Below are 57,671 nucleotides of genomic sequence, written 5' to 3' on the forward strand. Positions count from 1 at the left end.
TGTTGTATCCCTTACTATTATCCTCTGTATCCTGGTGGTCTTATTATTGTGCTCGTCTGTTGCCGTCCAGGTTACCTCTGTTGTTCCTATCTGGAATAACCCTGGGGCATCATTTGACACTTCCACACTGAAAATATCGCTGTATACAGGATTACCTATATCCGCAGGTGTTCCATCTGCTGAAGTAGCTTCAACAATTAAATCCAGAGGCGCTTCCAGCTCAGGTGGTGTCGTGTCTACAATTGTAATTTTCTGAATACCTTCACCAACATTGCCATTAACATCTTTTGCCGTCCAGGTTACATTCGTTGTACCAAATGGATATATCCCCGGAGCATTGTGGTTGATCGATTTGATTTCAAAGATGTCGGCTGCTTTTGCCTGTCCAATGTCGGTAACCTCTGTCATTTTGGCCGTAGCTTCTATAGTCAGATCCTCAGGCGGTGTTACAACGGGAGAAGTCCTGTCGGTTACGGTAATTTCCTGAGTGCCTTCAGTAGAATTATTATGTTCATCAATTGCCGTCCAGGTTACAATTGTTCTTCCAAGAGGATATGCTCCTATACCGTTATTTAATATCCTGACCTTAAATAAATCTGTTGCTGTGGCTTCTCCGATATCCACCGGTGTTTTTACTGCGGTGGCTTCTACCGATATATTATCAGGAACCTTAAGTACCGGAGGAGTTGTATCTTTTACAGTTACCTTTTGTACTCCAGTGCTGGAATTACCGTTTGAATCGGCCGCAGTCCAGATGACCTCAAAAGTACCTACGGCAAAACCGTCTTCTGGTGCATTATTTGTAATAGTAACTGCGAAAATATCTGATGCCTCGGCTTTACCCAGCTCCACAGGAGTTTTGTCGCCGGTGGCCTCTACGGTTACATCACGAGGTATACTTATTACAGGAGCCGTTGTGTCAACAATATTAATTTTTTGAGTACCGGTTGCCTCGTTATTATTCTCATCCCTGGCTTTCCACTCTACTTCGGTGACGCCAAGAGGATAGTATTTGATGTCATTACTTGATGTTTCTACCGTAAAGATATCTGTTGCTGTCGCTTTACCGATATCTACAGGCGTCAGGATGGCCGTAGCTTCGATGGTTTTATCCTCCGGAAGATGAAGAACTGGTTCTGTGGTGTCCTCAATAGTGACATGCTGAATTCCTTTTGTAAAATTGCCATGAGTATCTGTAGCCTTCCAGGTTACCGGGGTAGTACCTATAGGGTAATCCTCTAAACCATCATTGGTAAAGGTTACCGGGAAGATATCAAATGCTGAAGGTGTGCCGAGCTCCACAGGAGTTCTTCTGGCTGTTGCCTCTGCCTTTATATCTTTGGGCAGTGTGAGTACGGGATTTATGGTGTCTTCAACATATACCGACTGTTCAACCGAAGAGGAGTTCCCGTTTGCATCTCTTACATCCCAGGTTATAACTGTCTGACCAACAGGGAATAGATTATCCTGGGGACCGTTGCGTGTGATGGTTGTCTCAAATATGTCATATACCTCGGGCGGAACTACTGGAACCTTTGTCTTTTCTCCGGTTGCTTCCACTCTTATATCTTTCGGTGTGGTTATCACCGGAGGAGTATTATCGGTTATGGTTATAAACTGTGATTTGGTATCTTCGTTCTTGTTTTCGTCAACAGCTTTCCATTTTACCTCGGTTCTTCCTACCGTAAATTCCTCAGGAGCATTATTGGTAATCTCCACAGGGAATATATCAGTAGCCGTGGCTTTCCCGATATTCAATTTAACATATCTGCTGGGTGCTTCCAGGGTTATATCATCCGGAATAGTCAGCTGAGGTTTTGTGGTATCCTGAACCTTTATCTCCTGAACACCTTCGGAAACATTATTACTTTGATCTGTAGCCTTCCAGGCCACATATGTGGTGCCTATGGGATAATCGGGCAGAGCATTGTTGGTTATGGTTACCTTGAAAATATCCGTTGCCGAAGCAGAGCCTATATCCACCTGAGTCCTTCTGCCTGTGGCTTCCACTATAAGGTTGTCCGGCAATTTCAATAAAGGCTTCGTTGAATCAATCACTTCGACTCTCTGCTTTGCAATCACCTCATTGTTATTTGCATCCTTTGCCTTCCAGGTTACAAATGTTTCACCAAGCTTGTATTTCTCCGGAGCATCGCTTGAAATTGTTACAGGAAATATATCTGTGGCAGTGGCAGGCTCAAGAGTCACAGGGGTTTCAACTGCCGTAGCCTCAACTATTACATTTCCCTGCACCGTAATGACCGGCTTTGTTGTGTCATTAACAGTAATATTCTGCACGACTTGAGACACAAAACCCACAGAGTCGGTAGCCTTCCATATGATTTTTGTGGTTCCCACAGGGAATCCGTCTCCTGGAGCATCATTTTCCAGTGTCCAGTCACTTACATCTGTTACCTGGGCTGTTCCAATGTCTATCGGTGTCCTGACAGCAGTTGCTTCCAATGTGATATCCCGGGGCGGAATAACAACAGGGGTGCTTTTGTCGAGTTTTATTTCAATGTTCTCAACGGGACTGCTTTTGCCCACATTATCCGTTGCCCAGTAGAATATCCGGCTTATTCCTTCCGTTTTGAAGAGTATTTCAGTATTGTCTCCCGAAACGGTTTTCTCTTCACCTGACTCACCGGTTTTGTAATGAATCTCCTTTACACCTGATTGAGTATCTTTTGCTGTGAGAGTGAGTGTTACGTCATACTTGTTCCAGCCATTTTCATTCTTTTCCGGACTCAGTTTAGCCGTCACTGTGGGAACAGACCTGTCAATTTTGACGGTAAAGGTCTTTGCCTGCTCCTGGTTTCCGGCATTATCCACCGCCCAGTAAGTTATGACGCTTGTCCCTTCAAGATCAATATCCGCAGCGGCGCTTTGCCCCTCCAGTTTAATGGGAGTACCTTCACCGATCCTGTAGAATATTGCATTGACTCCTGAAACGCTGTCTGTTGAGTCAAAGCTTACAGTTACTTTATCATCATACCAGCCGCCCGACTTCGGCTTTGGATAGGTAGCTGTTGTGACCGGCATACTTTTATCAATGTTTATTGGTCCAAAGGTCACACTTGCAGAATTGTTGGCACTGTCAACAGCAGTACCGGTTGCAGTCTGGTTTGCTCCTTCTTCACTAAATATCTGCTCAGGAGTGCAGGATTTAATGGTCGAAAGAGAATCTGTTGCAGTATAAGCCACGGATACCGAATGGCTTGTCCAGGTTCCGGCAATGTAGTCGGCTCCGGTGTCATCCTTTGCCTGAACTGAAATAAAAGGCGGAGTCTTGTCTACCAGATTTGAACTGTATGTCCCTACCTCCACGTTGAACGTAACCGTATTACCTCCGGGGATACTGGCTTTTACCTGTAAGGTTTGAATAATTCCGGCATATGTTGAATAGACTTGATACCCTTCGCCTACATAGTTTGGATATGTATTGGCAGCCGACGCCATACCGTTGGAATCGGTTGTAACCGTAAAGATTCTGCTGTTATAGCCTCTCATAATTGAGGTTATCATACTATTGGCAGAAACTTCAAAGGTTACAGAAAGACCTGCAACAGGCCTGCCGGAGGCATCTTTTACCACGACTGCCTGCGGCAGCATGAAGCCTCGTCCTCCCGGTGCTGATGCAGTGGGCTGAGACAGTTTTATCTGCTGGTTCAGCGGAGAAACCGCATATAAGGTCTCCCCCGTTTCTCCGGCGGAATATACTTGATTCACATTAGGGATTACTGCCAGAGAAACTAAAAGTATTATGAGCGAGCAGTATACCCATTTAAATTGTTTACCCGTGTACCTAGCAAAAGCTTTAAACGGTTCCTTTAAATGTTTCATTTGCATTCCTCCAATAAGATTTGGTTTTGAATTGGTTGGTATCCGACTTTTAAATTGTTACCTGCCTCCTGATTTTAAACAGGCAACTTTTGATGAAACCCCCTTCTCATATAAAGGAATTTTTATGTCAAAAATAACAACTCGAAAAATCTCATCCATAATATACATAATTTGTATGATATTAAAAAATTTGGTTGTTATATAGATAAAAAGTATTACTATAATAGTAAAACCACTAAAATAAGTTACAAAATATACCAGTTTAAAAACAATCCTACAATTTAATATTGAAGTCCATAAAATTCATCAGGACGGAGGTTTCTTATGCAAACTAACGATGGCATCTCGGTAGAAAACTACAGAAAGCTACTGAGGAGAGCAGCATGGAGATTGCAGTATAAGGCTCGTAATCAACAGTTAAAAGAATGTTATCTCCTTTTTGAAAGCCAGGTACACGACAGCGGGTTTGAGGCAGAAATTTTATCAAATGTCTATATTAAAGAGTTATTGGATTCTATACCATGGGAGAAATGCAGATACATCATCCGGAGAACTATAATCGACGGCATGACGGAGCAGGAGGTCGCTTGTGAACTTAACATGACTCAACAGGGGGTGAATAAATGGAAAAAGAAAGGATTGGAATTGTTACGACAAACCCTGACAGATTCATACAAATAGTAAGACAGGCTCAGCAGGGTGATAAAGTGTCAATGAATGAAATTATCAATTTATTTTCTGATGATATCGAATATTTGTCCAGATACATAATGCTGCCCAGAGAAGATGCTATTCAATCTCTACGAGTCGAACTCATAAATATTGTTCATGACCAGATGACATGTTTTTAAATTTTTCCGGAAGATTGTATTTAGACTACCGAGGATTACTTGCTGGCAAGGGTAGTCCTTTTATATCTGTCAGGAAAGAAGGGGTGCAGGTGGAAACGAATATATTGATTACTTGCATAGCGGCAGTCAGTGGGGTTGTTTTTGGATATCTTACCCTCCAGGCAAGGGTAAAGGGAGAGTCAAAGCAAAGCGGAATAGAAGTCGGGCAGCTCAAAGCCGACATAGAATATATAAAACGCAGCAGTGACACGACTTTACTTGAATTGAGATGCCTGAACAAGACCGTTAACAATCATGCGGACAGGCTGGCAAGAGTTGAAGAAAGCACCAAACAGGCTCATCAAAGGATTAATGAGCTGCGAGAGGAGTTGGGAAAAGAGGTGTCGTGTAAAAGTTAAGTATCCCGAACAGTCCTGTGTCTATCCAAAGCTGCTTCCAGTCATAAATCAGTATGCATGGATTTTGACCCTGGCATATCCAATTGATTGAACCGGCCGGAATAAGCGAAAGCCCGAAACTCGCCATAAGAAACCGCATATTGAAAGGAGAGGGTTATACCATGACCATTAAAGGGTTTCAAGCCCTGACCTCGTCACAGGTGGACGGAATCCCGGGTCCAAAGGCTCAAATAAAAGCAACAGGCAAAAGAATTGGAGGTATGAAGAAATGAAGGATAAGCTGAAAAATTTAATCAATGTAAAAAGTATTGTAACTCTTGCATTGGTTTTTACTCTTGTTGTAATTGTTCTGTCGGGGAAAAAAATCGACTCGGATATTTTCCTGCTCTTCTCTAACTGTACTACCATGATTGTTACTTACTTCTTCACAAGGAAAACCACTGATGAAAATAAGTAAGTTGTCACAAAACTTGGATACAGCTCTTAACCAATATATGCAAAATCATAGTGTTCCCGGCCGGTATCCGTCAATGATTGCCACGCAGCTCTTAAAAGGGGCTTTTATTGACGGATACCGGTATACAGGGACTATTTTACCATAGGTATGAATTCTCCGTAACCTTTGTCCACCATTTCTTCAACTGGTATAAACCTCAAAGAGGCACTGTTGATGCAATATCTCAGGCCGCCCTCCCGGGTCGGACCATCCTCGAAAACATGTCCCAGATGGCTTCCTCCCACTCTGCTGGTAACCTCCGTTCTGTACATTCCGTGGCTTTTGTCCTCATTGTATTCTATAACCTCATCATCAATGGGTCTGGTAAAGCTTGGCCAGCCGCAGCCCGAATCGAACTTATCCGATGAAACGAATAGGGGCTCTCCGGTGACAATATCAACATAGATACCTTTCTTTTTATTATCCCAGAACTCATTTTCAAAAGGTGCTTCAGTTGCTTTCTTCTGAGTAACCTCATATTGTTCCCGGCTTAACTGTTGTTTCAGAACTTCATCCTCAGCCTTTGAGTATTTGGATTTGTCAACCTTTTTTCCGGCTTCCCTTTTAAGGCTGTTTATCAATTCAAAGTCAATATGGCAGTATCCGTTGGGATTTTTATCAAGATACGCCTGATGATATTCTTCCGCTCTGTAAAAATTTTGGATGGGCAAAACTTCGGTCATAATCTTTTTGGAGTATTCTTTTTGCTTTTTATCCATATATTCTTCTATGACTCTTTTGTCGGCAAGATTTTTGTAGTATATCCCCGTTCTGTATTGAGTTCCGATATCATGACCCTGCCTGTTTAGAAGTGTGGGATCTATTATGCGGAAATAGTAGTCAAGGAGTATGTTCAAAGACAGTCTTTGAGGATTGTATTTTAAATAGACAGCCTCGGCATGTCCGGTGTTTTTGCTGCATACCTCCTCATAGGTCGGATTTTCGGTTTTACCGTTGGCATATCCGACTTCAGTGTGAATTACTCCCGGAATATTTTTTATAAATGCTTCAACTCCCCAGAAACATCCGCCTGCCAGCCATATTTCAGAAAAAGTTTTGTTTGGATTTATCATAATTTCACGTCCTTTTTACTATATTATTTATAACGCTCCATCTTTACGCCTTATTACAGTTAAATTTACCCTAAACAAACAGCTTTTAAACCAGGCTTCCGTTTTTACCTAATTGTGGTTACTTTTAGGCTAAAGTGCTAAAATAGATGTTAATAACAATTAACATTAATTAACATCAGTGAGATATAAAGCTTTGTTATGTCCATATATTATAGTTAATAGATAATATCATATTATCATTTTAGGAAGGTGAATTGCAATGAAGACATTAATCTGGGCCCATAGAGGCGCTTCGGGCTACGCTCCTGAAAATACCATGGAGGCTTTTAAGCTTGCACACCAGCAGCAGGCTGACGGTATTGAGCTGGATATTCACATGACCAAAGACGGACATCTGGTAGTTGCACATGATGAAACAATAGACCGCTGTTCAGACGGCAGCGGACGCATAATCGACAAGACATTAAAAGAGCTTTTGTCCTATGATTTTTCAAATCACCTTCCCAACTATAAAAACGTCAAAATTCCTACCCTGGAAGAGGTATTGCATTTTGTGAAAGGTACTGATTTGACAGTGGATATCGAAATAAAGTCAGGGTTGGTTAATTATGAAGGCATTGAAGAGAAAGTCACCTCTCTGGTTTCAAAGATGGGCATGAAGAAAAGAGTCATCTACTCCTCATTTAACCACTACAGCCTGATGCTGATAAAACAGATCGACAAATCAATCCCCATTGGATTGCTGTACACCGAGGCAATGGTGGATCCCCATGTCTATGCGGCCCATTTGACGGCCGAGGCAGTGCATCCCTTTTACTATACACTTGCGGTCCCAGATACTGTCAAAAAGTGCAGGGAGAACGGTATCCTGGTCAATCCCTGGACGGTAAATACCGCCGAACACCTTGGATGGATGTATAAGGAAGGCGTTAATGCCGTTATCACAAATTATCCTGATACAGCCTTTAAAATCAGAAGACAGATGGCATGATGTGATGGCATATCCATAAAAAATGGTATATCCGTGGAAGTATACCTCTGAAAATAGCATACCTGTGAAACATCTGGAAAATTGCAGTGGGAGGAACACTTATGAAGCTAAACTATAAACAGACCTTTCTGATAGGCTTTGGATTTTTTGCCAGTTCCATAGCATGGGCCATGTATAATAATTATGTGCCGGTTTTGTTAAAGAACTATCTCTCAAGTACCACTCTGATTGGAATAGTAATGACTTTTGACAATATCTTCGGGGTGATTTTCCAGCCTGTATTCGGAGCATTATCGGACAAAACCAGGACCCGCTTCGGCAGGAGAATGCCCTATGTATTATTGGGGATACCCGTATGCGCAGTAGTCTTTCCCTTCATACCGTTTACCAAATCGCTGTTTTCATTAATGGCAGTCATTATAATTTTCAATTTTGTAATGTCCACCTGGAGAGCCCCCGTTGTAGCCCTCATGCCTGATCTGACACCCGCTCCGCTGAGAAGCCAGGCCAACGGGATCATCAACTTCATGGGGGGGCTTGGAAGTCTGTTCTCCTTCTTTGCCGGAGGCCTGCTGTTTAAGCTGGGAGGCATGCCGCTACCCTTCGCAGCCAGTGCTGTTCTCATGCTCGCTGCAGTTATAGTTTTAAAAGTTTTTGTCAGGGAGAAAACGGGCAAGGAGCTGGAAGAAGAACTTGCGGATAATAAACTGCCCGGATTGGCAGTTGAGCCGGCTGAACCTGAAAAATCTGCTGTACCGGCCAAAATTCACGGTTTCCCTCAGAAAAGTCCCGACGTGTCACATGCGGCCGAACCGGGAAGAAACAAAAGTCTTGTTTTTCTGCTGCTTGCTATCCTGTTCTGGTTTACAGGCTATAATGCAGTAGAAACCTTTTTCAGCCTTTATGTTACCAACACCTTGAGGGATACTTCAGGCAATTTTCTTACTGCCGGTGATGCCTCACTGCTGCTGGCAATGTTTTCACTGACTTTTCTGGGTTTCTCAATACCGGCGGGCTTTATTTCCACAAAGCTGGGCCGGAAAAGAACTATCCTTGCCGGACTTGCAGGTGTGACACTTTTATTCGCACTGATGCTTTTTACCGATAATATATGGGCATTGAGAATACTTCTGCTTCTGGGAGGTATCTTCTGGGCCTGTGTGAATATCAACTCGCTTCCCATGGTAGTTGAAATGGCTCAATGGAAGGATATAGGCAGATATACAGGCTACTATTATTTCTTCTCCTTCAGTGCGGCAATAATAAGCCCAATACTGTTCGGCTTCATCCGGGATATGGTAAGCAGTTACGATGCCATTTTTGTATATTCTTCAATATCCTTTGCTCTGGCAATAATATGCATGCTTTTTGTAACCCACGGAGAAGCCGCCGCGGATGTAAAGCAACAAATAAAATAACATTGAAGCAACATATAATAGTAAAGTATAGTTTAATACAAGTTTATCGCACTTTTATTTTGAGTTCTTTAATCTCTTAATGTTATCAAGTAGTTTTGAAGGATTAATTATTTTACCTAACTTGTCTTTATTAATACCACATGTTTTTTCGGCTTCCTTCCAAAAAGCTTCAGGAGTGATTTCAGAATTCACCTGGCATGCCAGAGCGTATAACCCTGCAACATAGGGTACTGTCCAGCTCATGCCCCCTTCTCTATAGAAAACATAATCTTTTGGGCCTGTAGGGCTGGCAGTACATCTGGAATCCATCGGTATAAGAATTTGTTCATTTTTATAGGGATATTTTTTTAAGAATAGTCCTATGGAATATGAGTTTACATCATCCGCACTTTTCAAGGGATCCCGGCCAAGCCCGGTAAAATTGTACGAGCCCACATATACAGTATATATCCCTTCTTTTTTGGCTTTGTCAATAGCTGCAAGTGCTTTTTCATATCCGTTGAACCAGCTTCCTATTTCCAACGAAATAGAAATTACCCTTATCTTTTTATTTTTGGGTAATATCTTATTGACCTCCACAATACGGTCTATTGATTTTGCCAACCAGGTCAGATCCCAATCGAAACTGTCATTTTCACCAAAGGTTCCGTGGGTCTCGGCTATGTAATAAAGATCAGCTTCAGGAGCCACTCCTGCGGATTTGCCAACGGCTATGGATGCTACGGCCGGTCCGTGCATTGCCGCCACATCTCCCGGATTATGAATTTCTTCATACATTTTTAAGCGGTTCTTATATTCAACATGGTCAACCAGCAAGGTCTGGTCAATGATTGCAATACCAATTCCTTTTCCGTTGATACCTTTCCTATGAAGTGCCCGGACTCCCAGACCGGGATTCTTTCCCAAATCCATTATTTTTTGGGGATTAAAGTCTTCCGGTAATTTTCCGGGCCATCTGGTTTTGCTGTCAAAGCTGGAAAATGTCAGATCCCTAAGCCTGCCTTTCAGGTCAAGCAATGTAAGATCGCTGCTTCTTAAATCCACCTGCCACATTTGATCGGAATCTTCATTATAGCCTGGCAATTCTGTCATTTTTCCTGGATGAATGGATGAAAAATCTGCTGCCAACGGTTTTGTTACAATGCACAACTTATTTTTAGGAGATAGTAAAGTCTTATAGACAATATTGTTTCCCTCGGCATTTATTGCTGTTTGGTATGGACTGAACAATAAAACCGCAATTAAAACGGTTGAAATTATTGCACGAAAAAATCTCTTCATACCTGTTGACCTGCCTCTCATATTTTTTTGCCCTTTAATCTTAATATCAAAATCACCCGGGTATTCACATTAATATACACAAAAAAATGGAAAAAGGTTCGGTTATAAGTAAATATTTATCTCTCTTCATACAGGAAATCCACCACTTCAGCCCCGGCATTCTCCTCTATGAAGCGCAGGACCTGGTCCAGTACAGCATTGGCCTGAGCTCTGCTGCCGGATACACAGACAGCACCTATTACGATGGTCTGATAGTAATCCTGCTCATCCACCTCTGCTATGGAAATATTAAATTTGTTGCGTGCCCGCTGCAACAGACTCTTCACAATCATCCTCTTATCCTTGAGGGAATGGCAGGTTGGTGCATAGAGCTTAACAGTCAGTGACGATACTATCATAAAGCCTCCCCGGATACACAAGCCAACTTGTTGTCATGGCAGTAAATCAATAGCCCAGTTCCTCTCCGACAAGGATTACCTTAATCCTGTCCTTATGCCTCTGGTAAGCTGAAACCACATAATTGCAGCAAATTCTGGCCGGACCCGAACAGCCGCTTTCCATTTCGCCGGGATGACTGTTGAAGGACATACATTCCCCTTTTTCCTTACAATAGGTCTGGCAGGAAAGTCTTGTAGCATTTGCGGGAGCCGCAATAGTTTTTACCCTTATTATGGCTTCGTTCAAATCCTTTACCAGTTTGTTATAACCTGCGATAATAATTACCGATTTGGGCCCGAAACAAATTGCCGCAACCCTGTTGGAATTGCCATCGACATTATATAGTTCCCCGTTTTCGGTTATGGCATTCGCACTGCTTATATATGCATCAGCAGAAAAGGAATCAATAAATATCCTATTTATCTGCTCGCCTGTGAGCCCCTCTTCGTACCTGTCCAGAAATTTGTACCTTCCCGAACGCAGCAGGTCTATGACACCGCTTTCAAACAGAGTCATGGCACCGCCGACTCCGACAGTATCCCCGTCCTTCAGCAGTTCACAGACCTTTTCAGGTATCTGGGCCTTTGTTTCAACATAGTGTACCTGCATATTGTTTTTCTCAAGATTTTTCATTGTTTTGTCTATTCTTTTTCCGATAATTGCCTTAGTGTTTATATCCATAATTTTTTTAACCCCTTTCCACATACTACTCCCCGATGTATTCAAAACGCCTGAAAGTCTGACCGTCACGCTGAACCATCTCATCCCACATGGAAGCAGGACGAACCCATATTCCCATTTCACCGTAAAGTGCCTGATATACCACCATGTCCTCCAGTGTTTCACTATGCCTGGCTATGTATAGCACTCTGTATTCCTTTCCTTTAAAATGTCTGTATATTCCCGGCCTTATCAGACTCATCCCGGCCCTCCCTCCAACTTCTGTCTTTCCAGAAGGCTCACCAGCGCTTTTTCAAACACCTCATCATTTTCTCCGGTACGTTTTTTTATAGGCCGGGTCCTGCCTCCCGCCCTGCGGACCTTTTGTCCCAGATGCCTTTCAAAAAGCAGTCTGTCAATGTTATCATCGGTATAGATGAGTCCGTTCTGATTTAATACTCTGGCACCCTTTCCCAGCCCCATTGCGGCAACGCCGTAATCCTGTGTAACCACAATGTCTTCGCGCTTCAACAGGTTTATAAGCTTTATATCCACACTGTCCCTTGCTTTGTCTACAGTGATCACAGTACTGTAGCCGTCCGAAAGCTCATGACTTGTATCAATGATCATGGTCACCGGAACCTTGTACTTTTTTGCAGTTCTCACTATTATATCTTTAACCGGACATGCGTCAGCATCAACAAGTATCTGCATAAACAGCCTCCAAACCGTAAACATATTATAAAATATCTGATTCGTTGTAAATTATCCCATTCAATGAGCCGTCAGAGAGTTTCTTAAAATGAAAGCAGTATCTTTTCAACACGTGCAAGCTCCTCCCGGATTTTAAGATGCTGAGGACATTTTTTTTCACAGACCCCGCAGTCTATGCAGTCGGATATTGCTTTTCCTCCATCTTTCCTGTAGCCCGCAAATTGGTTTTTTGCTGTTTCCGTTAAGCCATAAACATTATGGTTGTTATAGAAATTAAATATGTCAGGAATTTTGATTTCAGAGGGACAGGGCTGACAGTACTTACAACCCGTACAGTACAATTCACTGAATTTTTTGAGCTGCTCCATGGCTTTCCCAAGCTGCTCCCATTCCATTTCGGAGAGCACGGCCGGATCATTTCCGATTTTAACATTTTTCTGAACCATGTCCAGAGTCTCCATTCCGGATAATGCACAGCTTAGATTGGGATTTCCCAGTACAAATTTAAAAGCAAGCTCATATGTGGCAATTGCAGGTTTTCCTGTCAGCTTTGTATACAAGTCGGTAGGTGCTGAAAGTCTTCCGCCGCCCACAGGCCCCATTGCAACAGTACCCAGACCTTTTGACGCTGCATATGCCAGCATTTCTTCATTGCTGCGGTCAAGCAGATTGTACTGTACAAGCATTGTTTCCATTGAAATGCCACGCTTGATCGAACCGTCAATTATGTATTTTATGCTCTGGGGTTCATCGTGGAAAGAGAAGGAGATGTGGCGGATCAAGCCTTCCTCTTTGGCTTTTTGCGCTTCAAGCAGCAAATCATGCTGCATGATAATGTCATCAAAAGAGCCTTTGTTAATACCCCAGAAATGATAGAAATCAACATAATCGGTATCCATTCTCTTTAAGCTTGCCTCAAGGGTTTTCCGGTAATCCGAAGGCCCTTTTACCACTTCCAGGGGTATTTTTGTGGAGAGCATGACCTTGCTGCGAAATTTTTTTACTGCCTTACCCAGCGCTTCTTCGCTGTTTTTATTGCAGTAATAAGGCGCGGTATCAAAATAATTTACACCGTTTTCAAACGCATAGCCTATCATCTCAGATGCTTTATCCTGATCAATAAACCATTTTTCGTTTTCCTGGTATTCAGGCAGACGCATGCAGCCAAATCCCAGTGAGGATACTTTTTCACCTGTTTTTCCAAAATCATTATAATTCATGACAAACCTCTCCCTTTTCTATAAAATATTACCTTATTATACCACTGAACCATTGATTTGTTTTTGAACTTTTAACAATTGCTTTAATCAGTATAGGTGCCGATGACCGGCCCAGGTACGACAAAAGTTGTACTCAAGCTGTTGACCGGATACTAAAGGCCGCGTAATCCAACTATATTTTCTATAGTCCAAAACCGGATTAAACGTATATTTTACAAGTTCGCACCGTCGGGGGTGTATTTATCCAGCTTCCTTACAGAGTTCCTGTCAATTATGTTTGCGGATAACAGTATCTTTTCCGTAGGTTCTTCAATGCCACTCATTTTTTGCAGCAGTTTACATACGGCCCTCCTGCCCATCATTTCCTTCTGTACCCTCATGGTTGAAAGCTCCGGAGTTACACTCCGTGATGTCTCTATGTCGTCGAAACCCATAACGGACACTTCCTCAGGTACTGCTATTCCCATGTTTGATAAAACCTTCAGGATTACAAGAGCTTCGGCATCATTACAGCAGAAAAACGCTGTAGGAATCCCCTCTCCGGATTTCATTCCCTCAATCACCAATGCTATTTCTTCATTGTCCACATTTTCAAGCTTGCGGTCAATTACCGAGTACCCGGGGTTATAATGGAGCCCGTATTCTCTCAATGCCTTTAAGTATCCCTGATACCTGTCATAAAAGCTGACAGAGGCATAAATATTCCCTAAAAAACCGATCTTTGTATGTCCGCAGTTTATCAGGTGTTCAACGGCAAGGTAACCTCCGCATTGATTATCCGTCAGTACGCAGTCCATAACCAGATCATCAAAATAATTATCCACCATAACAACGGACAGATCATAGGTTATTATGGCATTGATGGTCTTGCGGGAGATCCTGCCAAGAGTTATTATACCTGAAACCATACCGTCTTTGACACAGTTTGGTATTTCAAATATTTCATCTTTTTCGTCATAGTAATGTATGATGGTATTAATATTGTTCTTCTTGGCTTCATCCTCAATTCCCAGCTGTATGAAACTGAAAAATCCTATTGAATCCCGGGTGCTTTTAGCAATGACAAGACAGAGATTTCGTGTTGTCTGCTGCCGTACATTGCTTTTATATTTGTAGCCCATGCTTTCCGCAGCTGCCTCTATGGTTTTTCTTGTTGTTTCACTTATTCCGGGCATGCCGCGGAGTGCAAGTGAAACTGTATTTTTAGAAATACCCAGTTTTAATGCAATGGAATCCATTGTTACTTTTTTTGGCATACTTCCTCCAGACTCAAGATTGGTGTAAATATTTAATGATTCCTTTGTTAATCATGTATTGAATTATAGCATAAATAATATCTTATTCAAAGCATATTGTAATATTACAAATAACTTTATTTTTACTTTACATTTTAAATATTTTTAAGTATTATAATATTACATGTATTAATATTTCATGTTACACATTTCAAATATCAACGAATTTATAATATTATTTTTTTAAGGAGGGCTGTAATGAAGATTATTGGCAAAGCTTTAAAAAATATCCCCTGGGAGGAAAAACCCGAAGGTTTCGGAGGAGTTGTCTGGAGACATTCGGGAAATCCCATCATCGATTGGAATCCTACTTCAAGCACGGCAAGAGTATATAACAGTTCGGTTGTTCCCTGGGGCAGCGGCTTTGCAGGGATCTTCAGAGCAGATCACAAAGACGGTAAAGCCCGTATCCATGTGGGGTTCAGTGACGATGCCCTCAGCTGGAAAATTGAAGATGAACCCATACAATGGCAGGACAGTGACGGTAAACCCTATCAGCCCAACTATTCTTATGATCCACGGCTTGTGGAAGTAGAAGGTACATATTACATCATCTGGTGCACTGATTTCGGCGGAGCCGCCCTTGGTCTGGGAATGACCAGGGACTTCAGGGAATTCATACGCCTCGAAAACCCTTTTATCCCCTTTAACAGGAATGGTGTTTTGTTTCCGAGAAAGATAAACGGAAAGTACCTGCTTCTCAGCAGGCCCAGCGACAGCGGGCATACACCCTTCGGAGATATTTTTCTCAGTGAGAGCTCGGATATGATCCATTGGGGACGGCACAGACGGGTAATGCAAAAGGGAGGCTCGGGCTGGTGGCAAAGTGTCAAAATAGGAGCCGGAGCTGTCCCCATAGAAACTACCGAAGGCTGGCTGCTGCTATACCACGGCGTGTCCGGCACCTGCAACGGTTTTGTTTACAGCTTCGGAGCGGCAATTCTCGATACAGACAATCCCTCCAGGGTTTTATACCGCACCAGGGATTACCTGCTGACTCCCGAAAGACCTTATGAAACCGCGGGTTTTGTCCCCAATGTCGTATTCCCCTGCGCAGCCCTGACGGATGCCGACACCGGGAGAATCGCCATATATTACGGTGCTGCCGACACCTATTCAGCCCTGGCATATGCCAAAGCAGATGAATTGCTCGGCTTTATAAAAGCAAATTCCGAGCTTGCGGCAGGGGATTCTGAGGAATATAGATAGTAAACATGGCCAATTAACCTCCTTTATTGGCCTTATAGCGGTAGAGGAGCGAACAAATTTCATTACATTTTGCGGCCGCTATGCGGCTCAAAGCCATAATATGGCTCATGGAGGTCAATATGGAGAAACATGATATTAAGAATCTCGCAAGCGGATTTGAGCATGAGCTCAAGAATAATATTCTGGAGTTCTGGATCAATCATTCAGTTGACGATCAAAACGGCGGCTTTTACGGTTATATATCCAATGGCCTGTCCCCCGATACAAAGCACGACAAAGCCTCCGTCCTCAACTTCAGGATACTCTGGACTTTCTCTGCTGCTTACAGATATTATAGGGATAAAAAGTATCTGGTCATGGCAAAAAGAGCTTACGATTATATAATCAAACACTTTGTGGACGATAAATATTCAGGTGTGTATTGGATGCTGGATTACAGGGGGAACCCCATTGATACAAAAAAGCAGACCTACTCCATTGCCTTTGCAATATACGGTCTGTCGGAATTCTACAGGGCTGCCGGCATAAAAGAAAGTCTGGATCATGCTGTCCGGCTGTACCATTCAATAGAAAACAATATTTATGATGCCGGCCAAAAAGGTTACATGGAGGCCCGTGCAAGAGACTGGTCGCCTACACCCCACATGAGTTTAAGCGGTAAGGATATGAATGCTGAAAAATCCATGAACACTCATTTGCATGTGCTGGAGGCCTACACAAATCTCTACAGGGTGTGGAAGGACAAAAGCCTGGAAAGAAGTCTCCGGGAGTTGATAAATGTCACCATTGACCACATCATCGATCCTCTCACCTTTCAATTCCGGCTTTTCTTTGACAGGAACTGGACCTCCCTTTCCAAAGCTGTTTCCTACGGACATGATATCGAGGGCAGCTGGCTGTTGTATGAGGCCGCAGAAGTGCTTGGAAATGAGGCCTTGCTCTCAAGAGTGCGGTTGATATCCGTTTTAATGGCCAGAAAGGTATTTTCCGACGGCATGGACAGAATCAACGGAGGACTTTTTTATGAGCTGGAAAACAGTTCACTGGAAGATTTTAAGGAGTGGTGGCCACAGGCAGAAGCCGTAGTGGGGTTCACCAATGCCTATCAGCTCACAGGAGAAAACTGCTACCTGGATGCAGCCTGCAGCATGTGGGAATTCATTGATAAGCATATTATCGACAGGGTAAACGGTGAATGGTTCTGGGGAACCACAGCCGACGGTTCCCGGATCATCGGAGATCAGAAAGCCGGGCCCTGGAAATGTCCCTACCACAACAGCCGGATGTGTTTTGAAATGATAGAAAGACTGGGTAAGTATATCCCTTAAAGTAAACAAAATATTTTATGGTCATGGAGAGAAAATTATGGTATTTGATGAGAGGCTCCGTTATCTGGTGCAGGAGCATAACAGCCTGACAGACAGGAAAAATTCAAAATTAAAAGGCGGAAACGGTATTTTTGACAGATACCGGTATCCCGTAATCACCAATGAGCATACCCCTCTGTTCTGGAGATATGATTTAAACCACAACACCAATCCGTATCTCATGGAACGAATTGGTGTCAACTGTGCCTTCAATCCGGGAGCCATTGAATTAAACGGAAAGATTTATCTGGTGGTCCGGGTGGAAGGCACCGACAGGAAATCCTTCTTTGCCGTGGCCGAAAGTGATAACGGAATAGACAACTTCAAGTTTTGGAACTACCCTGTTGTAATGCCTGAAACTGAAAATCCAGACGCAAATGTATATGATATGAGACTTGTAAAACATGAGGACGGCTGGATATACGGACTTTTCTGCACAGAAAGAAAGGACCCGGCCGCACCCTCCGGTGATACTTCAAGTGCCGTTGCAGCATGCGGCATAGCAAGAACAAGGGATTTGAGAGACTGGGAGCGCCTGCCCGACCTTAAGACCTCCTCCCCGCAGCAGCGCAATGTTGTGCTTCATCCGGAGTTCATCAAGGGCAGGTATGCTCTCTATACCCGGCCGCAGGACGGTTTCATCGACACCGGAAAAGGCGGCGGTATTGGGTTCGGCTATACCGCCAGTATGGAGAATGCATGCATTGATGAAGAAATTCTTATGGAATGCAAGGAATACCACACCATAAAAGAGGTCAAAAACGGACAGGGTCCTGCTCCCATAAAAACACCGAAGGGCTGGCTCCACATTGCCCACGGGGTACGAGACACCGCCGCAGGCTTGCGTTACGTGGTTTACGCCTTCCTGTCGGACCTTGAGCATCCGGAGCAGGTCACAAAACGCCCGGGCGGTTTCCTCATAGCCCCCGAAGGTGAAGAACGTATTGGTGACGTGTCTAATGTTGTATTCTGTAATGGGGCTATAGCAAGGGCTAACGGAGATATTCTCATTTACTATGCCTCTTCTGACACAAGGTGCCATGTTGCAGCCACCACAGTGGACAAAATGCTGGATTATGTAATGAACACCCCCGAGGATCCTCTGAGAAGCTATGCCTGTGTACAACAGCGAATAGAGCTGATTTCCAGGAATCTTGAATTGCTCAGCAGTAAGAAAATTATATTGTAACCGGAGGAGCTTATGAATCCAAGCCATGGAGATATGCCCCTGGAGGAGCTGGAAAAGTATACCGGCAGCACTCCCTGCCCCGCCGACTTTGATATTTTCTGGGACAAAGCACTGGAAGAAATGAGTGCTGCAGCTCCGGAGGTGGAACTCATACCCTCTGATTTTGTCAAAGTGCCCTTTGCCGAGTGCTTTGATCTTTACTTTACAGGTGTCGGCGGCGCACGTATTCACGCAAAATATCTGAGGCCAAAGGCCTCCCCGAAGCCCTGTCCGGCAGTCCTAAAATTTCACGGCTATGCATGGCATTCGGGTGATTGGCACGATAAACTTAACTATGTGGCCATGGGCTTTTGCGTTGCGGCTCTCGACTGCCGGGGACAGGGCGGTACGTCGGAGGACACCGGATGTATAAAGGGCCCTACCCTGCGCGGGCACATTATCAGAGGTATTAACGACTCTCCTGAGAAAATGTTGTTCAGGCAGATATACCTGGATACGGCTCAACTTGCAAATATAGTAATGAGCTTCCCGGAGGTGGATGAAAGCTATGTGTGTACAACAGGAGAGTCCCAGGGAGGAGCGTTGGCACTGGTATGTGCCGCACTTGAACCCAGGATTGCCAAAGCAGCTCCTGTTCATCCCTATCTAAGCGATTTCAAGAGATATTGGTATCTGGATGCACAGGATGAAATAAAAGAGTACTTCCGGTTCTTCGATCCCATGCACCTGAGAGAAAAAGAAATATTCAATAAACTTGGTTATATAGACATACAGAATCTTGTAAAAAGAATAAAGGCAGAGGTTTTATTCTCTACCGGCCTTCTGGATCAGGTATGTCCCCCTTCAACACAATTTGCAGCCTACAATAAAATCTCAGCTGCAAAACAAATGCTGCTGTTCCATGATTATGCACATGAATATTACCCTCAACTGAATGATTATATATTTAAATTTATTTGTAATATTTAGTTAAGAAACTCTGAAAGAACAAGGCCCGGCTGCAATCCTGCACTTTGCAGGTAAACTGATAACTCCCGGTACAGCAGTATCTATAAAACAATATTTCTGTACTGGGAAGGCGTTATTCCCACCACCTTCTTGAATACCTTGCTAAAATAGTTGGGATCGGCATACCCCACCAACATGCCGACTTCATAGGTTTTTACTGCTACATCCTTTAACAGAGTCTTAGCCCTATCTATCCTGACCCTTGTCAAATAATCAATAAAATTCTCTCCTGTACAGGTTTTAAACATTTCACTGAAGTAGTTTCCGTTAACATAAACCAATCCGGTAATTTTTGCAAGAGTTATATCTTCACTGTAATGCTTTGCAACATAATCCTTCACTACTTCAACTATTTTTTTATCTTTCCTGCTCCTCAGGTACAAAATTTGTTTTGTAAGCTCTGTATATACATTAACAGACAGTTTTTCAATTTCGTCGGCCGTATCCAGCATTTCCAGCTGCTGAACATAGCTGTACCCACTGGTATCAAGCAACTCTACAGCCCGTTTGAAATCGTCGAATTTAAATTTCATTTTTAGAAATATATCCTTAAACATCTGATTGACATCCTGTGGAACAAAATTCTTCTGCCTGATTTTATGAAAGGCATCGCTGAAAACTTTCCGGATTCCAGTGGCATCAGGCTGCTCAATTACCCTTTCAATGCTGTTTTCCAGCTCAATTTTAACCGCCTCTCCTTCAGCATCCCAGTTCTGAAAAGGCCTGACGGAATTTTGTTCAATAACAGTGTTTATATTTATATTATAGTAATATCTATGTTCCATAGCCTTACACACACTGCAATATAAGGAGTTTAAATCAAAAATACCTCCCGGAACACTTGAAACAGCTATTGTAAAGCTTATTTGGGCATGCCTGTCAAGATTGAAGCGGATGGAACCTGTTATTTCATTAATGAGCTGCCGGTCACAGGTATTGATAAATACAGCCAGGCCAAATTCCAATTGACAGGAAAAAAATCCGGCCTTCGCCTCAACAATCTCCTCTGAGATATTTCTGATTATGTAATATTTGATTTTCCCCTCTTCTTCCCCATATTTTGAAGAAAAAAGTTTAATAATTGTCAATTGAAATAAATAAAAGAGTGAACCTATCCTCAGGGGTGAAATTAATACCATAGTAATTCAGTTTTCTTGCAATGTCTTCACTGCTCTCATACGGTTGACCGGCAGTGAGAACACCGTGGAGAAACCTGTCCTTAAGAATGGGGAAACTCTCATTCAGTTTAATGTTGTGGTCTATAAACTCATCTTTCTTTTTTTTATCCATACGTATGGATTCCTGTATTTCTTTTAACAGAGCATAAAGCTTATCGTCTTCAACAGGCTTGAGCAAATAGTCCACCGCACCGTTTTTCATGGTATGCCTTACATATGTAAAGTCTTCAAATCCGCTTATTACAACCTTTTTCAATTCGGGATATTTCTCAGATAAAACCTGCACCAACTCTTTGCCATCCATATTGGGCATACGTATATCTGTAATTACAACGTCAGGTTCAACCTCTTCTATAAGCTTAAGGGCTTGCAGCCCGTCACCCGCTTCTCCTGCTACAACAAAGTCTTTAACCTTGCTTATGGATTTGGAAAGTCCCTTTCTCAGAATGATCTCATCATCAACTATCAATATTTTAAGCATCTGCAGACCCCTTCCGCCTTTTGATATTTTATAATTGGTTTACACTGTTCATGCGCTTTTCACATGGAAGCATTATTGAGACAGTTGTTCCTTTTCCGGGCCAGCCTGAAATTTTCAAACCGAACCCGGCTCCATAATATAGTTTAATGCGCTCATTTATATTCCTCAGACCTATGCTCTTCGAATCGTCTCCTCCCGGCGAAAATCCGTTTATTCTGTCATTTATGAGCTCCGCCTGTTCTTCCGTCATTCCTATTCCGCTATCTGCTATTTCAAAATATATTCTTTCATTTTCCTTATAGCCGCGGATACGGATCATCCCTTGGCCGGCAGTGACCTCCAGTCCGTGGTAAAAAGCGTTTTCCACTATTGGCTGGAATACCAGCTTTATTATGCTTATTTCATAAAATTCCTCCGGGATTTCCAATACCAGTTTAAATCTGTTGCCAAATCTGAAATTCTGGAGTTCGAAATACTGGTTCACATGATCTATTTCATCCCCCACTGTAACCACCTTGTTGCTGATATTGATGCTGTATCTTAGCATTTTCCCTAAAAGACAGGTCATTTTGGCTGTGTCGTTGTCATCATTTATCTCTGCAAGCCTTCTGATGGATTCCAGGGTGTTGTATATAAAATGGGGATTTATTTGTGCCTGTAATGCGCTTAGTTCTGTCTCTCTTTTTCTGATTTGGGTGACATGTACCGTATTTACAAGTGTGTCGATCTTTTTTATCATCCTGTTAAAGCTTTTTCCCAACAAACCCACTTCATCCCGTGTCCTCACCTTAAATCTGACCGATAGATCCCCATGCTCAACCAGCCGCATGGTGTGCACCAATTTCCTTAACGGGTTTGTAATCCCTTTTGTAACATATATGGTAATAATCAATGCCAGTGACGCAATGACACCAACCATTACCAGAAACTCACCTGTGAGGGCGGCAACGCTCTTAAATATTTCTTCATTGGGAATGACCCTTATAAGGCTCCACCCAATTGACTTTGATTTAACTGATAAAATGGTATATTCCTTATTTGCCCTGTTGATACTGCTGATATTATTCTGTAAGTTAAAGCCTTCCAATTCAGGTATATCGAAATTTGCGTCATTGATATCCATTGAAATATTGCTTTGATTATTGTCGTATATTATATTCCCGCTGTTATTTATTATAAGAGTCCGTTCACCCTTCAATACCTTTGACTCCGAAATGATGCTGCTTATATATCTGATGTCGGTGCTGATGCACATTGAGCCGATATTTTCGCTTCCGTATATATCATTTATGGCCCTTGACACCGGAAAGATATAAATGGGAGTTCCCCTTGCTTCAACATACTGATCAAATCTTTGAGTGTCTCCCACAACCGACTGCCCTTTATTTTTCAAGCTATTTTTATACCAGGCCTCAGTAATAGGGTTATATGAATTTTTATTATCCGGGATCAGGCTGTTATTTATCATCCGGTATACATAATCTCCGTTAGGGCTTACTATAAATACCGAATATATGTTTTTATTTAAAGCCATAATCCTTGTCATAAGTGTTGCCAGGATTTCCTCGTCCTTCTGGCTGAAGCCTGTTGAATCAGGTAATGCAAAATCAGCTCTGGGACTGTTGGGAGAAGTGTTAAATCCCAGTCTGCTGTCATTTGATTTATCTGGTTTATTTATTTTATTACGAAGCACATCCAGAGTATTGTAGTCGTACAACGGAAGAATTGTTATATTTCTGAGCTGATTTATATATGCCTCAATGGACCACATTGACTGTTCATTTACCTTCTGTATAAGATTCAGGGCTTCATCCTCTTTTCTTCCTATGTAATTGGAGAAAAAGTAATAGGAGAACAGAGTCAGAGGAAGTATCAGCAAAATAATATATATTGTAAGAAACTTTTTTTGAAGCGTAAAATCTCTAAATCTTATAATTTTATAAAATCTAGAGATTCTCTTTTTGTATCTGGATTTTAACATAATGAACCTCATCATGTAATTCTGTTTATTTCGAACAGACTAAAAAATATTTATTAATAGTGTATTATACTATTAAAACAAATTCAAATCATTCTTTGACAGATCCGGTGGTTATACCCTGGAAAATGTACTTTTGCATAAACAGGAAAATTGCAATGGTTGGTATCATAACAAGCAGTATAGCTGCAGACATCAGATTTTGTACATTTATCCTGTCTCCCTGAAATGCCATCAATGCCGTTGTTGCTGTTTTAAGCTCCAATTTTGACATATACAGGTATTGGGTATACATATCATTATATATTGTAACGGATTTTAGTATTATTATGGTAGCAGTTGCAGGTGCCAGCAGCGGCAAAATGATGCTTCTGAAAATTTTAAAGTAGGATGCTCCTTCTATCATGGCGCTTTCATCCAGTGATACCGAAATCTTCTCCATAAACTGAAGATATATCCATAATTGAACAATATCCGTACTTAAGTATATCAGAATAGGTGCATATATGGTTCCGGTAAGCTCCAGCCCTTTCATTACCGCATATATTGAGACTTGAAGCGCCACACTTGGAACAATATAAGCTACCGTATATACCAGTTTAATATATTTTTTCAGTTTAAAATCAAACCTATCCATACAATAAGCCACCATTGAGCCTATAACTACCGTTCCAACGGCTCCCACAGCCACAAGGATCAGACTGTTTTTAAAAGCAGTAAGAAAATCACCCTCTATAAATGCTTTTATATAATTATTAAAATTAAAAAAACTTTTCGGTAGAGAAAAAACAGAAGTGTCAACATATTCCTCATCTGTCTTAAAGGAAGTAAACACCAGAATGGAAAGGGGATATAGTACCAGAAAGGACCAGAATAATAAAATTAAATGTCTTAACAGATCGGCAATTACATAGCGCAGTTCCTTTTTAGCTGCTCCCGGTATTTTATTTACAGCAATATTCATTTTAACCTCCTTTTGGATGCTAATCACCTTTAAAAATCAATTTTTTCTGTATGGCTGTCAGGATCAGTACCAGCACCAGCAGCACCACTGCCATTGCAGCAGCAAAACCATATCTGTTAAACTGTGTAAATGCATTTATGGTATACAGAACAAAAGTATTGCTAGCATTCACCGGTCCCCCCTTTGTTATAATGAATGGTTCTACAAAGGCTTGAAGCCCTCCGCTCAAGGTGAGGAAAAGATTCAATTCAACAATTGTTTTTATGCCGGGAAGCGTAATGTATATAAAATTCTGCCAGGTACCGGCACCATCAATCATAGCCGATTCATAAACTTCAGGGTTGATTGATTGAAAAGCTGCAATATAAAGGATCATTGTATATCCTGTATATCTCCATAGAGATATTCCGGCAAGGGAGAAATTAACAATTTTCAGATTACTCAAAAACCCCACTGGCTCAACTCCCAGGGACGTTAATACGGCATTTATGGGCCCTCTTTCAAAATCAAACAGAAAGGTAAACATAAAGGCTATCGCAGCACTGTTTATTATGAACGGAAGAAATATTGAAGCTTTATAGAAATTCCTTCCTCTAATTTTTACTGTCAGCAATACGGCGAATAAAAGTGCAATTATATTTTGCAAAACACCGTTTAAAATATAAATAACATTATTTCTCAAAGCAACCCAGACATCAGGAGTTTGAAATACTTCAACATAATTATCAATACCTGTAAAATTGTAATCCGGCATTATCCCGTCCCAATCGGTAAAGCTCATATAGAACAGTCTGAAGAATGGAAACAGGAAGAACAATCCCATCAGCAACAGAGGTATTAAAAGGAATGAAATCAATAACAGCTTTTTTTGTGTCTTGTACGACATATAGTGCACCCACCATCCCTTTTGGAAGTTTATCTTAAATATAAATCACTATAACAGCTATAGTGATTCATATTTAAGCAGTAATAATTTCAGGAGTCCCTATTTACCCATTGCTTTTTTCCACTTAGTGTTAAGCTGATCAAAGGCCTTTTGAATATCTCCCGATACCAGCACTTCCTGAGCAAGCTTGTTGTAATCCACCTGCGCTTTGTTCATAATATCGGTGTAGGCCTTTGTATCCGATACTACATCCAGCTTCCGGGGACTATAGGATTCAAATTCCTTTGCAAAGGGAATATCCACAGCTACCGATTTTCTGGCAGTTAATAGTCCAAGGCTCTTACCCACACTTGCATAATTTGTGTCCATCATAAACTTAAAGAAGGCTTCGGTTGCAGCTTTATTTTTAGTGTTCTGAGCCATACCCAGAGCAACATCAGGTCCTGCACTTACTTTTTTCGGTGTTTTTTCATTGTCATAGGGCAGCGGGAAGAAACCCACGTCATCAATTGTCAAAGGATCCAAGGCCTGGGGAATGAACCAGGGTCCCAGTATGAACATACCCACCTTGCCGTCACGGAAATCTTTTTTGATCGGCTCCCAGTCCGAGGAAAGCGGATCTTTTTCCAGAATGCCTGCCTCCTTGAAGGCCTTTAATAACCCGAACGCTTTTCCCATGGGACTGTCCACAGTAAACGGTGCTTCATTTTCAGCAAGTGTGTTTCTGTAGTTCCCATCACCTGCAATTGTATTTGCTATATCAAGCCAGTAATACTGCAAAGGCCAGCCAGCCTTGGCCGCAGTTGCAAGACCTGTTCTGCCCGATGCCGTTATTTTCTTTCCTGCCGAAATCATTTCATCAAGAGTCTGAGGAACAGTAATACCTAACTCGGAAAATATCTTTTTATTATAAACAACCCCGGTTGCACTTGCGCCCTGTGGAAGCGCATAAATCTTCCGGTCTGAACCACTGAATACTTCCGAATATAAAAAGTCTTTTGCAAACTCGTAATCATCCAGCGGAATATTGTATTTTGTTAATTGATCTTTTGTATAATAGCCATTATGTACCGTCCATACGTCAGGCAGATCATTTGACGACATCTTGACCTTTATGGCCGCTTGATAATCCTTTATGGTTTCAATATTTACCTTTATATTGGGAAACTCCTTGTTAAAATCTGCAACAAACTGCGGAAGCAAAGTATTCTGCAAATCTGTTCTGTTTGAGCTGAAAGTAATTTCGCCAGCTGCATCTTCAGGATTTGTTTTTTCATCTGATGATCCGCCGGCTGCCGCGGTTACTGCAGCCTCCTGTGTTGTTGAGATGGAAGCATTGTTGTCCTTTCCGCATCCGACCGATATTGTTCCTGCAATTGCAGCAATCAAGAACAAAGAGGTAATTTTCTTAAGCATTTTAAAATCCTCCTTTAATTTTCTTTATATAAACATCCCGTACTACAAATATAGTTTAGCAATAACTAAATTCTATTAGAATGGAATAAACTTTTCTTTATAGTAAAATATTCAGACATTAAAAAAACCGGATATGGAATTTCTTCATTCCACATCCGGCTTATTACTTAAAACAGTTTCAAAAGTTCAATCAACTCTATCTCCTCTGCCAGCAGCTGTCTTATGCGATCCCCAATATTTCTGTCCAGCGGCTTTTTAGTGCGGAGCATTTTATTAAGTATTGTCTCTATAAGCTCCCACTGTTCCTTGGTCTCAATGATTTTGCCTTTTAAAAGCTGTGGGTCACCTGAATATCCCATATCCCCGTTCATAATATTTATGTATTCCAGCAAAATTGTTCTGGCCCCATGGATCATCCATATATCAAAGCAAATTCTGTCCAGCATGGGCCAGCCTTCCGTTTTATAATAAGCCTCCAGACTGCAGCCTTCGTCACATAATTCAGCGAACCTCTCCATGGCCTCTTTCCCGTAATATCTTGTATACAGTCCGTCCTGTACTTCCGGCGCCAAAAAATTACCGGCAATTGCATGAAAAAGACCTGCAACTTCTGTTTTGAATGCGTTTCCCGTCAGATTGCCAACATCCGCCTCCACTGTACAGCACCTCATGTAATGGCTGCAGGCTTTCTCTATTTCACGTTTGGATATGACTCCTATCTGAGCATTAGACTCATAGGGTATATAATTTTCCATGGTTACTGTATATGGAAGCTTCTCAACATAGTAAAAATTCTCGGTATCGTGGCATAGTATGATGTTGTTGTGGTCATCAACTCCGGGACGAAAGTCTTTCATGTCAAAATCAGGATTATATTTACTGTAGAAGCTTAATATCTCAAATACCGTATCAAGAATTACCATATGCCCCTGGTCCAAAAGACTTTCAATAAATCCCACCGCACCGCTGTCGCCTTCTCTGACATATGTATTTACCCTGACGTATTTTGTCCACAATGAAACCAGATTTCTGCTCAGATTATACAAGCGGAAGACACCTGTTGTACTGTTCCTCCAGAAAGTAGGATTTACATCCCTTATAAACAGGGCTGCAATGAGTTTTTTATCCAATTTGAATTGATTCAGCAGGATGTTGTAAACAGAGGCCTCAAAACAGTTCAGCTGTAATGAAAACATGTCCGGTGTCCCGTCTTTTTCCTTAAAAAAACTCAAATCCTTTAAATCGGATTTCTTCATATGCATCTCCATTCCAGTTAAAAATAATTTTTATGCCTGTATGATTATAAAATCTGTAAATCTTAGCATAATTTCATAAATATGTATACTATAGTACTATTTTACACTATTTTTTTACATTTTTACAGATTTTTTTGAAATTCCATAGTGTAAGGTTTTAAGCTATCAATAAAAATAGGGAATGTCCATTTTAAAATGACATTTCCCTATTTTCAAATACAATCAATAGTTTTAATTTATTGTTCTCCCGGTCTCCCGAAATCAGGCGTACCGTCTTCATTCCATCTTAATTCCCTGGTGAACGTGTGTCTGTTGGGGTCATACAAAGGCTCTTCCACTTCTCTGTAAGTACGGGCGTGGTAAACAAGGATATCTTTTTTGCCGTCTTCGGATACTGTAAAACTGTTGTGCCCCGGACCATACTGCGACGCCTCCTCGTTTGTTTTGAATACGGGTTCTGCCGCCTTTGTCCAGGACAGAGACTCCAACAGCTCGGAGTTTTCATCGGCGCTGAGCAAGCCAATACAGTAGTTGGAATCTGTTGCGCTTGCGGAATAGCTGACAAATATCCTGCCGTTTCTCTTTATAACAGCAGGCCCTTCGTTTACATGGAAGCCAATCCGTTCCCACCTGTAAGAGGGATTTGAAATCATTACCGCCTTTGAAGCTATAGTCCAGGGGTTGCTCATCCCGGCAATATACAGATTTGATAGGTTTTTGCGTTTTTCTGCCCAGATCAGATATCTTTTTCCCCTATGCTCGAAAGTAGTGGAATCCAGAGAAAAGTCGGTAAATGCAGTTGGATCTGTTTCACTTTGAATCCTTCCTTTTTCCTCCCACATATGGGTCATCGGATCGGAGCCTGTGCACTCCAGCACATATGGCCTGATTTTCCATGCATCCTCAGCTTCCCCGGCAGCAAAGTATATATACCATTTCCCATCGATATTGTGTATTTCAGGAGCCCATATATGCTCGCTCATAATACCTTTTTTATGTTTTCTCCATACAACGGCGGGTTGGCTTTCGGCCAGACCGCTTATAGTTTTTGATTTTATGACCTCAATCCGGTCATATTCCGGCACAGATGCCGTAAAGTAATAAAATCCGTCTGTGTGCTTATAAATCCAGGGATCTGCTCTCTGCTCCAAAACCGGTTTTATTAAAATTTTTTCTGCCATTACATTTTCACCCTTGTCATCGTAATTTTTGTAAATCAATTGATCCCCGCAGTGCTGTTTATTAATGTTACGGTTATAGCAATTGTCCGCTTTCAGTGGTCATGTCTTTCAGTCTTTTTTACCCCAAACGCAGATTCCCGAATTGTCTATTCCTGTATACACTAAAGTGGTTCTCCAATTTTCCCAGTCCCACGAAGGCATTACCTTCGAAGTTTGCTCAATATATTCGGCTCCCGGCTTCCTGTCCGGGTCATACAGCTTCATACAAATAGTATTATCAGCTCTGAATTCCCAGGTGCTCTTGCCTGTTCCGTCATCAATTTTTCCGTTTGACTTCAGAGTGATTTTTTTTGAGGAAAGCTGCAGGTTATTGTCCTTATCAAGTACAATGACCTCCCAGTCCCCAACCAGAAGTTTTTTACTCAGCTTCTGTTCTTTTTCACCGGCATACCTTTCAGGTGATATCAGAGGCCAGCCGTCATCCGACCAGAGTATTTTTCTTATGTGCAGATAGGGCCAGTTGGTATCCCGGTCTCCTCTGGCATGATGCACAATAAAGTAGTCATTGCCTTCCTTCAATACCGAGTTGTGTCCCGGCATTACCCAGCCGTCCTTTCGGCCGAATTTGTATCCGCCCATTATTTTGGTGCCCACATCATTCGGGGGCAGTCCGGTATCGGTCATAACATTCCCATTAAAATCAACATAGGGTCCTGTTATTTTATCAGCCCTGCCCACCCTGACATTGTAGTCCTTTGACAGAGAATCATATGATACGAACAGATAATACTTTTTATATTCGGGATTGTAGACAATATACGGGCCCTCAATTGCAGAGGCCACACTATTGCTTCTGGTTGCAATCAAAGAAAGCTTGCACCCCTCTTTGAGTTTTCCCGTGGTTGTATCCATTTCGACTATGAAAATTCCGCCAAAAAAGGAGCCGAAGGACATGTACAGGTTTCCCTCCGCATCATAGACAGGATTGGGATCGATGGCATTCCAGATGGAGGAGCTTGTTGACTTAATCACTTCGCCTTTGTATTCCCATGGGCCCTCCATGGATTTGCCGGTGGCCAGTCCTATAAAGGATTGATTTGTACCGAATCTTGAGGCTGCATAGTACAGGTAAAAGGTGTCGCCTGTCTTTATTGCATCCGGTGCCCACAGCGTCCTGGCTCTGGTCCACTTGCGGGCATCTTCGGGCACTTTTGAAAAAACTCTGCCCACCCATTCCCAGCTGATAAGATCCTTTGATTTTCTTATAGGTATTCCGCCTTTAGGAGTTCCCCCGACCTTTACATCCGTTGAGATTGTGTAATACCACTCACCGTCTTTAATAATGGATGGATCATGAAAATTCAGGCTGCCCCATTTTGTTTCATCACTTGTCACAGAGTGGTCATACAGAGTCTCTTTTGGAGGTTCCTCCGGATACGCTGCAGATAAATTATCTTCATTATCACCGCAGGCAGTTAAATTAAAAATAAATAATCCTGCCAGGATAACTGCAATAAATCTTTTTATATGAAAGCCCCCTTAACCAACAGTTTCTGAACGCCCGGCTCAGCATTTTCAATACGTTGCTCCAGCCTGTGCCGGACTGAAATTCAGCCTTTTACCGCACCTGCCGTCATACCGTCAATGAAATATTTCTGGAAGGCCACAAACAGTATAAATATAGGGATTATTGAAAAGAAAGATCCTACAATCAACAGGTCGTAATTATTGCCATACGGTGTCAGCAGGGTTTTCAAGCCTATCGGAAGGGTAAACTTGTTCTGATCCCCCAACACCATGAACGGCCACAGGAGATTGTTCCAGCTGTTCATACCGTTCAATATGGCCATAGCTGCAAAGGAAGGCTTCAAAACCGGCAGGATCAGCCTGAAGAATATCAGATATTCGTTGGCTCCGTCTACTCTGCCTGATTGGATAAGCTCCTTCGGTATGCTTCTCAGGTATTGTCTGAAGAAGAATATGGTTCCTGCATTTGCAATACCCGGCACTATGATGGCACTGTAACTGTTCATCATGTGAAGATCATTGATCAATGAATACAGCGGAAGCAGCAATATTTCAAAGGGCACCATCATTATCAGCAGTACGCAGACAAACAGCAGATTGCGTCCTTTGAAGTCATAGGCTGCAAAACCATAGGCTACAAAAGCACTGATGAACAGGGTGAGTGTCACCTGCCCGATGGTAAGAAACATACTGTTCTTAAACCACATAAAATAATCATGTTTCCCCGTAAAAAGAAATTCAAAATTCTTAAAGCTCATAACATCCAGGTCTAATCTTAAATTCAAGCCATAGCGTATCAAATCGGCACCCGGTTTAAAGGAAGAAAGCGCCACTGCATAAAAGGGAAGCATAATAACTATGAATAGAACCGAAAAGAATAAAAGCAGGAGTACTTTTGCAATTATATTTTGCCTTGTCCCGCCTGTATTGTGCAGGTTGTTCACATTAATCCTCCTCCTTTTTGAATGTTCCTGAAAGTTTGAGCTGAGTCAGATTAATAGTCATAGCAACTACTAAAAGGACTATTCCAACCGTAGCTGCATATCCCAGCTTGTTTTTTTCTATACCCTGTCTATATAAATATCCGACTATGGTCAAACCAATATTTTTCGGAGAGTTGTTTCCATTGAACATCATCAGGCTTTCGGTAAACATCGCCAGACCGGCGTAGATACTGATTGTCAGAACATAGATGGTTGTGGGTTTCAGCAATGGCATTGTAATGGCCCTGAACTTCTGCCAGGCCGAAGCACCATCTATCGATGCCGCTTCATAATATTCACTGTCAATACTTTTTAAACCGGACAGGTAATACAACATGTTAACCCCCGTCCATCTCCAGCAGGCGAGAGTCAATAAGGCGGCCATGCTTAGATTCTGATCCTTCAGGTATTTGAAAGGACCAATCCCAAAAAGAGATAAAATTGAATTCATCAGTGAGCTTTCCATTTCACCAAAGATCAAACGGAAAATGGTACCTGCCACAGCAACTGAAGTTAAAGCCGGTAGGAAAAAGGATGATTTGAAAAATTCTCTTCCCCACATAAGCTTACTGTTTATAAGACATGCAAATAACATGGGGAACGGTATTAATAGAATCAGAGTTCCAACCATATAAACAACACTGTTTGTTATTGATTTAAGAAATACTTTATCTGTAAGCAGTTTAGTATAATTTGCCGTTCCGATCCACTTGGGATCCTGACCCAGCATTCTCTCCTGAAAGCTCATAACAAATGAGTTAGCAAGAGGAAACAGCCAAAATATCAAGAATATGATTACGAACGGTAAAACAAAAATGTATGGTGCAACCTTCTGAGAATACACAAACTTCTTTATCATATTCAAATTCCCCCTTTCGTGATAAAGTAACCGCCATATGCCGGAATTACATAATCAGTGCGAGTATAAATCTCCCACTGATTATGAGGCCTCCGGCCATGAAACATATGGCAGTTCTAAATCATATTATGCGATATATGAGACATGTGTCTTGATGCTCTGCTATTACTTCAATTCCTGGGTAATTTGCTCCTGTGCTTCATTTAAAGCTTCCTTGACATCCTGCCCATCTTCAAAGATAGCATTTAGTGTGACCGTACAAAGGATATTATTAATAGTCGGAGAAGCTTTTACTGATTTAATGGCTTTGATTTCATTTTTGATTTCATTCAATGTATCAAATGCATTGGTCTTGAAGTATTGAACGTACTCGTTGTCAGGGTTGTGAGTTACGGCTTTGTCGTTCCACACTTCCATGTTGACCGGGTCGAAGCCCAAAGTGTTCCAAATTTCAGTAGTAGCTTCTTTTGAAAGTTTGGCGAATGCAACGAATTCCTTAGCAAGCTGAACGTTCTTGGAAGTCTTGGTAACAACGGTACCTGTTCCGCCCAAACCTACCGAACGGGGGTCGCCTTCCTTAAATACCGGTAGCGGAGCTATGGCATATTTACCTTTAAGATCCTTCATTTCATTTATAAATCTTGACATGAACCATTCCGGCATTAATGCACTTGCATAGTTGCCTTTGTTGTATTCACCCTTTGCTTCTTCAGTATCCGGCTGTCCGCCCGGAATAGTGTGGATAACATTGTTCTTCTGTAAATCCACCAGCATTTCCATGGCTTTGATCATTTCAGGGGAATTGACCTTTGGCTGTCCATTGTCATCTGTAAAGTCGGAATTCTGCTGGGCCAGGAGTAATGAAGCCTGCCATGTGGCTGATGTATCAGCTGTTCCCATATATTTTCCGGTCTTTTCATAAACCTGTATTCCTGCTTTTTTATAATCATCCCAGGTCTTGATCGTTTTGTAATCAACACCTGCCTTATCCAATATTTCAGTGTTATAGTACGCAAGAGTGGCACCTACGTGATAGTCGAATCCATAAACCTTGTCGCCTTTGCTGTAAATTTCAACACGGGCGGGAACGGTTGTGCTCTTGTAGGGTTCAAATACATCATTCAGCGCTTCCAAAGGAACGTTGTCACCTTCAAGGAAGTTAGGGAATTTTCCAAGCTCAATATCAGCTATATCCGGAGCCCCCTGACCTGTCTGTACGGCTATCAGAAGCTTGTTATGCATATCGTCATAAGGCATAACGGTAACGTTCAGCTTGATCTGTTTATCAGGATTTTTCTCATTCCACAAACCTAACATTTTATCCAGATGTTTACCATGTAAATCAACAAATGTCCAAAAGTTCATTTCTGTTGCATTTGCACCTGCATTTGAGCCTAATTGCTGGGTTTGCACCGCTGCCGAGCTGGAAGCCGCAGCTGTTGAATCTGCCGGGCCGGAAGAGCTGCCGCAGCCTGTCAGAGCAAATACCGCCATCATGCATACCGCAAGTGTCAAACAAAGAATTCTTTTCATAAAAAATATCCTCCTCTAAATTATTTTTTATATTTAACCTGAACTTTAATCATGAGAAAGGCCATAATCTGCTTGTGTTAATATCATTATGTACACGCACAGTCAAATAATAGCTTTTCTCATTTTGGTTCATAATTAAACTGCATTTTAATTCAGTCCAATATTTGCTTTTACTGATGATTTTTTTCACACCGGAAGAATTTCACTGGAAAGCGTTGATTAACATGTAGATTTCAAATTAATTAATTTATTCTCTGATGTATTTTCTCCTTAAATCAATAATTTAAAATAATTTGAATCGGTTTAGTTTTTATTAAAACAATAACAGTTTTATATTAAAATTATTCATTTAGAACAATTCAGAATATGAAATTACGTATTTTATAAAAAGTTTCACAATTTTTGTTCAATATTTTATGTGTTTATTATCTCTTTTTTACAAAAGCCTGTCAATATAAAAATTTAAATTTTTATATAATATTTTAAACTAACATAAAACATTCGCCCAATATTGCATATTTAGGTAATTATTTGCGCTTTATTTTACATTTTTCTAATATAGTTCTGAATTTTTGGTAATAGTTTATAAAACACTAAATCATTACCTATCTATTTATAAGCTTATGTTATATAATAAATATTGAGGCATGAATTGAAAGACAAAATAAATTATTACTGATATTCTATGGAATGTTTTAGCATTTTATAAACTAATTTAATGAATTCAAACCAATATTCAACATATTTTTAGATAGCATTATTGAACTGTTTACCTTTTACTTATTTATGTTAGAATATTATTAGCTATATTTGAGAATATTTAATTTTTAAATATTACAAGGAGACTAAAATGATTCACATTACTAAACTTAAAGACAGCCTTCCTATATTCAAAGCATTGAGCTCCGATATAAGGATTGAGATTATTGATCTCCTGGCTGAACATAAACAGCTGAATATGAATGATATCGCTGAAAAGTTAAATCTTACAAACGGTGCGGTTACTATGCATATTAAAAAGTTACAGGAATGTGGTCTGATAAAAATCTCTACTTTGACAGCAAAACACGGTATCCAAAAAATATGTGCACTGCATGAGGATAAATTTGTTATAGACATAGCTCAGCAGGAGGTTGCCAATTCCTATGAACTTGAAATCGGAGTGGGTCATTACTCCTCTTACGAGATATTTCCGACCTGCGGCCTGGCTACTCAATATAAACTAATCGGTGAAGTTGACAACCCCAGCTATTTTGCCGACCCCGAGAGAATAAACAGCGATATTTTGTGGTTTACAAAAGGATATGTGGAATACAGGATACCTAATTATCTGAAACCCGGACAGGATTTCTCTGAAATCCAGATATCCATGGAAATCAGTTCCGAAGCACCCGGGAACTGCAGCAACTGGCCTTCGGACGTCAACTTCTGCATAAACAACGTACATTTAGGCAGCTGGACCAGCCCTGGCGATTATGCCGACACCAAAGGTATACTCACACCCTCCTGGTGGTTTTCCGTCTGGAATCAGTATGGGCTTTTGAAGCTTTTGACAGTAAATAAATTCGGAACCTTTATAGACGGCCTTCAGATCTCCCCCATTACGCTGGAAGATCTGAATCTGACTTATAAAAGCGATTTGTTTTTTAGAATGTCGGTCCCTGAAGAAGCCGCCCATGTGGGAGGACTCACAATTTTCGGCAAAAATTTCGGCAACTATAATCAGGGTATAAACGTGAGGGTTATTTATGAACAGGTACCCGTTCAGGGATAACCTCAAATTGATTGATATATAAAAATTGGAGTGGTATATATTTATTTACCGCCATCTAATCGATTGAAGGGGAATTCCAATGAAGGAAAACATTTTGAAGGCAACGGATCTAAAAACCACAAAAAGCCGTCTGGCAATATTGAAAGTATTGGAAAAATCCTCGGTGCCAATGACAGCCGAGGATATATATTCTATTGTTGTAACAGATGTTCATCTGAGTCTTTCCACAGCCTACCGCACTCTGGGAACACTTTCGGATAAGGGAATACTGCTTAAAAATTTAAGCCAGGACGGCAAGACCTATTACCAGATAAATAATCACCAGCACAAGCATCAGCTTGTCTGTACCTTGTGCAGTAAAACCGTACCCATTGATGAATGTCCGCTGACCAATATGGAAGAGTATCTGATACGTAAAACCGGCTTTGCAATAACGGGGCACAGCCTTGAATTTCTCGGAATATGCCCGAAGTGCACTGAAAATATGAAAGAATAGCTACCTTTTTTTTGACTGCCATTCCTCACGGAGTATCCCATAATACTTTTCATCATCCCAGTCTCCGCGTTTATATCTTACTTTTCTCAGCTGGCCTTCCAGGGTCATTCCTAATTTCTTCATAATATTTTCCGATTTGAAATTATTGGCGTTACAGCGGGCACAGACCTTATGAAGTTTCAGGCATTCGAAGCCGAAATCCGTCATTGCACCCGCCACTTCAGTGGCATAGCCCTTTCCCCAGAACTTCGGCATCAGAAAGTACCCTATTTCGCCGCAGCCTCCCCCATCATTCCGGCTGTGTATCTGTATATCTGCAAAACCGATAAAACTGTTATCTTCTTTTGAGAAGGCTGCAAAAGCGTAGGAGTTATTTCTGTTGGGCATATCATCCACACTCAGGAAGTCTTCAAAAAACGGAAGTATTTCTTGCTCACTGTTAAATTCATCTATCCATGCATATCTCATAATATCCTTGTTTGAAAAAACAGAATAAAAAATATCAAAATCCTCTTTCTCAAATAGTCTGTAATTTACACGTGTTGTTGTCAGGTCCATGGGGCCGCCTCCGGAATATAATTCTTATGATGAAAACAGATCATCCTGCTATATTATATATTATAAGCCCCAAAAATAGAATACAAATGATTTTTCTCCGGAAACTCAACCGGCGCCGATGTCTGGATTTTGAGTTACAGACTGCTAGTGGTCTGTGACATCTAAAACTTATATTGTCCGGTGAGGAAAATTTTCTCGGGACCAGGCGGAGGAGGGCGGAATAATCGATTTATTCCAACTGACGACAACGCAGTCCCGGGGAAATTTAACCGCCGGCAATATATGAATTTAGATGTTACAGACCACTAGGGATACATGAACAAAATCCTGGCCTCCACAGGTGACTGCATATTTAAACTGTCCTTCATTCCATTCATCGAAACTGCATATGCAATTATATTGCGTGCCAGTCCCTTTATCTGTACTTCATATGCAGCAGGTACCGAGGCGATGGTGAAGAAAACCGAGCTTCTGGCCGGTACTGCAGAACTATTCCTGTAGTAACCGGTTTTGGGAGTAACGGTCATATTGTACATGATAATATCAATTACTCCTGTTGCTTCGTTGTTATTGTTAAGTACCCACACCTGGACAGTGCCGGCATCAGCGCCGGCTACAACCGATCCTGTTGTGACTGCTCCTGCCGCTGTTTCGACTATATCAGCTACCGTCCCGGATGTTGCGGCTGTCCCGGCTATGCCGGCTACTGTTCCAGATATGGCAGCTGATGTTGCGGCCGCTCCGGCGGCGGTTTGAGCTGCTCCGGCTGCCGTCCCGGCTATGCCGGCTACTGTTCCGGATATGGCGGCTGAGGTCGCGGCCACTCCGTTGACTGTTTCTGCCGCACTTGCTATAGTTCCTGATACGGCAGCGGCTGTGGCTGCTTCTCCCGCAACTATGTCGGCTAAACTTGCCTGTGTACTCGATATTGCAGCGGCTGCTCCCGCCTCTTCTGCCAGTATGTCTGCTGCCGCTCCTGCGGTGGCTGCTCCCGCTACTGCCAGGTCTGCGGTTTCTGCCGCTATGTCTCCTGCCACTCCCACAGTTGCTGCCCCTGCCGCGGCCAGGCCTACGGTTTCTGCTGCTATGTCCCCTGCCACTCCCACAGTTGCTGCCCCTGCCGCGGCCAGACCTGCAGTTTCTGCCGCTATGTCCCCTGCCACTCCCACAGTTTCCGCCCCTGCTGCTGCAACACCTGCCAGTCCACTGGCTGTTAATGCCGCCGATCCCGCCGTTCCGGCCGCTCCCTGTGCAACACTGGCCAGACTGCTGGCTGTTAACGCCGCTGATCCCGCTGTGCCCGCAGCCCCCGACGCAATTTTTGACAATCCGTAGGTAATATCAGTCATCGTTCCTGCTGCGTCAACTGCCTTTTTAACGGCTCCCACCGCAGTTTCTCCCAGACCTACTATGGCTCTCTCCAGGAGATCGGTAATTGACTCTATATTCTTTTTATCCCCATTTTCTTCAGAATTTCTAATTTTTTGTTCTATTGCTTTTAGGCCGTATTCCTTATTGATTAAAAGACAAATAATCCTTATAAGCAATTCCTTATCGCTGGCACAGGCAAAATTACAACAGTCGCAATCCCCATATTTGCAGCATATTGTTTCGCAGTTGTATTTACACTTGTTACATTTGCTGGATTTGTTACCTCTGGTATACTCCTCACACTCATAGCCGTTAGCCTGATTGGTAAATACATTTGCTGTCTCAACTATATCTGCGCTGCTCCCCTTATCCGGTACTTTGTCAATCGGTTCTCCCGGTTGAATATTTGCTACTTCGGGCTTCTTTTTGTACAAACTGTCAGGATTTCTTCTCCTTTTCATAATTTTTCCCCTAAGCCACCATATTATAATTATAAAATATGCCGGGTTGACTGATATGGCTACAAAAACAGGTATCGATTATGTCAACGGATACCGCCCCGGTGTTTTTATCAAAATAAAACACCCTATGGCATTATTACCTTTGTCCTTTGTTGTTCTTCAGGCAATAAAACCATAGGGTGTACATGCATCCCATTAAAATTTATAAATATGGATATTATACTCATTCAATATTTTATTTAATTCCAGCATCCTTGCATCGGATGGCACTGCAGCATCAGCCAGCTGATATTCCCGGCCGAGACTGGTGTATTTGCCCCTGCCAAGTTTATGATACGGCAGCAGTTCCATCCCCTTGTAATTTTTTAAATTTTCCGATACAAATCTTGCTATATTTCCGATTTCTTCCTCACTGTCATTAAAGCCAGGTATTACAGGTGTTCTTATGATAAGATCATAGCCGTACCTGGCTGCCAGCGTGTCCATAAGAATGATGTTTTCCTTTATCCTGCTGTTGTCGGAGCCCGTCCATTCCAGATGCCTGCTGCTGTCACAGGATTTAAGATCCATAAATACAAATTTCAAATATGGTGCCACCAGCTCATAGTCATGTTTTTCCCCTGCTCCGCAGGTTTCAATGGCAGTGTCAATCCAGTTTTCGCAGAAGGACTTCAGAAGAGCATATGCATATTCCGGCTGTGACATGGGCTCTCCACCTGACAATGTAACTCCGCCGCCGCTCAATTCGTAAAAGGGCATATCCCTCTTTACAATATCAACTACCTCTTTAACCGTCATCTTATCACCGACTATTTTACGGCATTTGGGATAGCATTTTTCAATACATTTAAAAGCTTTTTCTCTTTTATTGCATGAATCGCAAATACTTCTGTCTGCAATAAGACCGTTATCCAGTGCCCCGTATTCACATAGCCTTACACAGGCTCCGCAGCCTATGCACTTATCCTGAAAAAAAACCATTTCCTGATGAAATTTCTGGGTTTCGGGGTTACTGCACCACTTGCACCTGAGCGGGCAGCCTTTCAGGAAAACAGTGGTTCTCAGCCCAAAACCGTCGTTGATTGCATACCTTTCTATATCCGATATAGTTCCTGTAACCTGGTTCAGTTCCTCACTACTGCTGTTCAGGTACTTATTGTCTATCAAAGCCATACCTCCGCTCCAATACATTTTTATCCGATCATATTAATTGTCCCTGTTGGCTAAAACGGCAAATACTATAATAACGCCCTTTAATATCATCTGCGGATATGATGCTATACCCATGAGGTTCATTATATTTATCAAAACCCCCATCAGGAATGCACCTATCAGGGTTTTCGTAACACTGCCCACACCGCCGGATAAGCTTGCGCCGCCCACAACAACAGCTGCAATGGCATCAAGTTCATATCCCTCTCCGACTGTTGCCGTTCCCATGCTGAGCCTGCCTGCCAGGATCATTCCGGCTATGCCGAAGAGCAGTCCGCCCAGGGCATAGGTTATTATGAGATATTTTTTAACGTTTATTCCTGCAAGCCTTGCAGTCTCGGCATTTCCTCCAATAGCATAAATACCCCGGCCATATTTGGTTTTTCTTAAAATTACTGCAAACACCACAAAAATCAATGCAAGTATAATAACCGGAATTGGTATGCCCCAAAGATTTCCCTGTATGAATTTAGGAAGAAATGTTCCGTCTATTCTTCTGTTTTGCCCTACCTGATACATGTAGGCAATACCTTTTAAAATGGTCATCATTGCAAGAGTTGCAATAAACGGGGCAACTTTGGCATATGCCACCAATATCCCCGAAACAATTCCAAACACAATACATAACAAGATTACAAAAATTATTGCCAATATTCCATGCCCGTCCTGTATGAAACCGGCTGTGAAGCACACCGATACCACAACAAACGAACCTACCGACAGATCAATTCCTCCGGTTATGACTATCAGCAGCATACCGATAGCACATATCGCATAAATAGAATTCTGAAGAAGTACCGTTTTAATATTGCTGACAGTTAAAAAGGCAGGCGAAGCAAGTGATCCATATATCAGCAAAATTGCAAATGCAATAATTACGAAGTTTTCCTTGGCAAATCTTGTTACAGCTTTCAGTTTTTGATTTTGATTGGATTTTATAAGTTCCATTTGATACACTCCTTTATGCGGTAATAGTTCCGGTTGCATAGCTCATGATGTTCACTTCAGACAGCTCCTCTTTTTTCAGCTCGCCCGAAAGCTTCCCTTCTCGCATAACATATACTCTGTCACTCATTCCTATTACCTCAGGCAGGTCAGAGGATATCATTATTACTGAAACACCAGCCTTTGCAAGGTTTTTCATAATTGTGTATATTTCGAATTTTGCCCCGACATCCACACCTCTGGTCGGTTCGTCGAGAATAAGAATTTTAGGCATGGTAGCCAGCCATTTGGCTATTACAACCTTTTGCTGGTTACCTCCGCTCAGGCTGCTTACCTTGTTCTGTACATTGGCGGTTTTGATTTTAAGTCTGTCAACAAGGTCCAAAACCAGCTGAGTCTCCCTTTTTTTGTTTAGAAGCCTGTTTTTTGTAATCCTGTTTAATGCGGCCAGAGATGAATTGAAGGCAACGGATTTTGAAAGAATCAGACCATTTCCTTTTCGATCCTCCGTTATAAAACCTATACCGCTGTTAATGGACTGTTTTGGATTTTTTAATTCCACCCTTTTGTCATTAATGAAAACATTGCCTTTGCCCTTTTTTATATAGGCTCCCACTACGGCACTCATGAGCTCGGTACGCCCGGCACCCAGTAATCCCGAAATGCCCACAATCTCACCTTCCCGGAATTCCATTGTCACATCGTCAACAATTTTTTTACCGTGGTAGGTTGGATGTTCCACCGAAAAGTTTTCTATTTTCATAACGGTTTTTCCGGTCTGTGTTTCATCCTGCGGATAAAACTCCTGCATTTCTCTTCCTATCATATACGACACCAGATCGTGGTGAGTCATGTCGGAGGTCTTTTGTGTGGTTATCATTTTGCCGTCTCTCATGACTGAAATAGTATCTGTCAGTTCAAATATTTCCTCCAGTCTGTGGCTGATATATACGATAGTTATTCCGTGCTTCTTCAAATCTCTTAATATTTCAAACAAAAAGCTTATTTCTCTTCCTGTCAATGGTGCCGTCGGCTCATCCAGGATCATTACCCTGCCTCCTAAATTGATAGCCTTGGCTATTTCAATAAGCTGCTGCTGTCCGATGCTCAAATACTTTACCTTTGTATGGACATCTATTTCAAGAGATAATTTTTTGAGTGTTTCTTCGGCCAGCTCAAAGGTTTTTTTCCAATCCACCATACCGTTCTTAAGAGGCATGTTGCCAAGAAACATGTTCTCAGCAACGCTCAGTTCGGGAATTAAAGCCAGTTCCTGGTGCACCATCACTATGCCCTCTTCATTTGCATCCCTCGGGCTGTTCAGCTTCAGTTCCTTTCCATTCATGCATACTGTCCCCTCATAGGTGCCGTGTGAGTATTTTCCGCCGAGTATATTCATCAGCGTGGATTTTCCCGCACCGTTTTCTCCGATCAATGCATGAATGTCTCCCATATTGACCGATAGTGAAACATCGTCCAGAGCCTTTACACCTGAAAAAGCTTTAGTTATATTTTTCATCTGGATTGTACAGGATATTTCACATGCGTTTTGACAAAACTTTTCCACATACATCTCCCCTATATTATTGGATTAAAATGGAGTGCCACAAAGTACATGCCTGAAATTTGTAAAGCTCATCACAAGTGTATCTCCTACAAATTCGGGCATGTACTTTTAATGGAACTTCCCATCTATTAAAACCGTACTCGCGCACTGTATCCGGTATTAATTCATGTATTGCATTTGTCTCATTTTGAGGCAGCCCCTTCTTATGACTGTTCCTATAGTGTTCTTATAGTATTTTTATATATTAATACTGGGATTTTTCATCGTATACCTTATCAACATTGGCTTTGTTGTATAAAGTATTTGGTACATAGAAGGTTGCAGGAGTTGTTACTCCCTTTGCTTGTTTTGCTGCAAGATATACAGCCCATTTACCCATCATTCTGGGATCATTTGCAACAGTTGAAACTATACCCTTGTCTCCGTCCTTTATCCATTTAAGAACTGACTTTCTTGCATCTATTGAGGTTACAAGTATCTGTCCGGACTTGTTTATAGAGTCAAGTGCCGCCACAACTCCCTGGGCTCCTCCGTCGCAGGCGCTGAATATTATATCGATGTCGGGGTTTGCCTGCAGAGCGTCAAGAGTTTCATTCATTGCAGGTTCAGGCTGCCAGTTATAATATCTGTAAGCCACGATTTTAAGATTGGATTTGCCGTACTTTTCAAGCATGTAATCGTTATAGCCTGCCAGCATTCCCCAGCGTCTGAGGTCGGATTCCTGCTCCTGGGCTGCGGCTGAAAGCACAAGTGCCTTAACTTCAGGTTTCCAGCCGTTCTTTTCGTCATAGGACTTTGCAAGTTCAAAGCCTGCCTTATATCCGCTGTTTTCAACATCACAGGATACAAAGGTGAATGGCGCTCCCTGGGCATCCAGAGCACAGTTGACAACTGTAAGCGGAATATTGGCTTCGTGTACCTTGGACACTGCAGGAAGTACTCCTGTCGAATGGAAAGGATTGATTATCATTGCGTCAGGTTTGATATTCACAAGTGTTTCAATGTCTGCAAGCTGCTGAGCCAAATCATTTCCGGCATCATAGACCGTAAGCTTCACACCCAGGTGTTCGGCCTCCATCTTAGCCAGTCTTACCAGCTGTTCCCACCATTCGGAGCCGGCTATATTTCTCTGGGAAAAACCAATGGTTAAACCTTTGAATTCATCTTTCTCACCCAGCATTGCTTCAGGCAGAGCTTCCAATTGTTCCTTTGTTGCTGAAAACACTCCGCCTTTTTGTGCCGGCTGAGTTGTTGATACATTAGCTGCGGCACCTCCCGTGCCGTCATTTGTTGAAGCAGTTTGCCCCGAACTGCAGCCCATTGCCAGGGTTGCCAGCAAACTGATGCTTAATACAAGACTCACCAATCTCTTTTTCATTATTCTTTTCCCCCTCAAACTAATTATTTTAAATTTATTGTGTTACTAAAATTTTTCTAAAGTTTTTCTTCGGTACGTTCTATAATATCCTGCTGAACCTCTTTTGAAAGCTGTGTAAAATATGCGCTGTACCCGGCGACTCTAACTAGAAGATTCGAATACTTTTCTGGGTCCTTTTGGGCCTCCAGAAGAGTTTTCCTACTTACTATATTAAACTGCATCTGTGAGCCGCCTGCCGCAAAATAGCGGTCTATGAGACTGACGAAACGTTTCAGGCCGTCGTTCTTGTTTACAGTGATTTCAGACATGGCTGATCCCCCTTTTTCATTAAATTTAAAATATAACAAATATATTTGATTTTTAATAATTGGACATTATTCGGCGCCTGCTTGCTAATTATTTGTTTACATAAAAAACAGTAAATGCTCTATACCAAATCAGCGGGGCTGAATTTCATATTATATAATGAACCGCAGGAAAGTAAAATATTATTAAGCTTTGCTACTGAAGCTATTGCGGCTGTGGGACCTTTTATATCGGTTCCGCGCATGGGAGACTGTCCGTCGGCAACGGCGGTATAAGCTTCCCTTCCATCAGGTGTAGCACCGCAAACCTTGCCGAATGGCGTATTACTTGAAACTGTACTTGTGGAACAGTGCAAGGTTCCTCCTATAGGCCCTCTTCCATATCGGGTATTCTTATAGGATACCAGTTCATTAGCCACAGCTGCAAGCATCTCACGTGCTATCTCATCCACTTCATCTATATCGTTGCCGTATTTTGGAGCCTGGAGACACATGGCTTTGATCTGAACACCTGAAGGATCGGTACTCATATCACTGAAGTTAGTTTCAAGTGCGTGCTTCAATTGTGCACCAGTTATGACCTTATCGTCAAACACCAATTTCTTGATGGCATACAAACTATTGGCAACGTTGGCGGTACCTATTGTCTGCTGGCCTGTCAGATCATACTTTGCTCCGCCCTGCTTTATGGGCTTTCCTCTTGGAATGGTCGTTGTGGGACATCCAAATATGGCTGCCATAGGTTCGTCAAGAGTTTCCTCCCATACCTGATCAATTGTATTTTCGAGAATTGCCTCCATTTTCACGTAATAGGCCAACTGGTCAAGATATGCTTCCCGGACCTCTTCAAAGCTTTCAAAGGTTGAGAGATCTTTTCCGTTTTTATTGGGGTGCAGGCATATTCCTGTTCTTGGATCGGTTCCGTTATACAGGGACATTTCAAGGATTTTGGTACAGTTGAGCCATGCACCGCCTGTTCTTCCTCCCAGCAAGCCTGCTGTTCCAGGCTCAACACAGCCGATTACACAGTAGTCATAGGCGTCATTCAATTCATATCCCCTGTTCATCAAGGCCGGAATATAGGTTTCATCATTAAATATTGACGGCAGACCTGTTCCGAGTCTGATTACTTCGGCAACCTTCATTTTGAACTCAAATGGAGTATTGCGGTGGAAACGGACTGTAAGTGACGGTTGAGGCACCCTTGTATTGAAGGTTGCATCAAGGCAGATGTAGCTCAGTTCATTTGTAGCATCGCACTTCTTTACCGGATGCTGTCCGCCTATGGTAAGGTTCTGGAACATTGGAACACCCCTGTAGAAGTCTGTGTCCACCCAGCTTCTTACCTTGTTGCAGGTATATATCTGAAGGAAGAAGTTTTCTGTCAGCTCAAGGGCAAGGTCACGGGTAAGTGAACCGTCGGCCAGTCCCTTCTTATACAGCGGATACATAAATTGGTCGTATCTTCCGAAGGAGACTCCGGCGCCGTTGTCTTCAATCTGGATGCAGATGTGTACCAATATTATGAACTGGAGTGCTTCCCTGAAGTTTTGAGCCGGGTAGCGAGGAATCCTTCTGCAGATTTCAGCCATTTCATACAGTTCCTTTTTCCTTGCCCCGTCTGTTTCCTGGGCTGCCGTCTTTTCAGCCAGATCGGCATATCTTTCGGCAAACTTGATAATTGCATTTGCACTTACCACAGCTGCGTCGTAGAAATCCTTCTTTTTAATTGCATCAGGTTCATTCCAGTTAATCTCATCCAATTTCTTTTGGCATTCATCAATTATATATTGGATACCATGGGTAAAGAGGAATTCATGATCCGGTGCAAAGTGACCGTCTCCTCCCTGGAAATAGGTTCCGATATCGGCCGCCTTTAAGTCGTAATGTGTGGCCAGGGCATCTTTAGGCAGTCTGGCCCTCAGTGTGTCGGTATGTGTTTTTCCGGCCCACCAGTCGCACATGGACTTTATTACAGGCTTGTCTTCTTCACGCAAGATATATTTGTCGGCAGGTCTTTCATCAGGAAAATAAGGATTTCCCTTTATAAGCTCCTCCTCCACCCATTCTACTTCAAACTCTGGAAACAGCGGTGCCCATCTTGGTTTTGATGCCTGGTTTCCCACGAACAGACTGCCCGGCATAATGTATATACTCATATTCTGAAGTACATGGTCAATTGCTTTTGCCCTTCTGACTATCGCCGGCAGACTCATATTGTCCTTATAAAATTCTGTCAGGTAATGACCTCTCTCCGGACAAATACCATAAGCAAATGATGTCACATATTTATGCAATCTGTCGATTCGCTCTGATCTGACCGGCTGGGTGTCAATTTGAAATGATCCAAGTGCCATTTGTAATCCTCCTTTTGGAAAATGAGATAGAATATTTATCTTGATTGATTTAGCTTGTAAGATATGCACAAAAACCACTTTCCGAGTTCCCATATCGCTTAGTGATTTCTTACAACACTATATTAGCATCTGATGTTTTGTTTTAAAACTTAATATCTTTATATCAGGGGGTAACTTCTTTAGATGTTGTGTCTCTTTTGTATAATATCCATAGTTTATATATGTATTTTAAAAAATTTATAGTGTATAATGAACAATGAAATGAGAGCATCATAAAAATATCCGAAACACCAAACACGGCAATTTAAATCCTTATACGTTATTCAGCGGGGGTAATGTCAATGCTAAAAGTTCTGATAGTAGATGATGAAATAAAGGTATGCAGGTTGATCCAATGTCTTGTGGACTGGGAAGCCCTGGGACTTGAACTTATAGGGTTTGCACAGGACGGTCTGACTGCGCTTGATTATGTAAAGCAATATAGTCCCGATATTGTAATAACCGATATCAGAATGCCAAACTATGATGGCCTGGACCTGATAAAGAATTCTCTGGAGATTAATAAGAATATACATTTCATAATCATAAGCGGTTACAGCCAATTTGATTATGCCCAGAAGGCTATAAAATTCGGGGTGGACGATTATCTGCTGAAACCCGTTAAAAAGAAAGAACTGCTGCAAACTCTTCAAAAGCTGATAACAAAACACCAGGCCTTGAAAGACAACCTTTCTGAAAAGGAAGAGATGAAAAAACAATTGACATTCACCGAGAAGAAGTTAAAAAGAAATTTTCTGAGTGAGCTGCTGGAAAAAAGCACAATTACTGCAGACAGCTCAAATCCGGATGAAATAAACAAACATTACCACTGCAATTTTGTCAGGGGCAACATCCAGCTGCTGATGATACAACCGGTTATCAAAGGCTCAAATACCGACTCCCGCGTATATGAATTTGTTTTGTCAAAAATAAGGGATACTGTGGCCGAGGATCTTTCCCTGTTCAGCGAGGTTATTTCCATAGTTAGAAGTGATTATGTCTACTGCCTTATAAATGGGACCAATGAAGAATTTTCCAGGCTCCGCAAGCAGTTGAAAAAGTTCAGAACCACCATCCTGGAATTAAAAGATGTCATAGGCGATTTCAGGCTGTTTATTGCCCTGAGCTCGGAAAAAACCGATTTAAGCGGGATAAATGACTGTAAACGCGAAGTGAGGATTGCAAATCTGAACAAATTGATATCCGGTGCCGATTTATTGGAGTACACCAACATAAAACCAGCTGCCGTCCGTTCCGAACAGATTGTTGACGGAAAATTCAGAAAAGAGTTTTTATTTAATATTGAGACCTTGAATCATATCCAGCAAAAGATATTATTCGATAAGCTGAAGTCGGACATCAAGTCGGTCGGCAATTTAACCGGCCAGCTTGTCTTTGATGTTTATAAGGATCTGATTGATTTATTTAAGTTCAGTATAAGGACTTACGGGATTATCATTAAGAATGAGAACCTCCTTGAAACACTGATGTATGACTTTTTTATGTACTGCTCTGTGGACGAGGTTTTTGACACTCTCCTGCAGAGGATTGATGAAAGTCTTGATACCTGGACCGCAGAAAAAAAATTGGAGAATTCAAAACCCATAAGGCTGGCAAAGCAGTTTATCAACGAAAACTATAACCAGGCTCTTACTTTAGAGATAATCGGAGATAAAATAGGCTTTAATCCCACCTATTTTTCCAGTGTCTTTAAAAAGGAAACCGGTATGAATTTCGTGGATTACATTACCGAGATCCGTGTCCAGAATGCCAAACAGATCCTGGTTGACACCGATAAAAGCATTATTGATATATCCACCCAGGTAGGCTTTAATGATATAAAGTATTTTACAAAGAAATTCAAAAAGTCCACCGGACTCAGCCCCACTGAATACCGGAAGCTGTATTCCTAAAAACTCATTATATACATTGTGACAGGTGCGCATATGAAAAGAAAAACTGCCTTATCCACAAGAAGTACCCTGGCTTTTATTGTATTGATTTTAATGAATATTGCAGGAATTATTGCCGTTAACAATCTAAAATTTAAAGCGGTGATGACAATATTGCTGCTGGCTTTAATTTCCTGCCTTTATTATTTGATTGTCCTGCCTCACTTGAATATAAAGAAGCAATATAAGATGTTTCTGAACGGTCAGATATATGAAGAACTCTTTCAAAATCCCGACTACCTTACACCCGAAACCGTCAAGGTCATGGACCGTTTTCACTATCTGCTCAACAAGCAGGATGCCATCAATATGTCAAAGAAACAGGCCGAGTACCTGGCCCTGCAAAATCAGATAAATCCCCACTTCCTGTACAATACTCTTGAAGCCATCAGAGGAGATGCCCTGTATGCAGGTCTTGCAAGTATTGCCGAAACAACCGAAGCACTGGCCTCCTTCTTCCGGTACACCATAACTGATGTGGGCAACCTTGTTACCCTGGAGGATGAATTGGAAAATATAGAAAACTACTTTACAATACAGCAGTACAGATTCGGCGACAAATTCAAGTTGACCGTAAACTATCCCGACAATGAAGATATCCTGTTAAATCAGGTGCCCAAGCTAACCCTCCAGCCAATAATCGAAAATGCAATCTTTCACGGATTAGAGGGTAAATCCCAGGGCGGCAATATTTTTATAAGTATTGAAAGTACAAGGAAAAACCTGTTTATAAGTGTAAAGGATGACGGACTGGGAATACCCTCGGAAGTATTGACTAAAATAAATGATTCTTTGGAGCGTGTGGCCGTCAGCTATGTTAACAGTGATAAGAGGAAATCCGGAGGAATCGCACTTAAGAACGTATGCAGAAGGATAAAACTCATATTCGGAGACGAGTACGGTGTTCATGTATACAGTACGGTAAATGTCGGGACGGATGTACGGCTCACACTTCCTAAAATTCCAAAGCATGCAGAATAACCCGGAGGAATGCAATGAAAGAAGAGATTTTCAGAATAGACAACGGCCAGCTTGTGCTCAAGGGGCAGAAAATTTTTAACAGCATTTACCTTCAGGTTTTTGCAGGTGAAACCCTTGGAATTATCTTTGACAACATGGAGGAAAAAAATGCCTTTCTGAAGTTGTTAAACGGAGATGCCAGACTGTCCTACGGAAGGATGTATATTAATGAGGAGGTCATAGAAAGCAGCAGTAATGACGATCCTGTCAAAAAAAACATCTTCACGATAACCGAATCCTCAAAACTGATAAAACAGATGAAGATATATGAAAATATTTTTCTCTTCCACTCAGAGGATATTTTTCTGAGATCAGGCCTATACAGGAAAAAGACTCAAACGCTCTTTGAGCACTTTAATATTGATATACCTGTAAACAAGCCCATCCCCCAGCTGACCAACCTGGAAAGCATCACCATAGAACTGCTTAAGGCATATACCCTTGATTGCAGGCTTATCGTACTTTCCAATATAACCAGCATTCTGAACACCACAGAGCTGATCACTTTCTTTGAACTGGTAAACAAGCTGAAAAGTAAGGGGATCGGCTTTATTGTAACTGAGACCTTTGAAGATGTTGTCTTCGAACAGACCAACCAGCTCTGTCTGATAAAAAACGGAAAAACAATGGGTCTTTTCAATTCGGCCAACCTGGACCGAAAAATGATATATCAGCTCTTAAATGCCAAACAGCCGGATGATTCCTACAAAGATATTGCAAGTGAGGCCGGCACATCCTCACAGCAGAGGGAGGTCGTGCTTTCTCTGAATAACATATATACCGATGTTTTGCAGGATATCAGCCTGGATATCCGGCGCGGCGAAATCCTGAAGATATTTTATATGGACGATGAAAGCAAAAATGACCTTATCGGCCTTCTTAACGGTACAATAGGCACTTACAGGGGGAGGATCACCGTTAATAATAACAGCTATTCTGCCAGCAGCATAGCCGATGCCCAGGAAAAGGGAGTGTGCTTTGTTGAGGAAAATCCAACCGAAGTAATGCTTTTTAAAAGGTTAAGCGTATTGTATAACCTGTGCATACCATTATCAAACAAGGTCAACTGGTTCTGGGTCAAAAGCAGATACGGCAAAAGTGTAATAAAGACTCTTGATCAGCTGATAGATCCAACTTATTTCAGAAAGCCGGTTTACATGGTTCCGCCCAGCATTCAGCAGAAAGTGGTTTACTGCAAGTGGCTGCTGTATTCGCCCAGGGTCCTCGTGTGTATAAAGCCCTTTTCAATCACCGATGTAAAGGTCAATCAGATTACTGAGCAGATGATTAATCTGTTGGCGGACAGGGGAATTGCAATTTTGATAGTCACATCCAACTGGCCATCGCTCAGCGATCTGAGGGGTGATACCATTTATCTCAAAGACGGCAGGCTGGGATTATAAAATCCCCCGGCGGTGTTAAATCCCAGTGTCCCTGCCTGCATCATTTCCGGGCGTTATAATGAACCGTGCAGCCTGTTCTATCATTCTGTCAGAGCTTTCTTTAATATTAAAGGTCATTTCTTTGGTTTCTGCCGACTTTTCATTTATTGTCATTGTCTTTCGGGCAATATCATTAATATCTGCCGCACCTTCATTTGCAGCCAGAGCAATTTCATTTATGGCCGAAACCATATTTTGTATTGTAGCCAGCAGCTGCTCGCAGGTTGCGCTTAAGTCGGTTGAATTGTCGTAATAGTAAATAGCGTCCTTGCTGTATTGTTCACTGGTTTCCAATAACAGAGAATAGTCGTTGAGTACCCTTTCATTCATAAATTTCAGCATGTTGGTTGAGTTATCCGCCAAATCCGCTACCGAGCCGGTCACAAGATTTGTTATGTTCTGCAGCTTTGAGACGGTATTTTTTGATTCGTCGGCGAGTTTTCTTATTTCATCGGCAACCACCGAAAAACCCTTTCCGTGCTCACCGGCTCTTGCGGCCTCAATTGCCGCGTTCAATGCCAGCAGGTTTGTTTGCTCGGTAATGGCAAGTATTGTAGAATACATTTCCCCTATCTGGTCAACTTTTTTTACATGGATCAATGAACTGTTAAGCTTCTCCTGTGCGGTCTCAAAAAGCTGTCTGGCTTCATTCAAGGAATCTGTGGCCTTCTGCTTTATGTTTCCGGCTCTTTGGTTAATATCCGTTGCAATATTCACTTCTTCCAGAGCCTTTGAAGCTACATTTTCAACTGCCGTTTCTATTTCATGGGCAGTGGCTGTCATTTCCTGTGCCGAAGCCGCCGTTTCCTGCATACCTGCCGATAATTCCTGGGCAGTCCCTGTAATAGCGGCCACTTCACCGTTCAGTTCCTCGATTCTCTCATGGGTTACGGCAATATGTTCCATGGATCTGTCGGCCTCATATTTGACCGTACGTAAAATATCGGTCAGGGACATTTGCATTTTGCCGATAGAATTTATTATCTGGCCGACCTCATCCTTGTGTTTCTTATAGGTCTCAGGAATTTCCTGCGACAAATCTCCCGAGCCTATGATATTCAAATGCCTGGCGGCACTGTTCAAAGGCCTTGAAATTGATCTTGCGATTATAATGGCAAGGATAAGACCAAGGGCGGCTGCAATAAGGAAAGTCCCAATCAAAAAGGCTATTGCTATTTTTTTATTGTTTTCACTATCGGTATGTATTGCCATGGACAGATTGACAAGACTTTTTGCCAGTTCCTGATACTGCTGCTGATAATCATTCATATACTTGACATTATCACTGTATTTTTTCATTGCAGACTTCTGATCTCCGGCCATTGCCAGCTTTATGATCTCGTCTCTGGCCTCATTGAAATTCTTGACGTTAAGTGAAGCCGAAGAAAGTGCATCCACCTCAAAATCATCTATTTCCAATTCTTTGAGCCTTGAAATATCTTCTGATATGGTCTGTGTTCTCAGGTCAAGATCTTTCAGCTTTTCTTCCTGAAAAGTTTTGTTACCGGTATTCAAAATTATATAGAGCAAATTCGCTTCATTAGCCCGCGAATTTGCTCTTATGTCATTTATGTATTCCGTACCCTTAAGATAATTGTTGTATAAACTGTCAATACCGGAATTCGCCACATTCAAGAAGTAATAGGATACAGCTCCCTGGTATAATAACAATATCAAGGAAAAAATAGCCATAACCAATACCTTGTTAAATACTTTCATGTTTTTGAACATAACATTAGCACCTCTCTCTACTTATTACGTAAACTTGTATATACTCCTAAGATTATATACCCAGAGGAGGTAAATTGAAACTGTTTTTTAGTTAAATTGACTTATTATGACAACTTTTTCCTATACATTATACCGAATCTTTAGTTTACAGAATCAGCCGGTACAAATACGCAGCCAGAGGTAGGAATGTTTATTTATTGAGAAGATTATTTGATTGACAATAGTAAATGTGTTCAAATAAAGCCTCACTATTCCCTCCGGTTAAGGATTTGTTTCTTGAGCAAACTTTATGTCCATTTTGATTATATAAAAGCTGCAAACCGTCCGGGCCACCGTCATTCTTTCCCATATTTACATTCCAGTATATTCATATAAAAACCAGAACTAACCCCAGAAAAGCCAGGGTATTTTGTGAATTTACATTCCAATCTGTTTATATAAAAATAAAAATCCCAAGGTATCAAACAGCTGATGGCGTTTACATTCCAGTGTGTTTATATAAAAACATCGCTATCATCATTGACAACTGCCAGGATACTATGTTACTTACATTCCAATATGTTTGTATAAAAACCCTGCCGCTGGCAATGTTCCTCGAAACGCCTGATCTATTTACATTCCAGTTTGTTTATATAAAAATGGGTGGCTAATTGTAGTGCTGGTCGTGGTCGTGGTATTTACATTCCAATCTGCTTATATAAAAATGAAAAGCCAAGGTATCAAACAGCTGATGGCGTTTACATTCCAGTGTGTTTATATAAAAACTAGACTATGATGTTATAGCTGATGCTCTGGTTAAATTATTTACATTCCATTATGTATATATGAAAACAAGCCGATTATAGCACCAACTATAAATATACCCAAATTTATATTCCAGTATGTTTATATAAAAGCTATGTATGGTGCGATAGTTTATACAAAGCTTCAATTCTTCACATTCCCTTCAAGTATACTTATATTAAAACTCAAAGGCAACTAGAAAATCTTAAAATTATTTGTTTTAGAATCGGTTTATATAAAAGATAAAAGCAACAAATGATATTCTTGATTCCTGAACATGAGTATCATTTTATTCCAGTATGTCTATATAAAAACCTGGCTGCTATGAACTTGATCTCAAGCAGGATATTAATTTACATTCCAGTTTGTTTATATAAAAACTCTTTCGGCTCATAACCGCCCCTATGCCACCTGATCAATTTACATTCCAGTATGTTTATATAAAACTGAAAAGAGAGAAGGACACAAACAGCTATTTAACTTATTTACATTCCAGTATGTTTATATAAAACCAGTAGAATATGCCATAAAGGACGAATACCGCAGGGAATTTACATTCCAGTATGTTTATATAAAACGATTGAGCCTGTACGCCTTACAGACTGACTCAAAGATTTACATTCCAGTATGTTTATATAAAACCTTGCCTGCTACAATATTGAATTATCAAGGTCCACGCACCCGATTTCTGTCGATAGGTACTTAAAGAATAAATAAGAAGTTACCAGTACTAGAACATTCTTGATTCAGCATTTCTAAACTCTTCTTTTCCGGTTTTTTCAAAACTGATTCCTGTTTCAATGCTATATTCCGCATCAACTGCAATAATATCAAAGCCGTTTGAGATTTTTTTGAAAATAATCTTAGTTTCCTCTGCCAGTCTTCTCTGGACAGGAACCATCAGGTCTCTCAATGCTTCACGGACTTTTACCTTCTCCTTTTTTGAATATTCCCTGCTTTTGATAATCCCGATATTATATCCGATATCCTCCTCATGTTCCTTATAAACGCTCAAAGGAATCACAGATACCTGGTCAATGTCTCTGAATACTTTGTTTACATCCCTTTTATCCATTTCATAGGAAGAAATGTCCTTGACATACTGGATCGTACTCTTTATATCAGAATAATATCCGGTATCCTTAAGTTTTTCAGTGGAATAGGTCTCTTTTATCATTTCTGCTTTGGCAGTTTCATTCAGGACACCATTATAAAGTGCTTCCTTTGAGAGCTGATGAATCTTTTCATCAATAAAGGAACCCACTCCACTGCACTTTTTATTTCCTCCGGTGAATACAAAGCAGTTATATTCCTTGTCCAGCTTTCTATGCCGGCAGCAGCGGCCCATTCTCTGGAAGAGTCCGTTAAGATCGGACAGCTCGGTATAAAGCAAATCAAAATCTATATCCAGGGAAGCTTCGACCAACTGTGTTGTGACCCAGATTCCGCAGCCCGTACTTCCCTTCTTCCCAAGCTCCATGATGCGGTCCTCTTTTTTACTCCTCTCTTCCCTGATGAAACCGCTGTGCAAAAGCTGCAAATGTTCTACACTTTCATCCCCTGTTTCCTTCTGCAGAACAGCTTTTAATTTATTGTAAACTGTTTTTGCCTTCCTGACCGTATTACAAATAATCAGGAGTTTATTTTTATTATAGGCCCTTGCCATTTCGGCAATACTGGAATCTTCGTCAATCTGGGAATCAATTTTCATTATACTGTGACGCACAAGCCCGTTTGTAAAGGTTTCAGACCCTTTAAAACATATACCCTCGTCCTTCATCAAATCCAGAATTACTCCTGGAAGAGTTGCGGTCAGGATTGCAAACCTGCCTCCCATCCTTGTAATATATTTCAGTCCAAGAATTAGATAGGCAATAAGATCAGGGGAATACATCTGAATCTCATCCACGATTACTTTTGAATAGGACAGCGTCGCAAGCTTAAGTTCAAAACCCTTATACCTGTACACAAAATCAAATATCTGATCCAATGTACATATTGTCAGCGGCAGAGAAAGCTGCCTTGTCCTGGTGTAGTATCCTTCGAGTTCAGCACTCTCATATTCCCGTATATCATCCGCTTCCGATGATTTCTTTTTATATTTATTGCTTTCCTCCTGCTCTGTATATACCTTCAGAGTATCCGAATGCAGCAGTGCAACACGGTTTTCCATATCCTTTCCTGCTATATTTTCCGCAATGCGCTTGTAAATTGCATTAATCGCACTTTTAAGAGGCAGGGTAAAGAAGCCCTTGCTGTCTCCAAGCCAGAGAAGTCCTGCCTCGGTTTTCCCCATGCCGGTCTGAGCCACCACAACTACATTTTCATTCCGGTTTTCAAGCATATATTTTTGCAGCTCGTTCCATCCGGCACCGGGGTTGTCTTTTTTCCACCCATTCACCAGGATTTCCATGGCTTCCGGCAGAAAACCCGCAGGTTTTTCTACATCTATTCCCGCACTTGCGGCATAGTCAATCCTGTTCAAAAGTCCTTTCAGCATAATTGTTTTAAAAAAATATTCCCCATCCCGTGACTCATATGGTCTTGTCCCCAGTCTGAAAAAACTTTTGTACAACCGGGCATCCAGATGTCTGGATGGCAGCGGCCGGTATTCAAAATTTTTGAAAACACCTGCCAGCCGGGCTATCTCCCTGGATATTTCATCCTCTTCAAGGTACACATCCCGTTCATGATGGTATGCCACTGCCTGAAATAGGGCCCTTATATCTTTCTCCTCATATCCTAGCTCTTCGAGATATTCAACATCTATAAAACCAAGGCTCAGGAAACCATGCGGTATTCCTGTACTTTTTACCTTGCCGTGGACACACTGCTGGAATGTGTCATTCATTTTCCCCAGATCATGGTATATACACGCCAGGCGGAGCAGCTCCCAATCTATCTTCAGATTAGGATACAGCTCTTTCAGCAGCTTAAAGTTATCCAGTAAATCATCGGTATGCCCTTGAATATCTTTTCTGGGTATCGTCTTTGCAATAAATCTCTCATCTGCTGCCTTGTTATCCATTTGCCCTCCTTAATACACCTTTTATTCACCTCAGGTTCTTATTAGCAGCTTTTTACATTCTCTGTTATTTTGCCTGCTACGCCAGAAATACACAGGTTCCCAGCTCGTCCACATAAAACGGCTTCTTTCTTTTCATCTGAATATCTCGTCCATACAATACGTCAACTGTTTCCCATCTTCTAAATACCTTTGGTGCCTTATCGGAGCCGAAATTTGAAAGCCTGTAGTTTTTGTTAAGTTTATAGCAGGTTCCCGAATATTCCAATCCGTCAACGGCTCTGGTCTCAACATAATCATTCATCAGATATGAAACCGGGATATATGCTCCATAGCCCTTTTCAAGCTCCAAATCGTAACCGGCAACATCTTCATTGATTTCAACTATTCTAACCTCTTCAAGTACCGTCAGATCCTCCCGCCTTCCCAATGACGGATATTCCAACGGTCTCAGCAGCCAATCATATATCTCCTGAACATCCTCCTCTGCTTCGGGGACGATATGCAGCAGCAGTTCCACATCCACCAGGAGCTCCGCTGTTGCAACCCCTCTGGATATCCCGTACCCGTTTACGTTCAGCTGGTGTCGTTTCTCGTCATATGTCATGCCATTTTTAAATTCATACCGTGTAAACAGGTCGTTGACCTTGGAAAAATATTTCCCCTGTACACTTATTTTCATAGGGTGATATTCGGTATAACCGCATATATTGTGAATCATTCCAATGACTGTCGAGTACGGCGGAAGAGGGTAGGTTTCCTTCAATTGAAAGCTTGCAGGCTTTTTATAGTTGACCATATCCTGACTTAGTTTAAGCCTAATTCCCCTCATAATATTTGTCCACCTCATTCTTAAGGGCTGTAAAGAATTCCGGCACCGTTGCCGCCTTCAGAACCTCTCTTACTTCATTTGTATTGTCAAACCGGCCGTCTACAATTCCCGTAAAGGTATGTTCCCGGATTCCGTCATACATTACTCCTGTTATCTGACTAATATTAATGCAGTTATTCTCAATTGAAACAACATTCTGAAATACGGGATTCTTTATATCATATACTCCGCCTATTACAAATAACGGTTTCAAATCCTCTCTTCTGCCTCTGATATCCCTGTACAGCATTGCAACGGTATCCAACAGTTTCTTTACTCTTCTTGCCCTTTCACCGTTCTCAAGCTCTATGCCGTATTCCTGGTCGCTGCCTATCTGATCCAGGTCGGCAGCTATGGTATACCGGTAGTATGACTTATGGATTTCAGCCTGTGCTATATTCATATCACTTTTGATTTTATCGGCCTGTCCCTTGTTCGTGAGAAAATCCAGATCACCCTTGAAGGTTTCAAGCGAAATGGCATTGGACAGTCTTACCTTTGCACTTCTCTTCTTTCCTCCGGTGCCCTTTTCAGTTTTCATATAACCGAAAAAATCCACTTCGGGATAATTTGTAATAGTGGCCTCCTGACTGAACTGAATCACCTTTTTATCTCCCGCCCCTTCAGCTGAGACAGGAGCCTGGGGTTCACCAAGCTGTTCCGCAATATTGTAACGGATAGCCTGCCTGGA

The 57,671-nt window shown here is 41.7% G+C and carries 49 protein-coding genes and 1 CRISPR repeat array (1 of these 50 running past the window's edge); of the genes, 16 read left to right on the forward strand and 33 right to left on the reverse strand.

The genetic code is table 11. The features are described 5' to 3' along the window. The coding region (locus tag CTER_RS20505) for an HYR domain-containing protein (protein ID WP_004628995.1) at positions 1–3,843 on the reverse strand (3,843 nt) is incomplete at its 3' end. A gap of 324 nt (positions 3,844–4,167) precedes the next feature. Here CTER_RS20505 and CTER_RS20510 point away from each other — a divergent pair. The 4 genes from CTER_RS20510 (at position 4,168) to CTER_RS20520 (ending at position 5,549) form a co-directional block, all read left to right on the forward strand. Then, complete coding sequence (locus CTER_RS20510) at positions 4,168–4,524, forward strand: sigma-70 RNA polymerase sigma factor region 4 domain-containing protein (protein ID WP_004628965.1); 357 nt, start codon at positions 4,168–4,170, stop codon at positions 4,522–4,524. A 32-nt stretch (positions 4,525–4,556) separates the two neighbouring features. Further along, positions 4,557–4,694 (forward strand): hypothetical protein, encoded by a 138-nt coding sequence (locus CTER_RS28935; protein WP_242835039.1) that lies wholly within the window; start codon positions 4,557–4,559, stop codon positions 4,692–4,694. Between the two features lie 89 nt (positions 4,695–4,783). Next, on the forward strand, positions 4,784–5,092 hold the full coding sequence (locus tag CTER_RS20515) for a hypothetical protein (RefSeq protein ID WP_004628971.1): 309 nt from the start codon (positions 4,784–4,786) through the stop codon (positions 5,090–5,092). Positions 5,093–5,360: 268 nt separating this feature from the next. Continuing rightward, a complete protein-coding gene (locus CTER_RS20520; RefSeq protein WP_004628950.1) occupies positions 5,361–5,549 on the forward strand; it encodes a hypothetical protein in 189 nt (62 codons plus the stop codon). Positions 5,550–5,680: 131 nt separating this feature from the next. Here CTER_RS20520 and msrB read toward each other — a convergent pair whose 3' ends face one another. Beyond that, on the reverse strand, positions 5,681–6,661 hold the full coding sequence (gene msrB / locus CTER_RS20525; protein WP_004628973.1) for a peptide-methionine (R)-S-oxide reductase MsrB: 981 nt from the start codon (positions 6,659–6,661) through the stop codon (positions 5,681–5,683). Between the two features lie 259 nt (positions 6,662–6,920). Between msrB and CTER_RS20530 the strand changes: the two genes are divergently transcribed. Then, the gene (locus CTER_RS20530) at positions 6,921–7,652 is read left to right on the forward strand and encodes a glycerophosphodiester phosphodiesterase (RefSeq protein ID WP_004628998.1); all 732 of its coding nucleotides are present in this window, start codon (positions 6,921–6,923) and stop codon (positions 7,650–7,652) included. A 101-nt stretch (positions 7,653–7,753) separates the two neighbouring features. After that, a complete protein-coding gene (locus CTER_RS20535; protein ID WP_004628945.1) occupies positions 7,754–9,070 on the forward strand; it encodes an MFS transporter in 1,317 nt (438 codons plus the stop codon). Between the two features lie 54 nt (positions 9,071–9,124). On the opposite strand, the gene CTER_RS28940 is transcribed toward CTER_RS20535, so the two are convergent. From CTER_RS28940 to CTER_RS20570, 7 genes are all read right to left on the reverse strand, one after another. Further along, positions 9,125–10,351: a S8/S53 family peptidase gene (locus tag CTER_RS28940; RefSeq protein WP_004628963.1), complete on the reverse strand. Its 1,227-nt coding sequence runs from the start codon at positions 10,349–10,351 to the stop codon at positions 9,125–9,127. Between the two features lie 116 nt (positions 10,352–10,467). Continuing rightward, entirely contained in the window at positions 10,468–10,749 is a 282-nt protein-coding gene (locus tag CTER_RS20545) for a DUF503 domain-containing protein (protein ID WP_004628958.1), read from the reverse strand. A 46-nt stretch (positions 10,750–10,795) separates the two neighbouring features. Then, positions 10,796–11,470, reverse strand: coding sequence for a lactate utilization protein (locus CTER_RS20550; protein ID WP_004628981.1), 675 nt, complete (start codon positions 11,468–11,470; stop codon positions 10,796–10,798). Positions 11,471–11,495: 25 nt separating this feature from the next. Continuing rightward, entirely contained in the window at positions 11,496–11,711 is a 216-nt protein-coding gene (locus CTER_RS20555) for a DUF1653 domain-containing protein (protein WP_004628977.1), read from the reverse strand. Next, positions 11,708–12,163 carry a YaiI/YqxD family protein gene (locus CTER_RS20560; protein WP_004628968.1) on the reverse strand — a complete coding sequence of 152 codons (456 nt, stop codon included), beginning with the start codon at positions 12,161–12,163 and terminating at the stop codon, positions 11,708–11,710. The genes CTER_RS20555 and CTER_RS20560 overlap by 4 nt, the downstream gene beginning before the upstream one ends. Before the next feature lie 83 nt (positions 12,164–12,246). Next, complete coding sequence (locus tag CTER_RS20565) at positions 12,247–13,383, reverse strand: aldo/keto reductase (RefSeq protein WP_004628993.1); 1,137 nt, start codon at positions 13,381–13,383, stop codon at positions 12,247–12,249. 212 nt (positions 13,384–13,595) lie between these two features. Further along, positions 13,596–14,639: a LacI family DNA-binding transcriptional regulator gene (locus CTER_RS20570; protein WP_004628992.1), complete on the reverse strand. Its 1,044-nt coding sequence runs from the start codon at positions 14,637–14,639 to the stop codon at positions 13,596–13,598. A 237-nt stretch (positions 14,640–14,876) separates the two neighbouring features. On the opposite strand from CTER_RS20570, the gene CTER_RS20575 reads away from it, so the two are divergent. The 4 genes from CTER_RS20575 (at position 14,877) to CTER_RS20590 (ending at position 19,412) form a co-directional block, all read left to right on the forward strand. Further along, entirely contained in the window at positions 14,877–15,887 is a 1,011-nt protein-coding gene (locus CTER_RS20575) for a glycoside hydrolase family 130 protein (RefSeq protein WP_004628984.1), read from the forward strand. Between the two features lie 119 nt (positions 15,888–16,006). After that, positions 16,007–17,215 carry an AGE family epimerase/isomerase gene (locus tag CTER_RS20580; protein WP_004628975.1) on the forward strand — a complete coding sequence of 403 codons (1,209 nt, stop codon included), beginning with the start codon at positions 16,007–16,009 and terminating at the stop codon, positions 17,213–17,215. 37 nt (positions 17,216–17,252) lie between these two features. Then, positions 17,253–18,443: a glycoside hydrolase family 130 protein gene (locus CTER_RS20585; RefSeq protein WP_004628966.1), complete on the forward strand. Its 1,191-nt coding sequence runs from the start codon at positions 17,253–17,255 to the stop codon at positions 18,441–18,443. A gap of 12 nt (positions 18,444–18,455) precedes the next feature. Then, the gene (locus CTER_RS20590) at positions 18,456–19,412 is read left to right on the forward strand and encodes an acetylxylan esterase (protein ID WP_004628991.1); all 957 of its coding nucleotides are present in this window, start codon (positions 18,456–18,458) and stop codon (positions 19,410–19,412) included. Between the two features lie 80 nt (positions 19,413–19,492). Here CTER_RS20590 and CTER_RS27190 read toward each other — a convergent pair whose 3' ends face one another. The 12 genes from CTER_RS27190 to CTER_RS20650 form a co-directional block, all read right to left on the reverse strand. After that, positions 19,493–20,590, reverse strand: coding sequence for a helix-turn-helix transcriptional regulator (locus CTER_RS27190; protein WP_083909051.1), 1,098 nt, complete (start codon positions 20,588–20,590; stop codon positions 19,493–19,495). After that, positions 20,526–21,110 (reverse strand): response regulator, encoded by a 585-nt coding sequence (locus CTER_RS20600; RefSeq protein ID WP_004628947.1) that lies wholly within the window; start codon positions 21,108–21,110, stop codon positions 20,526–20,528. The genes CTER_RS27190 and CTER_RS20600 overlap by 65 nt, the downstream gene beginning before the upstream one ends. A 28-nt stretch (positions 21,111–21,138) precedes the next feature. Beyond that, on the reverse strand, positions 21,139–23,091 hold the full coding sequence (locus CTER_RS20605; RefSeq protein ID WP_004628946.1) for a sensor histidine kinase: 1,953 nt from the start codon (positions 23,089–23,091) through the stop codon (positions 21,139–21,141). 88 nt (positions 23,092–23,179) lie between these two features. Then, complete coding sequence (locus tag CTER_RS20610) at positions 23,180–24,052, reverse strand: carbohydrate ABC transporter permease (RefSeq protein ID WP_004628974.1); 873 nt, start codon at positions 24,050–24,052, stop codon at positions 23,180–23,182. A gap of 19 nt (positions 24,053–24,071) precedes the next feature. After that, a complete protein-coding gene (locus CTER_RS20615) occupies positions 24,072–24,938 on the reverse strand; it encodes a carbohydrate ABC transporter permease (protein ID WP_004628960.1) in 867 nt (288 codons plus the stop codon). A gap of 99 nt (positions 24,939–25,037) precedes the next feature. Further along, entirely contained in the window at positions 25,038–26,354 is a 1,317-nt protein-coding gene (locus CTER_RS20620; RefSeq protein ID WP_004628949.1) for an ABC transporter substrate-binding protein, read from the reverse strand. Between the two features lie 167 nt (positions 26,355–26,521). Further along, positions 26,522–27,610 carry a hypothetical protein gene (locus CTER_RS20625; RefSeq protein ID WP_004628983.1) on the reverse strand — a complete coding sequence of 363 codons (1,089 nt, stop codon included), beginning with the start codon at positions 27,608–27,610 and terminating at the stop codon, positions 26,522–26,524. Between the two features lie 236 nt (positions 27,611–27,846). Next, positions 27,847–28,830, reverse strand: coding sequence for a glycoside hydrolase family 43 protein (locus CTER_RS20630; RefSeq protein ID WP_004628985.1), 984 nt, complete (start codon positions 28,828–28,830; stop codon positions 27,847–27,849). Positions 28,831–28,899: 69 nt separating this feature from the next. After that, positions 28,900–30,186 carry an arabinan endo-1,5-alpha-L-arabinosidase gene (locus CTER_RS20635; RefSeq protein ID WP_200859487.1) on the reverse strand — a complete coding sequence of 429 codons (1,287 nt, stop codon included), beginning with the start codon at positions 30,184–30,186 and terminating at the stop codon, positions 28,900–28,902. Between the two features lie 215 nt (positions 30,187–30,401). After that, positions 30,402–31,262 (reverse strand): carbohydrate ABC transporter permease, encoded by an 861-nt coding sequence (locus tag CTER_RS20640; protein ID WP_004628962.1) that lies wholly within the window; start codon positions 31,260–31,262, stop codon positions 30,402–30,404. Position 31,263: 1 nt separating this feature from the next. Continuing rightward, positions 31,264–32,160: a carbohydrate ABC transporter permease gene (locus CTER_RS20645; RefSeq protein WP_004628967.1), complete on the reverse strand. Its 897-nt coding sequence runs from the start codon at positions 32,158–32,160 to the stop codon at positions 31,264–31,266. Positions 32,161–32,325: 165 nt separating this feature from the next. Beyond that, positions 32,326–33,693: an ABC transporter substrate-binding protein gene (locus CTER_RS20650; protein ID WP_004628948.1), complete on the reverse strand. Its 1,368-nt coding sequence runs from the start codon at positions 33,691–33,693 to the stop codon at positions 32,326–32,328. Between the two features lie 850 nt (positions 33,694–34,543). Here CTER_RS20650 and CTER_RS20655 point away from each other — a divergent pair. Then, complete coding sequence (locus CTER_RS20655) at positions 34,544–35,467, forward strand: ArsR/SmtB family transcription factor (RefSeq protein ID WP_004628956.1); 924 nt, start codon at positions 34,544–34,546, stop codon at positions 35,465–35,467. 79 nt (positions 35,468–35,546) lie between these two features. Continuing rightward, entirely contained in the window at positions 35,547–35,963 is a 417-nt protein-coding gene (locus CTER_RS20660; RefSeq protein ID WP_004628972.1) for a Fur family transcriptional regulator, read from the forward strand. On the opposite strand, the gene CTER_RS20665 is transcribed toward CTER_RS20660, so the two are convergent. Together CTER_RS20665 and CTER_RS20670 are read right to left on the reverse strand one after the other, a co-directional pair. Continuing rightward, complete coding sequence (locus CTER_RS20665) at positions 35,964–36,521, reverse strand: GNAT family N-acetyltransferase (RefSeq protein ID WP_004628969.1); 558 nt, start codon at positions 36,519–36,521, stop codon at positions 35,964–35,966. Positions 36,522–36,826: 305 nt separating this feature from the next. Further along, positions 36,827–38,353, reverse strand: coding sequence for a hypothetical protein (locus tag CTER_RS20670; RefSeq protein WP_004628961.1), 1,527 nt, complete (start codon positions 38,351–38,353; stop codon positions 36,827–36,829). Between the two features lie 55 nt (positions 38,354–38,408). Between CTER_RS20670 and CTER_RS29075 the strand changes: the two genes are divergently transcribed. Continuing rightward, positions 38,409–38,531 carry a hypothetical protein gene (locus CTER_RS29075; protein ID WP_278245943.1) on the forward strand — a complete coding sequence of 41 codons (123 nt, stop codon included), beginning with the start codon at positions 38,409–38,411 and terminating at the stop codon, positions 38,529–38,531. 17 nt (positions 38,532–38,548) lie between these two features. Here the strand turns inward: CTER_RS29075 and CTER_RS20675 are convergent, their stop codons facing one another. The 6 genes from CTER_RS20675 to CTER_RS20700 all read right to left on the reverse strand — a co-directional run bounded on the left by CTER_RS20675 (position 38,549) and on the right by CTER_RS20700 (position 46,117). Then, positions 38,549–39,520 (reverse strand): glycyl-radical enzyme activating protein, encoded by a 972-nt coding sequence (locus tag CTER_RS20675; protein ID WP_051066656.1) that lies wholly within the window; start codon positions 39,518–39,520, stop codon positions 38,549–38,551. A gap of 39 nt (positions 39,521–39,559) precedes the next feature. Then, positions 39,560–40,513 (reverse strand): ABC transporter permease, encoded by a 954-nt coding sequence (locus CTER_RS20680; protein WP_004628951.1) that lies wholly within the window; start codon positions 40,511–40,513, stop codon positions 39,560–39,562. Between the two features lie 13 nt (positions 40,514–40,526). After that, positions 40,527–42,077: a sugar ABC transporter ATP-binding protein gene (locus tag CTER_RS20685; RefSeq protein ID WP_004628955.1), complete on the reverse strand. Its 1,551-nt coding sequence runs from the start codon at positions 42,075–42,077 to the stop codon at positions 40,527–40,529. A 244-nt stretch (positions 42,078–42,321) separates the two neighbouring features. Continuing rightward, positions 42,322–43,455 carry a substrate-binding domain-containing protein gene (locus tag CTER_RS20690; RefSeq protein ID WP_004628997.1) on the reverse strand — a complete coding sequence of 378 codons (1,134 nt, stop codon included), beginning with the start codon at positions 43,453–43,455 and terminating at the stop codon, positions 42,322–42,324. Positions 43,456–43,511: 56 nt separating this feature from the next. Beyond that, positions 43,512–43,763, reverse strand: a complete 252-nt coding sequence (locus CTER_RS20695) for a glycine radical domain-containing protein (protein WP_004628957.1) — start codon at positions 43,761–43,763, stop codon at positions 43,512–43,514. 119 nt (positions 43,764–43,882) lie between these two features. Beyond that, entirely contained in the window at positions 43,883–46,117 is a 2,235-nt protein-coding gene (locus tag CTER_RS20700) for a glycyl radical protein (protein ID WP_004628989.1), read from the reverse strand. Between the two features lie 341 nt (positions 46,118–46,458). Here CTER_RS20700 and CTER_RS20705 point away from each other — a divergent pair, with 341 nt between their 5' ends. From CTER_RS20705 to CTER_RS20715, 3 genes are read left to right on the forward strand one after another with little or no spacing between them, the layout of a single operon-like run. Further along, a complete protein-coding gene (locus tag CTER_RS20705) occupies positions 46,459–48,069 on the forward strand; it encodes a response regulator transcription factor (RefSeq protein ID WP_004628953.1) in 1,611 nt (536 codons plus the stop codon). A gap of 33 nt (positions 48,070–48,102) precedes the next feature. Beyond that, on the forward strand, positions 48,103–49,089 hold the full coding sequence (locus tag CTER_RS20710; RefSeq protein ID WP_004628982.1) for a sensor histidine kinase: 987 nt from the start codon (positions 48,103–48,105) through the stop codon (positions 49,087–49,089). Positions 49,090–49,103: 14 nt separating this feature from the next. Further along, positions 49,104–50,531: a sugar ABC transporter ATP-binding protein gene (locus tag CTER_RS20715; protein WP_004628976.1), complete on the forward strand. Its 1,428-nt coding sequence runs from the start codon at positions 49,104–49,106 to the stop codon at positions 50,529–50,531. 15 nt (positions 50,532–50,546) lie between these two features. Here CTER_RS20715 and CTER_RS20720 read toward each other — a convergent pair whose 3' ends face one another. From CTER_RS20720 to cas7i, 4 genes are all read right to left on the reverse strand, one after another. Beyond that, positions 50,547–52,301 (reverse strand): methyl-accepting chemotaxis protein, encoded by a 1,755-nt coding sequence (locus CTER_RS20720; RefSeq protein ID WP_004628959.1) that lies wholly within the window; start codon positions 52,299–52,301, stop codon positions 50,547–50,549. Positions 52,302–53,435: 1,134 nt separating this feature from the next. Further along, a CRISPR array of direct repeats spans positions 53,436–53,726; the repeat unit is 29 nt; unit sequence ATTTACATTCCAGTATGTTTATATAAAAC. 88 nt (positions 53,727–53,814) lie between these two features. Further along, positions 53,815–56,112, reverse strand: coding sequence for a CRISPR-associated helicase/endonuclease Cas3 (locus CTER_RS20725; protein WP_004628994.1), 2,298 nt, complete (start codon positions 56,110–56,112; stop codon positions 53,815–53,817). Between the two features lie 76 nt (positions 56,113–56,188). Further along, positions 56,189–56,941 carry a CRISPR-associated protein Cas5 gene (cas5, locus tag CTER_RS20730; RefSeq protein ID WP_004628952.1) on the reverse strand — a complete coding sequence of 251 codons (753 nt, stop codon included), beginning with the start codon at positions 56,939–56,941 and terminating at the stop codon, positions 56,189–56,191. Further along, positions 56,928–57,671: the 3' portion of a type I-B CRISPR-associated protein Cas7/Cst2/DevR gene (gene cas7i, locus CTER_RS20735; RefSeq protein ID WP_004628988.1), read on the reverse strand. 138 nt of this gene lie beyond the right edge of the window; the window shows 744 of its 882 coding nt (coding positions 139–882); its start codon lies off the right edge, out of view; it ends in the stop codon at positions 56,928–56,930. Before cas7i ends, cas5 begins: the two co-directional genes overlap by 14 nt.

Source organism: Ruminiclostridium cellobioparum subsp. termitidis CT1112, assembly GCF_000350485.1.
Taxonomy (GTDB): domain Bacteria; phylum Bacillota; class Clostridia; order Acetivibrionales; family DSM-1351; genus Ruminiclostridium; species Ruminiclostridium termitidis.

Coding starts and splice junctions, on each gene's coding strand:
- CTER_RS29075 (WP_278245943.1), top strand. CDS start 38,409: ATGGCTACAAAAACAGGTATCGATTATGTCAACGGATACCGCCCCGGT.
- CTER_RS20655 (WP_004628956.1), top strand. CDS start 34,544: ATGATTCACATTACTAAACTTAAAGACAGCCTTCCTATATTCAAAGCA.
- msrB (WP_004628973.1), bottom strand. CDS start 6,661: ATGATAAATCCAAACAAAACTTTTTCTGAAATATGGCTGGCAGGCGGA.
- CTER_RS20545 (WP_004628958.1), bottom strand. CDS start 10,749: ATGATAGTATCGTCACTGACTGTTAAGCTCTATGCACCAACCTGCCAT.
- CTER_RS20625 (WP_004628983.1), bottom strand. CDS start 27,610: ATGAAGAAATCCGATTTAAAGGATTTGAGTTTTTTTAAGGAAAAAGAC.
- CTER_RS20530 (WP_004628998.1), top strand. CDS start 6,921: ATGAAGACATTAATCTGGGCCCATAGAGGCGCTTCGGGCTACGCTCCT.
- CTER_RS20700 (WP_004628989.1), bottom strand. CDS start 46,117: ATGGCACTTGGATCATTTCAAATTGACACCCAGCCGGTCAGATCAGAG.
- CTER_RS20725 (WP_004628994.1), bottom strand. CDS start 56,112: ATGGATAACAAGGCAGCAGATGAGAGATTTATTGCAAAGACGATACCC.
- CTER_RS20645 (WP_004628967.1), bottom strand. CDS start 32,160: ATGATAAAGAAGTTTGTGTATTCTCAGAAGGTTGCACCATACATTTTT.
- CTER_RS20520 (WP_004628950.1), top strand. CDS start 5,361: ATGAAGGATAAGCTGAAAAATTTAATCAATGTAAAAAGTATTGTAACT.
- CTER_RS20695 (WP_004628957.1), bottom strand. CDS start 43,763: ATGTCTGAAATCACTGTAAACAAGAACGACGGCCTGAAACGTTTCGTC.
- CTER_RS20705 (WP_004628953.1), top strand. CDS start 46,459: ATGCTAAAAGTTCTGATAGTAGATGATGAAATAAAGGTATGCAGGTTG.
- CTER_RS20620 (WP_004628949.1), bottom strand. CDS start 26,354: ATGCTTAAGAAAATTACCTCTTTGTTCTTGATTGCTGCAATTGCAGGA.
- CTER_RS20680 (WP_004628951.1), bottom strand. CDS start 40,513: ATGGAACTTATAAAATCCAATCAAAATCAAAAACTGAAAGCTGTAACA.
- CTER_RS20575 (WP_004628984.1), top strand. CDS start 14,877: ATGAAGATTATTGGCAAAGCTTTAAAAAATATCCCCTGGGAGGAAAAA.
- CTER_RS27190 (WP_083909051.1), bottom strand. CDS start 20,590: ATGGTATTAATTTCACCCCTGAGGATAGGTTCACTCTTTTATTTATTT.
- CTER_RS20605 (WP_004628946.1), bottom strand. CDS start 23,091: ATGTTAAAATCCAGATACAAAAAGAGAATCTCTAGATTTTATAAAATT.
- CTER_RS20615 (WP_004628960.1), bottom strand. CDS start 24,938: ATGTCGTACAAGACACAAAAAAAGCTGTTATTGATTTCATTCCTTTTA.
- CTER_RS20600 (WP_004628947.1), bottom strand. CDS start 21,110: ATGCTTAAAATATTGATAGTTGATGATGAGATCATTCTGAGAAAGGGA.
- CTER_RS20610 (WP_004628974.1), bottom strand. CDS start 24,052: ATGAATATTGCTGTAAATAAAATACCGGGAGCAGCTAAAAAGGAACTG.
- CTER_RS20510 (WP_004628965.1), top strand. CDS start 4,168: ATGCAAACTAACGATGGCATCTCGGTAGAAAACTACAGAAAGCTACTG.
- CTER_RS28935 (WP_242835039.1), top strand. CDS start 4,557: ATGAATGAAATTATCAATTTATTTTCTGATGATATCGAATATTTGTCC.
- CTER_RS20665 (WP_004628969.1), bottom strand. CDS start 36,521: ATGGACCTGACAACAACACGTGTAAATTACAGACTATTTGAGAAAGAG.
- CTER_RS20715 (WP_004628976.1), top strand. CDS start 49,104: ATGAAAGAAGAGATTTTCAGAATAGACAACGGCCAGCTTGTGCTCAAG.
- CTER_RS20720 (WP_004628959.1), bottom strand. CDS start 52,301: ATGTTCAAAAACATGAAAGTATTTAACAAGGTATTGGTTATGGCTATT.
- CTER_RS20550 (WP_004628981.1), bottom strand. CDS start 11,470: ATGGATATAAACACTAAGGCAATTATCGGAAAAAGAATAGACAAAACA.
- CTER_RS20670 (WP_004628961.1), bottom strand. CDS start 38,353: ATGAAAAGGAGAAGAAATCCTGACAGTTTGTACAAAAAGAAGCCCGAA.
- CTER_RS20650 (WP_004628948.1), bottom strand. CDS start 33,693: ATGAAAAGAATTCTTTGTTTGACACTTGCGGTATGCATGATGGCGGTA.
- CTER_RS20535 (WP_004628945.1), top strand. CDS start 7,754: ATGAAGCTAAACTATAAACAGACCTTTCTGATAGGCTTTGGATTTTTT.
- CTER_RS20565 (WP_004628993.1), bottom strand. CDS start 13,383: ATGAATTATAATGATTTTGGAAAAACAGGTGAAAAAGTATCCTCACTG.
- CTER_RS20690 (WP_004628997.1), bottom strand. CDS start 43,455: ATGAAAAAGAGATTGGTGAGTCTTGTATTAAGCATCAGTTTGCTGGCA.
- CTER_RS20590 (WP_004628991.1), top strand. CDS start 18,456: ATGAATCCAAGCCATGGAGATATGCCCCTGGAGGAGCTGGAAAAGTAT.
- CTER_RS20660 (WP_004628972.1), top strand. CDS start 35,547: ATGAAGGAAAACATTTTGAAGGCAACGGATCTAAAAACCACAAAAAGC.
- CTER_RS20585 (WP_004628966.1), top strand. CDS start 17,253: ATGGTATTTGATGAGAGGCTCCGTTATCTGGTGCAGGAGCATAACAGC.
- CTER_RS20580 (WP_004628975.1), top strand. CDS start 16,007: ATGGAGAAACATGATATTAAGAATCTCGCAAGCGGATTTGAGCATGAG.
- cas5 (WP_004628952.1), bottom strand. CDS start 56,941: ATGAGGGGAATTAGGCTTAAACTAAGTCAGGATATGGTCAACTATAAA.
- CTER_RS20710 (WP_004628982.1), top strand. CDS start 48,103: ATGAAAAGAAAAACTGCCTTATCCACAAGAAGTACCCTGGCTTTTATT.
- CTER_RS20560 (WP_004628968.1), bottom strand. CDS start 12,163: ATGCAGATACTTGTTGATGCTGACGCATGTCCGGTTAAAGATATAATA.
- CTER_RS20570 (WP_004628992.1), bottom strand. CDS start 14,639: ATGCCAAAAAAAGTAACAATGGATTCCATTGCATTAAAACTGGGTATT.
- CTER_RS20555 (WP_004628977.1), bottom strand. CDS start 11,711: ATGAGTCTGATAAGGCCGGGAATATACAGACATTTTAAAGGAAAGGAA.
- CTER_RS28940 (WP_004628963.1), bottom strand. CDS start 10,351: ATGAAGAGATTTTTTCGTGCAATAATTTCAACCGTTTTAATTGCGGTT.